The organism is Flavobacterium sp. (assembly GCF_044339515.1).
GTDB lineage: Bacteria > Bacteroidota > Bacteroidia > Flavobacteriales > Flavobacteriaceae > Flavobacterium.
The window spans coordinates 1-57,671 of the sequence record NZ_JBIIVK010000013.1; the positions used below are offsets into that span (position 1 = coordinate 1).

General features: G+C 34.2%; 49 protein-coding genes and 1 riboswitch (1 of these 50 running past the window's edge). Of the genes, 20 read left to right on the plus strand and 29 right to left on the minus strand.

Going from position 1 to position 57,671, the window contains the following annotated elements; all coding sequences use genetic code 11:
* The 3 genes from ACIQ0M_RS05210 to ACIQ0M_RS05220 form a co-directional block, all read right to left on the minus strand.
* Window positions 1-822: NAD(P)H-binding protein (locus ACIQ0M_RS05210; RefSeq protein WP_396150428.1), on the minus strand; the 822-nt coding region annotated here is incomplete at its 3' end.
* Window positions 823-869: 47 nt separating this feature from the next.
* Window positions 870-1,493 carry a MarC family NAAT transporter gene (locus ACIQ0M_RS05215; protein ID WP_396150430.1) on the minus strand — a complete coding sequence of 208 codons (624 nt, stop codon included), beginning with the start codon at window positions 1,491-1,493 and terminating at the stop codon, window positions 870-872.
* A gap of 66 nt (window positions 1,494-1,559) precedes the next feature.
* Window positions 1,560-1,988, minus strand: coding sequence for a hypothetical protein (locus ACIQ0M_RS05220; RefSeq protein ID WP_396150432.1), 429 nt, complete (start codon window positions 1,986-1,988; stop codon window positions 1,560-1,562).
* A gap of 195 nt (window positions 1,989-2,183) precedes the next feature.
* On the opposite strand from ACIQ0M_RS05220, the gene ACIQ0M_RS05225 reads away from it, so the two are divergent.
* Window positions 2,184-2,543: a CoA-binding protein gene (locus tag ACIQ0M_RS05225; protein ID WP_396150434.1), complete on the plus strand. Its 360-nt coding sequence runs from the start codon at window positions 2,184-2,186 to the stop codon at window positions 2,541-2,543.
* Window positions 2,544-2,599: 56 nt separating this feature from the next.
* Here ACIQ0M_RS05225 and ACIQ0M_RS05230 read toward each other — a convergent pair whose 3' ends face one another.
* From ACIQ0M_RS05230 to ACIQ0M_RS05255, 6 genes are all read right to left on the minus strand, one after another.
* Window positions 2,600-4,039 (minus strand): sodium:solute symporter, encoded by a 1,440-nt coding sequence (locus ACIQ0M_RS05230; protein WP_396150437.1) that lies wholly within the window; start codon window positions 4,037-4,039, stop codon window positions 2,600-2,602.
* 63 nt (window positions 4,040-4,102) lie between these two features.
* Window positions 4,103-4,630, minus strand: coding sequence for a DUF4252 domain-containing protein (locus ACIQ0M_RS05235; RefSeq protein WP_396150440.1), 528 nt, complete (start codon window positions 4,628-4,630; stop codon window positions 4,103-4,105).
* 1 nt (window position 4,631) lies between these two features.
* Window positions 4,632-5,843, minus strand: coding sequence for a carboxypeptidase-like regulatory domain-containing protein (locus ACIQ0M_RS05240; RefSeq protein WP_396150442.1), 1,212 nt, complete (start codon window positions 5,841-5,843; stop codon window positions 4,632-4,634).
* A gap of 109 nt (window positions 5,844-5,952) precedes the next feature.
* Window positions 5,953-6,486, minus strand: coding sequence for a DUF4252 domain-containing protein (locus tag ACIQ0M_RS05245; RefSeq protein WP_396150444.1), 534 nt, complete (start codon window positions 6,484-6,486; stop codon window positions 5,953-5,955).
* A 4-nt stretch (window positions 6,487-6,490) separates the two neighbouring features.
* On the minus strand, window positions 6,491-6,949 hold the full coding sequence (locus ACIQ0M_RS05250) for a hypothetical protein (RefSeq protein WP_396150446.1): 459 nt from the start codon (window positions 6,947-6,949) through the stop codon (window positions 6,491-6,493).
* Complete coding sequence (locus ACIQ0M_RS05255; RefSeq protein WP_396150448.1) at window positions 6,936-7,445, minus strand: RNA polymerase sigma factor; 510 nt, start codon at window positions 7,443-7,445, stop codon at window positions 6,936-6,938. Before ACIQ0M_RS05255 ends, ACIQ0M_RS05250 begins: the two co-directional genes overlap by 14 nt.
* A gap of 115 nt (window positions 7,446-7,560) precedes the next feature.
* Between ACIQ0M_RS05255 and ACIQ0M_RS05260 the strand changes: the two genes are divergently transcribed.
* Window positions 7,561-9,018, plus strand: coding sequence for a S41 family peptidase (locus ACIQ0M_RS05260; RefSeq protein WP_396150450.1), 1,458 nt, complete (start codon window positions 7,561-7,563; stop codon window positions 9,016-9,018).
* Between the two features lie 32 nt (window positions 9,019-9,050).
* Here the strand turns inward: ACIQ0M_RS05260 and ACIQ0M_RS05265 are convergent, their stop codons facing one another.
* On the minus strand, window positions 9,051-10,979 hold the full coding sequence (locus ACIQ0M_RS05265) for a TonB-dependent receptor plug domain-containing protein (protein ID WP_396150452.1): 1,929 nt from the start codon (window positions 10,977-10,979) through the stop codon (window positions 9,051-9,053).
* Between the two features lie 78 nt (window positions 10,980-11,057).
* Window positions 11,058-11,308: riboswitch (cobalamin riboswitch) on the minus strand.
* Window positions 11,309-11,714: 406 nt separating this feature from the next.
* On the opposite strand from ACIQ0M_RS05265, the gene ACIQ0M_RS05270 reads away from it, so the two are divergent.
* The 7 genes from ACIQ0M_RS05270 to ACIQ0M_RS05300 all read left to right on the plus strand — a co-directional run bounded on the left by ACIQ0M_RS05270 (window position 11,715) and on the right by ACIQ0M_RS05300 (window position 21,048).
* Window positions 11,715-12,845: an ABC transporter substrate-binding protein gene (locus ACIQ0M_RS05270; protein ID WP_396150454.1), complete on the plus strand. Its 1,131-nt coding sequence runs from the start codon at window positions 11,715-11,717 to the stop codon at window positions 12,843-12,845.
* An 80-nt stretch (window positions 12,846-12,925) separates the two neighbouring features.
* Window positions 12,926-13,939, plus strand: a complete 1,014-nt coding sequence (locus tag ACIQ0M_RS05275; protein WP_396150456.1) for an iron chelate uptake ABC transporter family permease subunit — start codon at window positions 12,926-12,928, stop codon at window positions 13,937-13,939.
* Window positions 13,940-13,989: 50 nt separating this feature from the next.
* Entirely contained in the window at window positions 13,990-14,760 is a 771-nt protein-coding gene (locus ACIQ0M_RS05280; RefSeq protein ID WP_396150458.1) for an ABC transporter ATP-binding protein, read from the plus strand.
* Between the two features lie 55 nt (window positions 14,761-14,815).
* The gene (rmuC, locus tag ACIQ0M_RS05285) at window positions 14,816-16,177 is read left to right on the plus strand and encodes a DNA recombination protein RmuC (RefSeq protein WP_396150460.1); all 1,362 of its coding nucleotides are present in this window, start codon (window positions 14,816-14,818) and stop codon (window positions 16,175-16,177) included.
* Between the two features lie 119 nt (window positions 16,178-16,296).
* A complete protein-coding gene (locus ACIQ0M_RS05290; protein WP_396150462.1) occupies window positions 16,297-17,712 on the plus strand; it encodes an Ig-like domain-containing protein in 1,416 nt (471 codons plus the stop codon).
* Window positions 17,713-17,741: 29 nt separating this feature from the next.
* Window positions 17,742-19,790 carry an FG-GAP-like repeat-containing protein gene (locus ACIQ0M_RS05295; RefSeq protein WP_396150464.1) on the plus strand — a complete coding sequence of 683 codons (2,049 nt, stop codon included), beginning with the start codon at window positions 17,742-17,744 and terminating at the stop codon, window positions 19,788-19,790.
* 82 nt (window positions 19,791-19,872) lie between these two features.
* Window positions 19,873-21,048 carry a GlmU family protein gene (locus tag ACIQ0M_RS05300; RefSeq protein WP_396150466.1) on the plus strand — a complete coding sequence of 392 codons (1,176 nt, stop codon included), beginning with the start codon at window positions 19,873-19,875 and terminating at the stop codon, window positions 21,046-21,048.
* A gap of 91 nt (window positions 21,049-21,139) precedes the next feature.
* Here ACIQ0M_RS05300 and ACIQ0M_RS05305 read toward each other — a convergent pair whose 3' ends face one another.
* Window positions 21,140-22,744, minus strand: a complete 1,605-nt coding sequence (locus ACIQ0M_RS05305; RefSeq protein WP_396150468.1) for an ABC transporter substrate-binding protein — start codon at window positions 22,742-22,744, stop codon at window positions 21,140-21,142.
* Between the two features lie 94 nt (window positions 22,745-22,838).
* Here ACIQ0M_RS05305 and mtaB point away from each other — a divergent pair, with 94 nt between their 5' ends.
* Window positions 22,839-24,173, plus strand: coding sequence for a tRNA (N(6)-L-threonylcarbamoyladenosine(37)-C(2))-methylthiotransferase MtaB (gene mtaB / locus ACIQ0M_RS05310; RefSeq protein WP_396150542.1), 1,335 nt, complete (start codon window positions 22,839-22,841; stop codon window positions 24,171-24,173).
* Window positions 24,174-24,281: 108 nt separating this feature from the next.
* Window positions 24,282-24,764 (plus strand): hypothetical protein, encoded by a 483-nt coding sequence (locus ACIQ0M_RS05315; protein ID WP_396150470.1) that lies wholly within the window; start codon window positions 24,282-24,284, stop codon window positions 24,762-24,764.
* Window positions 24,765-24,769: 5 nt separating this feature from the next.
* On the opposite strand, the gene ACIQ0M_RS05320 is transcribed toward ACIQ0M_RS05315, so the two are convergent.
* Complete coding sequence (locus ACIQ0M_RS05320) at window positions 24,770-25,396, minus strand: methyltransferase domain-containing protein (RefSeq protein ID WP_396150471.1); 627 nt, start codon at window positions 25,394-25,396, stop codon at window positions 24,770-24,772.
* Window positions 25,397-25,399: 3 nt separating this feature from the next.
* Window positions 25,400-25,681: a GNAT family N-acetyltransferase gene (locus ACIQ0M_RS05325; protein ID WP_396150473.1), complete on the minus strand. Its 282-nt coding sequence runs from the start codon at window positions 25,679-25,681 to the stop codon at window positions 25,400-25,402.
* A gap of 172 nt (window positions 25,682-25,853) precedes the next feature.
* On the opposite strand from ACIQ0M_RS05325, the gene ACIQ0M_RS05330 reads away from it, so the two are divergent.
* From ACIQ0M_RS05330 to ACIQ0M_RS05340, 3 genes are read left to right on the plus strand one after another with little or no spacing between them, the layout of a single operon-like run.
* Entirely contained in the window at window positions 25,854-26,516 is a 663-nt protein-coding gene (locus tag ACIQ0M_RS05330; RefSeq protein ID WP_396150475.1) for an alpha/beta fold hydrolase, read from the plus strand.
* 50 nt (window positions 26,517-26,566) lie between these two features.
* Complete coding sequence (locus ACIQ0M_RS05335; RefSeq protein ID WP_396150477.1) at window positions 26,567-27,454, plus strand: lytic transglycosylase domain-containing protein; 888 nt, start codon at window positions 26,567-26,569, stop codon at window positions 27,452-27,454.
* 9 nt (window positions 27,455-27,463) lie between these two features.
* A complete protein-coding gene (locus ACIQ0M_RS05340; RefSeq protein WP_396150480.1) occupies window positions 27,464-27,835 on the plus strand; it encodes a sulfite exporter TauE/SafE family protein in 372 nt (123 codons plus the stop codon).
* Here the strand turns inward: ACIQ0M_RS05340 and ACIQ0M_RS05345 are convergent, their stop codons facing one another.
* The 12 genes from ACIQ0M_RS05345 to ACIQ0M_RS05400 form a co-directional block, all read right to left on the minus strand.
* Entirely contained in the window at window positions 27,836-28,537 is a 702-nt protein-coding gene (locus ACIQ0M_RS05345) for a TlpA family protein disulfide reductase (RefSeq protein WP_396150482.1), read from the minus strand.
* A 120-nt stretch (window positions 28,538-28,657) separates the two neighbouring features.
* Window positions 28,658-30,376 carry a family 16 glycosylhydrolase gene (locus tag ACIQ0M_RS05350; protein ID WP_396150484.1) on the minus strand — a complete coding sequence of 573 codons (1,719 nt, stop codon included), beginning with the start codon at window positions 30,374-30,376 and terminating at the stop codon, window positions 28,658-28,660.
* A gap of 64 nt (window positions 30,377-30,440) precedes the next feature.
* A complete protein-coding gene (locus ACIQ0M_RS05355) occupies window positions 30,441-31,376 on the minus strand; it encodes a glycosyl hydrolase family 17 protein (RefSeq protein ID WP_396150486.1) in 936 nt (311 codons plus the stop codon).
* Window positions 31,366-33,702 (minus strand): MFS transporter, encoded by a 2,337-nt coding sequence (locus tag ACIQ0M_RS05360; RefSeq protein ID WP_396150488.1) that lies wholly within the window; start codon window positions 33,700-33,702, stop codon window positions 31,366-31,368. Before ACIQ0M_RS05360 ends, ACIQ0M_RS05355 begins: the two co-directional genes overlap by 11 nt.
* A gap of 12 nt (window positions 33,703-33,714) precedes the next feature.
* A complete protein-coding gene (locus tag ACIQ0M_RS05365) occupies window positions 33,715-35,166 on the minus strand; it encodes a glycoside hydrolase family 30 beta sandwich domain-containing protein (protein WP_396150489.1) in 1,452 nt (483 codons plus the stop codon).
* A 60-nt stretch (window positions 35,167-35,226) separates the two neighbouring features.
* The gene (locus ACIQ0M_RS05370; RefSeq protein ID WP_396150492.1) at window positions 35,227-36,477 is read right to left on the minus strand and encodes a glycosyl hydrolase family 17; all 1,251 of its coding nucleotides are present in this window, start codon (window positions 36,475-36,477) and stop codon (window positions 35,227-35,229) included.
* On the minus strand, window positions 36,477-39,929 hold the full coding sequence (locus ACIQ0M_RS05375) for a hypothetical protein (RefSeq protein WP_396150495.1): 3,453 nt from the start codon (window positions 39,927-39,929) through the stop codon (window positions 36,477-36,479). Before ACIQ0M_RS05375 ends, ACIQ0M_RS05370 begins: the two co-directional genes overlap by 1 nt.
* Before the next feature lie 52 nt (window positions 39,930-39,981).
* On the minus strand, window positions 39,982-40,797 hold the full coding sequence (locus tag ACIQ0M_RS05380; protein ID WP_396150498.1) for a family 16 glycosylhydrolase: 816 nt from the start codon (window positions 40,795-40,797) through the stop codon (window positions 39,982-39,984).
* Between the two features lie 30 nt (window positions 40,798-40,827).
* On the minus strand, window positions 40,828-42,243 hold the full coding sequence (locus ACIQ0M_RS05385; protein WP_396150500.1) for an Ig-like domain-containing protein: 1,416 nt from the start codon (window positions 42,241-42,243) through the stop codon (window positions 40,828-40,830).
* Between the two features lie 19 nt (window positions 42,244-42,262).
* Complete coding sequence (locus tag ACIQ0M_RS05390) at window positions 42,263-45,466, minus strand: glycosidase (protein ID WP_396150502.1); 3,204 nt, start codon at window positions 45,464-45,466, stop codon at window positions 42,263-42,265.
* A gap of 682 nt (window positions 45,467-46,148) precedes the next feature.
* Entirely contained in the window at window positions 46,149-47,477 is a 1,329-nt protein-coding gene (locus ACIQ0M_RS05395; RefSeq protein ID WP_396150504.1) for a T9SS type A sorting domain-containing protein, read from the minus strand.
* A gap of 416 nt (window positions 47,478-47,893) precedes the next feature.
* Window positions 47,894-48,409, minus strand: coding sequence for a DUF2892 domain-containing protein (locus ACIQ0M_RS05400; protein ID WP_396150506.1), 516 nt, complete (start codon window positions 48,407-48,409; stop codon window positions 47,894-47,896).
* Between the two features lie 157 nt (window positions 48,410-48,566).
* On the opposite strand from ACIQ0M_RS05400, the gene rpmH reads away from it, so the two are divergent.
* The gene (gene rpmH / locus ACIQ0M_RS05405; RefSeq protein WP_026710894.1) at window positions 48,567-48,728 is read left to right on the plus strand and encodes a 50S ribosomal protein L34; all 162 of its coding nucleotides are present in this window, start codon (window positions 48,567-48,569) and stop codon (window positions 48,726-48,728) included.
* Between the two features lie 102 nt (window positions 48,729-48,830).
* Window positions 48,831-51,683, plus strand: coding sequence for a carbamoyl-phosphate synthase large subunit (gene carB, locus ACIQ0M_RS05410; protein WP_396150509.1), 2,853 nt, complete (start codon window positions 48,831-48,833; stop codon window positions 51,681-51,683).
* A gap of 53 nt (window positions 51,684-51,736) precedes the next feature.
* Here carB and ACIQ0M_RS05415 read toward each other — a convergent pair whose 3' ends face one another.
* Together ACIQ0M_RS05415 and ACIQ0M_RS05420 are read right to left on the minus strand one after the other, a co-directional pair.
* The gene (locus ACIQ0M_RS05415) at window positions 51,737-52,273 is read right to left on the minus strand and encodes a YceI family protein (protein WP_396150511.1); all 537 of its coding nucleotides are present in this window, start codon (window positions 52,271-52,273) and stop codon (window positions 51,737-51,739) included.
* An 11-nt stretch (window positions 52,274-52,284) separates the two neighbouring features.
* Window positions 52,285-52,653, minus strand: coding sequence for a c-type cytochrome (locus ACIQ0M_RS05420; protein ID WP_396150513.1), 369 nt, complete (start codon window positions 52,651-52,653; stop codon window positions 52,285-52,287).
* 74 nt (window positions 52,654-52,727) lie between these two features.
* Between ACIQ0M_RS05420 and ACIQ0M_RS05425 the strand changes: the two genes are divergently transcribed.
* The 4 genes from ACIQ0M_RS05425 to ACIQ0M_RS05440 are packed head-to-tail and all read left to right on the plus strand — an operon-like array spanning window position 52,728 to window position 55,385.
* On the plus strand, window positions 52,728-53,132 hold the full coding sequence (locus tag ACIQ0M_RS05425) for a hypothetical protein (RefSeq protein WP_396150515.1): 405 nt from the start codon (window positions 52,728-52,730) through the stop codon (window positions 53,130-53,132).
* A gap of 7 nt (window positions 53,133-53,139) precedes the next feature.
* Window positions 53,140-53,655, plus strand: coding sequence for an ankyrin repeat domain-containing protein (locus ACIQ0M_RS05430; RefSeq protein WP_396150517.1), 516 nt, complete (start codon window positions 53,140-53,142; stop codon window positions 53,653-53,655).
* Between the two features lie 9 nt (window positions 53,656-53,664).
* Window positions 53,665-54,453: a T9SS type A sorting domain-containing protein gene (locus ACIQ0M_RS05435; protein WP_396150519.1), complete on the plus strand. Its 789-nt coding sequence runs from the start codon at window positions 53,665-53,667 to the stop codon at window positions 54,451-54,453.
* Window positions 54,454-54,509: 56 nt separating this feature from the next.
* A complete protein-coding gene (locus tag ACIQ0M_RS05440) occupies window positions 54,510-55,385 on the plus strand; it encodes a DUF5777 family beta-barrel protein (protein WP_396150521.1) in 876 nt (291 codons plus the stop codon).
* A 60-nt stretch (window positions 55,386-55,445) separates the two neighbouring features.
* Here ACIQ0M_RS05440 and ACIQ0M_RS05445 read toward each other — a convergent pair whose 3' ends face one another.
* Window positions 55,446-57,599, minus strand: coding sequence for a DUF3857 domain-containing protein (locus ACIQ0M_RS05445; RefSeq protein WP_396150523.1), 2,154 nt, complete (start codon window positions 57,597-57,599; stop codon window positions 55,446-55,448).
* 4 nt (window positions 57,600-57,603) lie between these two features.
* Window positions 57,604-57,671: the 3' portion of a transglutaminase family protein gene (locus tag ACIQ0M_RS05450; protein ID WP_396150525.1), read on the minus strand. It continues 1,852 nt past the right edge of the window; 68 of the gene's 1,920 nt are visible here — the last part of the coding sequence; its start codon lies off the right edge, out of view; it ends in the stop codon at window positions 57,604-57,606.

The following is a 57,671-nucleotide window of genomic DNA, read 5'->3' on the forward strand; positions in this document are numbered from 1 at the left end:
GTTGTCTTTACAAACGACTTCCATTTTCATGCTATCTACTAAATTCATGGCCAACTTGTAAGAAGTAGAGGTTACAAAATACAGCCAATAGGAAGATAATTTTGGGGTCATGACCGGTACGGTGTAAATCCAATTTTTGAATCCTCTGGTTTTGGCATACAATTGCATCATTTGTTTGTAGGTGAGCACATTTGGTCCGCCAATGTCAAAGGAGTCATTGTAACATTCTTCTTTCAGTAACACTCCCATCAAATATTGAATTACATCGCGAATGGCAATGGGTTGTGTTTTGGTAAGCACCCATTTTGGGGTAATCATCACGGGCAATTTTTCGCATAGGTCCCGAATGATTTCAAAAGAAGAACTTCCTGAGCCCACTATGATTCCGGCACGAAGTACAGTGACATTATAGTTTCCTTGGTATAAAATATCTTCTACATTTTTACGGGATTGTAAATGCTTCGACAGCGTATTGTTGTTTACAATACCACTTAAATAAACCACTTGCTTTACGCCGATATGATTCATGTAGTGATTAAAGTTTTCGGCTGCTTTTGATTCCATTGTGTCAAAAACTTGCGTGGAAGACGACATGGAATGAATTAAATAATAAGCCACATCAATATCTTTGGGCGTATTTTCGAGTGACACTTCTTCTAAAAAATCTACCTCCCAAATGGTAATGGAGTCCAACGTTGTTTTGTCTAATCCCAAACGATTCTTATCGCGAACACAACAAATGATTTCGTGATTTTTGGATAAAAGTTCGGGTAACAATCGTCTACCCACATAACCGTTTGCACCTGTCAGAAGGATTTTCATATCCGCTATTTTTCAGAAAGGTACTAAGAAAAACGTTTCAACAATCGTTAAATTGTTTTAAAGATGTTGACGATGGAACTACTGATGTATTGCACACCGATTGCAATTACAATGAAACCGATGATTCTGGAAATCGCCACAATTCCTGACGCACCTAATATTCTGGAGAGGTAATGAGCACTTTTTAGGACTAAGAAAATTACTAAGGCAACTCCTAAAATGGCTAAACACGCAATTACTTTTTCACTTATTTTGGTGTAATCTTGATAAAATGCGATTAGTAACGAGATGGAACCCGGTCCTGCTAACATTGGAATGGCAAGAGGCGTTAAGGCAATTTGATTGCGAGTTTGAGCATCGCTTTCCACTTTTTTATTTACTCCGCGGGTTTTGTTAAAGTTTCCGGTGAGTAGAGAAAACCCGGAGCTCACGATGATTAAACCACCGGCTATGCGAAGAGCATCGATACTGATTCCAAAAAAATTCAGGACATATTCCCCAATAAAAAAAGAAATGATTAAAATGATGAAAACATTTAGAGCAGTTAACAGCGAGACTCTGGAACGTTCCGCTTTAGTATAATCTTGCGTTAAACCCACAAAAATAGGAACTGCTCCTAAAGGATTTAAAACCGAAAACAAAGCCGCAAAAATGTAAATAAATAATTCCATTGTTTTTTTGCAAAAATAAAGACAACCCTCAAAAAATAGGGTTATCGAATGAATAAAACAAAGTTACTATAAATCGTCGATATAAGTGGGAGAATTATCTGTTTTAAAATTATTTAATTTTTCGATAAAGCTATTTACACTTTTGTTCTTGGGTGGAGCATCAATGGAAATATAATGATGATCCATGTGGAAAGTATAGGAATTAGCCGGTTTAAAAATGACTAACTTATAAAATGGAATCACCAAGGAGAAAGTTTCCAATAGCGATCGAAACCGAATGATTATCCCTTTCGGACGCAATTCTATATTGCAAAAATTACGGTTATTATCATAGGAAAGCAACGTTGCAATTTCCTCACTGGTTTTAGTAATATCCAATCGTGGAGAACCTATACCGTTTAATTTAATGTTATCCATCAACCCGAATGGTTTTCCGACCAAATCGTTTATTGCTTCATTTATCTTTTTTTCGTTGTAGGAGGTGTTTACGAGCATTTTTAATGTGTCAATTTGTGAATGTGTCAATTAGTCAATTTGACAATTTGACAATTTTAAAATAAAGTTACTTTGTAAAATTAATCAATTGATTTGATTGAATTGATTGAATTAATATAGGTTTAAGAATTGTTCTATTTTTAAAATGCAATGAAGTTTATAAAAAGCATTACCTTTGTGCTATAGATTAAAACAATGAAAAAAACCTTAGTTATTGGTGCTTCCACAAATCCGGAACGATATTCTTTTATGGCGATTAACAGTTTGGTTAAAAAGGAGCATGCCGTGGTTGCCATTGGTCAAAAGTTGGGTGAAGTAGCCGGTGTAAAAATCCAAACCAAACAAATTCCGTTTAAAAATATTCATACGGTAACGTTATATTTGAATCCAAAGGGGCAACGAGATTATTACAATTACATTGTTGGGTTGCAACCCAAACGCGTTATTTTTAATCCCGGGACAGAGAACCCCGAGTTTTATGCGTTGTTGGGTATTAATAATATAAAAGTGGAAGTGGCTTGTACGCTGGTTTTGCTTTCTACGAATCAGTATTAGCGGTTGTCGGTTGACGGTTGTCTGTTGTAAGTTATCGGTTGTCTGTAAATTGCAATTTACTTTCTACGAATGAGCATTAATCCAATAAAAGTCAGTAATCCATTCACGATTAAGATTTCAAATCCAAATTCAAATCCAAACCAAGCTTTGCTTTTCAGGTTGAGCACAACTGATAAAATGACAGCGAAAATGGAGACAATAGGCACCCATTTGTCTTTTACCTTCCATTTGGTGAATAGTCCAAAACTATACAATCCGAGTAGTGGGCCGTATGTGAAACCGGCGAATTTTAATACTTTATCAATAATACTGGCGTCATCTACAAAGTATTTGAAGCCTAAAATGACTAAGACAGAAACTACGACAAACATTTTGTGAATTTGTTTGCGGATGACAACTTGTTTTACAGAATCATATTTTTTTTCAATTTCTAAAATATCGATGCTAAAGGACGTTGTAAGTGAAGTTAACGCACTGTCTGCACTCGAATAAGCTGCGGCAATTAACCCTAAGATAAAGAAAAATGCCACGCCAACGCCTAAGTATTCATTGGCCAGAATAGGGAAGAGCTGGTCTTTATGAGCGTCGATGTTATATTTTACAGCATATTCTGTGAATAATAATCCCATGACTAAGAAAAGAAAATTCACAAAAGTGAGTACGATGGTAAACCAAAACATGTTCTTTTGAGCGTCTTTTAGGCTGCGGCAGGTGAGGTTTTTTTGCATCATATCTTGATCTAAACCAGTCATTACAATCGCAATAAAGGCTCCGGATAAAAATTGTTTCCAAAAATAATTGGGCGAATGAACATCATCAAAAAAGAAGGTTTTAGAAAAATCACTTTCTGCAATGAAACCTGAAATAGTTGAAATGTTTAATCCTAAATCCTGTGAAACGATGACAATGCAAAATACCACAGACGCCAACATGAAAAATGTTTGCAAAGTATCCGTCCAAATAATGGTTTTGATACCTGACTTGTTTGTGTATACCCAAATCAACAGAATGGTGACACTTACGGTTATCCAGTAGGGTACATTGAGTTTGTCAAAAACGAGTGTTTGTAATACATCAGCCACTAACATCAGCCGTAAATTGGAGCCTACTGTTCTGGAAATGATAAAAAACCATGCTCCTGTTTTGTAAGCATTATTTCCAAATCGATCGCCTAAATAGGTGTAAATGGAAGTAAGATTTAATCGGTAATAGAGTGGTAGTAAAACGGTTCCAATGATAAAGTACCCTACAATGTAACCGAGCACCAATTGAAAATAAACAAATTGAGACGCTTCTACTTTTCCGGGAACGGAAATAAATGTTACACCTGAGAGCGATGCTCCAATCATTCCGAAGGCTACCAAATACCATGGAGAGTTTTTGTTGGCTTTAAAAAACGCGTCGTTTCCTTCGTCTTTTTTACTGATTAAAGTGGAAATTAAAATGAGTAAGCCAAAATAGCCGAGAATGAGTAGTAGAATAGAAATCGGTTCCATTTGTAATTTTTAATTGGTTTGCAAATTACAAAAAGGAACCGGTTTTTAAATTAGAACTTATTTTTATTTGAAAATTCCTTCCAACGGTTTCAGTTGTTCCATGTCGATGTCCGATTTTTGAAGGGCACTTAATAGCGTCATAAAATCTTCGGGATTCATTTTGTCGCCCAAAATGCGAACAATGGCAAAACCATTTTCGTCTTTACTTCCGTAGAGCACAAATTCTTCGATGGCATCATCTTTCCCAACAAAATAGACGGCTGCACCTTCTTTCCCGGAACCAAATTTCATTAGTTGCTGGTATTTTTCGTCTTTTAAAATTTCCTTCACTTTGGTTCGTTCGCCATCAAATTTCGTTTTGTTTTCGTCATTGATTTTGAAGGCCAAAATATTCATTTTTTTGAATGTTTTTAAGGCTTCTTGTTGTTCAGTTGACAATGCATCCGGTTTGATGTTCAAGATGCTTGGCGACATATCTACCGAAATAAAATCGCTTGATTCAGTTTTTTCAACAAAATATTTTTGTAAGCTCGGTTCTTTTTCACAAGCGATAAAACTCATCAGCAGCAGTGATAAAACTATTTTTTTCATGTTATTTACTTTTTAAGGTTTGTAAAATTCGCTCTTCGTTTTCTGAAAGCGGTAATGTACTATTGGTTTCCCAGAAATTTTCTGTAAAATTCATGCCGTTTGAATATAAATTTCGCTCTTTAAAAAATTTATTTTTTTCTGGTATTGCAGTCACATTATCATTAAAATCGGTGACAACCAAATCACTAACACTCATCATTCTATCATTCATTTGCTTACCAAATTTAATATGAATATCAAGAATGGATTTTCGATAGCTCGGAATATATTTTCCATTTAAGAACTTATACGTTTGTTTGATTTGTATATCATGAATGGCAAATTTCATGATTAACGCATTTACCGTTTCTACATACTGTTTATGTTTATCCGACATTTTTACATCAATATCCAACACAACTTTATTGGTTGGGTCATACGTTATTTTACCGACCAACAATGCTTTTTCAACTGAGGCTCTTGGTTTTATGTAAATCACTTCCAAAGCATTACCAAATTGATCTTTTTTAGAACGCAATTCAAATTCGTAATTTTCGTTGGCTGTGTCAGATGTAAGTCTATCAATGTATTCATAGGTAAAAAAACCATTTGCAGCCTTTTGAATGTCAAAAAATGAATCTATTTCAGATAAATCTGCTTTTCCTTTTTTCTCTATTTCATCTGCGTTAGCCAATTGAAATGCACGACTTTGACTTACTATTAATTTACTTTCAACTTTTTCTTTCTTTTTGGGTTGAATATAAAAATCAATCAAACCGTCTGCGAATTTGGAATAGTTGTTGTTGATTTTTACAAATTCACGGTAATAGGTTTCCAGCTTTATACTTTTATCCAATTGATTTTTTGAGTTAGCTAAAATCCCTGCCAGTATTTGATTGATTGGTTTGTTGGTCACAATTACTTCCTCCAACGCCATTTCATCTGTTTCTAATTGAATTGTAATTGGTTCGGCTTTAATTTCTGAAACCAAAAAGACTTGTGTTTTATAACCAATATGACCAATTTCAATTTTTTCAGCATCTTTTGGAATATAAAATTTAAACACACCATCGTCATTTGAAATAACACCTTGGGTAGAATTTTGAACAAAAATGTTCGCATACGGAATACTTTCTTGTGTAGTTTTATCCACAATTTTACCTTCAAAAATGAGCGTCTGTCCATGAACTGAAAATGTCATTAATCCGAAAAGAAGGAAATAAATTTTTTTCATGATAGGAGAGTGTGTTAGTTTTAGATGTTGACAAGGTAGGAATTTCCAATAAAAAAACTTTGCCAAAAATGGCTTTTGACAAAGTTTTCATCATTTTTATTTCAAAAGATTACTTATTTCCTTTGGATGCTTTTTTCAAACTATCACCACCGGGAAGATTCATTTGTTCGGTTAAGGCCGAAATTTCATCTAAATTGAAGTTGCCGGTTAATGAGAATAAAACCGTTTCATTATCTTTTGCATTTCCTTCGATGAACATGAACAATTCTTTTACGATAGAGTCATTGGCACCGGAACGCATGTATATTTTTACATTTTTTCCGCCATCTGAAATTCGCATTAACTCGTCCATACCGGCTGTTTTTAGATACTTATCAGCGGTTGCACGCATTTCAGCGGTTTGTTTTGAGCTAGATGTAATGAAAACTTTTAAGTTGTCAAGCTTTTTCAACAAATTCACATATTGTTGTGTTTCTTTATCATTGGCTTTTACTTTGCTCATCATTTCAAACATTTTTTTGTTGACGATGATAGTTTTTATATCTTCCGGTCCGTCAAATTTGTCAAAAGCGGATTGACCGAATAGTACTTGTGAAATGAATAATGTAGCAAATACTAGTACTGAGGTTATGATTCTAGACATTTTTTTATTTTTTAAAGATTAAATTTTTTGAGTTTTCGTATTCATTAATATAGTTTACACTTTTCATGCCAATGTTTACTTTTTCCGATAAAAGAGCTAACGCTTTTTGTGTTTCTTCAAAAGCTTCTTCCGGCGATTCAAAAGTACCTAGTTCAGCATTGGCAACTTGGGGTGGTTGGGTTGGCTTGTAGTTGAGGTAGGCAATGGTACCGATTGAGAAAAGTAAGCTTGCGGCAATCCCTATCCGAGCAACAGTAAATCGTTTTTTAGTTTTTAAGGATAGTGATGGCGTAAATTTTTCTTCTTTTTCAGTAGTTAGATAACCAAAAAGCGGTTTGTAGTGTTCTAAATGAGCGGCTACTTTTTCAGATGAAAAGTACTGTTTCAACTGAATTTCTTCTGCAATAGTGGTTTCTCCTTCGAAGTATTTTTCCAGTAATTGTTCTATTTTAGCTAATTCCATATTGATGGGTTTTAGTCATTTTTTCTCTAATTGTTTTTCGTGCTCGGGATAAATTTACCCTTACAGCAGTTTCATTCATATCAAGTATTTTCGCAATTTCTTCAAATTCATATTGCTCAATATCACGCATTTGAATGATTAATTTTTGTTGTTCCGGCAATTCATTAATCAATTTTTCAACCCAATGCCAACTGTCTTCATCTTCCACTTTTTTGTCTAAAGAAGCCTCCTTTGCCATGAAATTGTTGTGAACAATCTTCATATTCGATGCTCTTTTCGATTTTAATTGGTCCAAACAATAATTTTTTGTCATTGTCATGGCAAAAGCTTCCACGCTGGCATAATTTCCCAATCCATTTTTTTTATCCCACAATTTCACCAAAATGTCTTGCGTAGCATCCTGTGCTTCTTCGTTACTTACCAACAAACGCTTGGCGAGTCTGAAGACTTTATCCTTAAAAGGAGCAATCAACGTTATAAACTCATTTTGGTTCATTGGTCAGGTTTAAAACTTGGTTATATAGTCAAGACGAATGACAATCTTTTTTGTTACAAAGAAATTGAAATTAAAACTAAAGTTATTAAATTTACGTTCTTAAAAAGAAAAAGCTATGAGATTATTTTCAAAAATGGTTGCCTTGGCAATTCTTTCACTATTGATTTTTCAATCGTGTGAAGATATTGACGATAAGCCAGTTCCATCGGAATTAGAGATTAAAGATTTTATATGGAAAGGTTTAAATCTATATTATTTATGGCAGGCCGATCAACCTAAGTTAGCCGATGATTTATTTGCTACCCAACGCGATTTAAATGTTTTTTTAGAGGGTTATCCAACTCCGGAAGCTTTATTCAGCGATTTAAAAGTAGCTCCCTCGATCGATCGATTTAGCGTAATGTTTAGCGATTATAGAATATTGGAAAATGCGTTGCAAGGTGGTTTTAGAACAAATGGAATTGAATTTAGTTTGCGGTTTAAAGATGATACCCAAACGGATATTTTTGGTTATGTGCGGTATATATTGCCAAACACTAGTGCTTCCGGTCAGGGAGTTACTCGTGGGATGGTCTTTTATGCGGTGAATAACATTCCATTAACGGCATCCAATGAATCATTGTGGCGTGCGGCTTTCGGAGAAGATACTTATTCCCTACAATTTGCGGATTACGATGGAGGAAATATTACTCCCAATGGCGTATCGATGAGTTTTACAAAAGCTCAATACACCGAAAATCCTGTTTATTTAACCAATGTAATCGAAGTAGATGATAAACGAATAGGATATCTGATGTACAACGGCTTTTTTTCCAACTTTGAATCACAATTGAACCAAGCGTTTGGTCAGTTGAAAGCAGCTAATGTAACTCATTTAGTACTGGATTTACGTTATAATTCAGGGGGTTCTGTGGATACAGCAACTCGTTTAGCCAGTATGATTACCGGTCAATTCAACGGACAAGTTTTTGCCCGTCAGGTATGGAATCAAAAAGTAATGGATTTTTTTAACCAACAAAATCCTGAACAACTTATTAATCGTTTTACCAATTCTATTGGAAATGGAAATACCATTAATAGTTTGAATTTGAATAAAGTATATGTGCTCACTACGGGTTTAACAGCTTCTGCCAGTGAACTAATTATTAATAGTTTGAAACCTTATATTCAAGTGGTTCAAATTGGTACTACCACCGTTGGTAAAAATGATGGGTCGATTACCTTGTATGATTCACCAACATTTGGTTCAAGTAACAGAAATCCTAATCATCGTTATGCGATGCAACCTTTGGTTTTAAAAATAGCGGATAAAAACGGAAATGGTGAATACCAAGACGGTTTAAACCCAACGATTGAACAATCTGAAAATGTAGCTAATTTAGGTATACTTGGTGATCAAAATGAACCTTATTTGAATACTGCAATCAATGATATTTTAGCCAACGGAAGAGTTGGTAACCGATACATAGAATCGATTGATTTGCAGGTTGAAAACAGCAAATCAATGCGAAAACTAAGTGATGAAATGTACATTGAAAAAGTTCCTGAGGGATTATTTCAAATTTTAAGATAAAAAAAAAGGCTCCTCTTGGAGCCTTTTTTAATTTAAAACAAAAAGGTAAACCCGAGTTTTACATTTCGACCACGTGTGTTATAACCGATAGTTTCTTCAAATTCTTCATTCAAAATATTAATTACAGAACCAAAAAGGGTCATTCTGTTTTTCAATACATCATATTTAACCAAACCATTCAAAAGTTGATAAGAACCTAAAAAGACATCTGTTGTGGCAAATGTTCCGCCATCAAAAAAAGCATCTCTTCTGCCATCAACATATTGATAGTTCATGGAAAACAAAGTTCGCTCATTAGCATTAAAGTCTAAGGCAACATTTCCTTTATGTTTAGGAATTAAACGATTCAATTCTTCCGGAATATCCGTAAACGAATAATTTCCGGTTACTCGCAATTTAGTTGTAATGTTATAATTTATAGTAGTTTCAACACCACGAACTCGATTCTCTCCTTCAATATTCACATAATAGGAATCAAATGTTTCCGGGTCAAAGAAAAAACCAATTGAATTCGACTCTTCTCTGTAAAAACCAACAGCATTAAGCGTTATTTTTTTTTTCCAAAAAGCAGCTTCAAAACCTACTTCTGCGGTAGCGTTTTCTTCCGGTGTTAAATCTAAATTTCCAAAAGGTGAATACAACTGATATAAACTTGGGGTAATGTAAGCCGTGCTGTAGGAAGTAATTATCTTCAGAGGCAATTCTTTAAAATGGTACGAAGGATTGACATTACATACCAATTGATTGTCATACACCGAATGCAAATTCAACCTTGCTCCCGCATTAATGTGTAATCCAAATTTTGAATTAAAAACTGCCGTTACATAAGGGTCAACCAAATTAAATTTGGCATTTTCCCTATTAATCTCATCAAAAGGCGTTTGCGTTTTCATATCGTGAAACTGAAATTGCGTTCCAACGATTAAAAAGAAATTTTTATGAAAGTTGTATTTATTCATCGCATCCACACTAACACTTCTGGAAGTGTAAACATAGTGGTCTATTGCTCCCGAAAAAGAACTGAATTCATCATAACTTCTTTCTAACAAAGTAAATCCGGAATTTAGAATAAACACGCCTTTCTTGTACTTGTATTTTGGATTAAAACCAAAACGAAATTGTTCAGAAAGTGAAATATTTTCTAATACATCCGGATTGTTTACATTGTCAAACGGACCATCGTAATCCGTTTTCATTCGGTCGTAATTTCCAAAGAAATCCAATTTTAATTTTGAAGTAGCTTGAAAACCAATTTTTGCTAATGCATTCACTCTCGAAAAACGGTCTTCTTCAAAATTTTCTCCCGTTGCTTGTGAGATGCCTTTGGTTTCAGTGCTGTTCAACGAAGCATAATAATCAATTTTATCAACCGTTCCATTTAACCCAATACCTTGATTAAAATCTTGTGGATTGCCTCTAAAATTTTCACTTGTGTTTTGTGTGCCCAAATGCATGTAAGCATTTCCGGCAATTTCTTTTTTTGCTGCTTTTTTCAATGTAATATTAATCACCCCTGAAGCCGCACCGGTTCCATATAATGTACTCGCAGCACCTTTCATAATTTCAATGCTTTCCACTTGTTCTGCCGGAAGCAAACGCAAATCATACTCAAAATTAATCCCAGACGCATCGGTCATCGGAATACCATCAATCACAATCAGCACCTGACGGTTTCTTCCGCCACGAATAAAATAGCTCAAATTTTTTCCGTTTGCACTTTGATTACCATTCACTTCCAAACCAACGGCTTGACTTAAAATGGTGGCCACCGATTGACCTGTGTTTCGCTCCAAATCTTTTGCCGAAATTTTTTCAATAATTTTACCTGATTTTTCTTTGGACTGCTCAAATTTTGTGTCCGAAATCACCACTTCTTTTAACGAAATTGTGTCTTGTTGTGCCATGGCACACGTTCCCCATAACGCTACAATAGCGGTACAGTACCTGAATTTTTGATTCATTTTAAGTTAAAAATAAATTTACTAAAATGGGAGAAAAGCATAGAATTTACCCATACCCAAACCTTTTTTCCCGAAAGTTTGTTACTCAATGTATGTGGCAGGTCTCCTGGCTTGCGTCTTGTTGTTGGCCTTCTCATTCGCCTAGGCGAACAATGGCATGAAAGTGAACAACAAGCTAATTAGCTCACAGTTGCGGGTACAGCTCAGGATTTAAATTGGAGTAACTCATTTTCTGCTTACTGAAAACTGTCACTGCCAACTTTTTCACCTGATTCCCTTTTAATGCTCGGCCCAAAAAAGGCGTTGCAACCAAAATACGGGGCAAAAGTAAACATTTTAAGTAAACATTTCTTAATTTTTTTCAGAAGCTATTCCGGCTTTTCGTTCCAAGCTTTTTTGTCTTGTTGCTTTTTTCTAAGGCACAAAAAGAGCTCCCTTTGGTCGCTTTTTTGTACCAAGAAAAAATGCAACAATCCTGCAAAAGGCTTTCCACTACAATCCGGGCTAGGGGAGCCTGCTTCAAAGAAAACGGAATTAAGATTTGTCATTTTTCCTTATTCATCTTCACCCACAACCAAATAAAACCCACTACAAAATGAAGCACAATAATTCCCCCAACAATATACATAAACAAATTTGAATCCCGCATTGTGTTTTTTCTGTAAAGTTAAAAAGTCAAAATTTTCGGGAAGATAACATTTGTTACAAACCGTTATCTTTGCAAAAAATTGTTCCATGAAAAAGCTCATTTTATTTTCAATATTTTCTTTTTTCTACATTTCCTGTCAACAAAAAGAGAAAAAAAGTAAAGAAATCCAATCTCCCGAAAATTACATTCGCTACGCGACCGGACTTTCCATTCAAAAACAGGACGATTTTTCCATCGTAACGGTATCCAATCCGTGGCCCACATCCGATAAAAAGTACACGTATATTTTACACCAACCATCCGCCAAAATCCCGGATAGTTTACAAAAATACGCTGCGATTCAAGTTCCGATAAAATCGATTGTAGTTACATCCACCACGCATATTCCGGCTTTGGAATTATTAGGAGTAGAAAATAAATTAGTCGGATTTCCTAACACCGATTATATTTCTTCCGAAAAAACCAGAACCTTAATCGAAACCGGAAAAATCCGTGAAATCGGAACCAACCAAAGTTTAAACACCGAAGTTTTACTCGATATGCAACCCGATGTTATCATCGGTTTTGGTGTAGATGGTGAAAAGAAAACCTATGATAATTTGCAACAAAACGGTTTGAAAATTCTTTATAACGGTGATTGGACGGAGCAGCATCCGCTCGGTCGAGCCGAATGGATTCAATTGTTTGGTGTTTTATTTGGCTTAGAAGAAAAAGCAAATCAGGTTTTCAAAACCATCGAAAATGATTATTTAGCAGCCATTACATTAGCCAAAAAAGCCACTTCAAAACCAACTATTTTGAGCGGAGCAATTTACCAAGACCAATGGTATTTGCCACAAGGGAAAAGTTGGGCAGCCCAATTTCTAGACAATGCAGGCGGAAATTATCTTTGGGCAGCAACCGAAGGAACCGGCAGTTTATCCTTATCCTTTGAAACTGTTCTCGAAAAAGCCCAAAATGCCGATTTTTGGATTGGTCCCGGGCAATTTACTTCCTTCGAAGAACTCGAAAAAGCAAATCCCAATTACAAACATTTTAAAGCCGTTCAAAACAAAAATGTCTATTCGTTCAGTTCCAAAAAAGGAAGAACCGGTGGGGTAATTTATTATGAATTGGCTTCAAATCGTCCGGATTTGGTATTAAAAGATTTAATCAAAATTCTTCATCCGGAGTTAGTACCGGACTACGAATTATACTTTTTTGAAAAATTGAAATAGTTTATCAATCACATTTTAATTCGAGTCTTAGTATATTTACACCTTACTTTAGTTCAATAAATCCTAAATGGTTTAAATTAGTGTTCACTCAAAAAAATAAAATACTATTCATAGTTTTAGTTTTCGTTTTACTCGGAACGTTTCTCTTAAATGTTAGTTTAGGTTCCGTTTCTATTCCAACAATCGAAATTTTTAATTCAATTTTAGGCAACGAAATCAAAACATCTTGGGAAATCATTCTGTGGAATTTCCGACTTCCTAAAGCCATTACCTCCATTTTAGTGGGAATGGGCTTGTCCATTTCCGGATTGTTGATGCAAACGTTATTTAGGAATCCGCTTGCCGGACCTTACGTACTCGGTTTAAGTTCCGGTTCAAGTTTGGGTGTTGCATTTGTGATTATGGGAGCCGGATTTTTACCTTCCTTTTTAATCTCCGATTACGGAATTGTTTTGGCTTCTTCGTTGGGAAGTTTTTTAGTTTTAATGGCCGTTTTAGTCGTTTCCCAAAAATTACGCGACACGATGGCAATATTGATTGTAGGACTTATGTTTGGCAGTTTTACCAGTGCCATTGTGAGTGTGTTAAGTTATTTTAGCACAGCACAAGAATTACAGAAATTCACTTTTTGGTCGATGGGAAGCTTGGCTAATTTGCCATGGAATTCCATTTTAATTTTAGCTATTTGTTGTGGTTTGGGATTAGTGTTGAGTATTTTCAGTATTAAACCTTTAAATGCTTTGTTGTTGGGCGAAAATTACGCCAAAAGTTTGGGTTTAAATTTCAAAAAAACGCGATTCATTATCATTTTTGCTACAAGTATATTGGCAGGAAGCATCACTGCTTTTGCCGGACCCATTGCTTTTGTGGGATTGGCTGTTCCACATTTGGCTAAATTGCTTTTTCAAACCAGTAACCATTTTATCTTGTTTTGGAGTACTTTGTTAATCGGTGCCATTTTGATGTTAGTTTGCGATAGTATTGCCCAACTTCCCGGCAGTGATTATACTTTGCCTATAAATGCTATTACTTCTATGGTTGGAGCACCGGTTGTGGTTTGGCTTTTGGTTCGAAAGCAGAAAATAATGATTTAAAAAACCTTAGTAACTCATAACCTCAGTACCTTAGCACCTCAAAAAAAAAAATGATTCTCCAAACCCAAAACCTTTCCATAGGCTATACCACCAAAACAACAACCAAAACCATTGCTTCTGAGGTTTCCATTCAATTGGAACCAGGAAAATTAATCGGTTTGGTGGGAGCCAACGGCATTGGAAAATCCACTTTGTTGCGAACGTTAACCGGTATTCAAAAACCACTTTCCGGAACGGTTTTATTAAATCAGAAATCAATCGAAACAATTGAACCTTTGGATTTAGCTCAGCAAATCAGCGTTGTTTTAACCGAAAAATTACCACCCAGTAATTTAACCGTTTATGAATTGATTGCTTTGGGAAGACAACCTTATACCAATTGGTTGGGAAAATTAACAGAAGAAGATAAAATTCAAATAGATAAAGCCATCCAATTGACTGAAATTCATCATTTAATCCATCAAAAACATTACGAAATCAGTGATGGGCAATTACAAAAAGTATTAGTAGCCAGAGCATTGGCTCAAAATACACCACTTATTGTTTTGGATGAACCCACCACGCATTTGGATTTATTACACAAAGTTTCACTTTTTAAATTGTTGAAAAAATTATCTATTGAAACCCAAAAATGCATTTTATTTTCTACACACGATATTGATATAGCTATTCAATTGAGTGATGAAATGATTGTCATGAATGGACAAACTGTGATTCAGGACCAGCCTTGTAATTTGATTTCGAAAGGTGTTTTTTCTTCTTTGTTTAAAAACGAACATATTCAATTCGATGCTTCAAAAGGGAAATTTGTAATCAAATAAATGTCGATTCATATCATTTTTACTTATTTTTACTTTTCAAAAAAATCATCGCCATATGTCAGACCTTATTCTTTTTACAATTGTATTCATTATTGCTTTAGCCATTGGAATTTTTATTGGAAAACAACTTTTTACAGCTCAATCCAAATCTGATAAATCAAGTTTAGAAGAACGGATTAATGGACTTTTAGCCCAAATTGACCAATTGAAAGTTCGTTTTCAAGAAGAGCAAAATCAATTTGCCAAAAATTTGGAATTAGAGAGAAAAGATAAAGAGGAAATTCGTCGCGAAAAAGATTCTTTATCCCTCCAACTCACCAAAAAGGAAGCCGATTTTGAAAATCTTTGGCAACGCAACAAAGAGCAAAAACAAGAAGTAGAGGAATTGCAAGAAAAATTTACCAAAGAATTTGAAAATTTAGCTAATAAAATTCTGGAAGAAAAAACAGTAAAATTTACAGAACAAAATAAAGAAAACCTTAAAATTATTTTATCGCCTTTACAGGAAAAAATTCAGCACTTTGAAAAGAAAGTCGAAGATACGCATAAAGAAAGTATTGATTACCACGCTGCTCTTCGTCAGCAAATTGTTGGATTAAAAGAGATGAATGAGCAAATGAGCAAAGAAACACTTAATCTAACCAAGGCATTGAAAGGTGACAGCAAAATGCAAGGCAATTGGGGCGAATTAATATTAGAACGCGTTCTTGAAAAATCCGGTTTAGAAAAAGGACGCGAATACGAAGTTCAACAAAGTTTTGTGACAGAAGAGGGCAATCGAGTGCAACCCGATGTAGTAATCAATTTACCCGATGGCAAAAAAATGATTGTCGATTCTAAAGTTTCGCTAACGGCATATGAACGTTATGCGAATGAGGAAGATGATTCGCAAAAAGTTGGATTTTTGAAAGACCATATCAACTCTATCAAACGTCATGTAGAGCAATTGAGTGATAAAAATTACCACGATTTGTATCAAATGGAAAGTCCGGATTTTGTCTTGTTATTTATACCAATTGAATCGGCTTTTGCGATTGCTTTGAATGAAGATAATTCCTTGTATAACAAAGCATTTGAGAAGAATATCATTATTGTGACACCAACTACATTATTGGCTACTTTACGAACTATTGACAGTATGTGGACGAACCAAAAGCAACAAGAAAACGCTTTGGAAATTGCCCGACAAGCCGGAGCTTTGTATGATAAATTTGAGGGATTGGTTTCGGATTTAATCAAAATTGGAAAAAAAATGGAAGAAGCCAAAATCGAGTATGGCAATGCCATGGGTAAATTGGTTGAAGGGAAAGGCAATCTTATTGGTAGCGTGGAGCGATTGAAAAAAATGGGTGCCAAAGCTAAAAAAGCACTACCTGAATCTATTTTAAAGCGAGCTGACGATTCAATAGATAATTAGTTTTTGATTTATTGCTTTGACGATAAATGTTGAAGATTATCGAAAAATTCAAAGTTATTAGACAAAAAACTTGTTCATTAAATAAATAATATGTTATTTTGAAGCATAAATAATAAAAGATGAAAAAGATTTATGGTGCTATTACTGCTTTTATTGCATTAGCATTATTTACCGCCTTCTTAATTTCTTGTTCTGACGATGATAAATACACAGAACCGGATGATTTACCGGTAGCTACGAATGATGTTTCTACATACATAGCCGGGAATGTGGCTGTTGTAAATATTTTAGAAAATGATACTACCGGTGACAATGTAAATCCTGCAAGTGTAAGTTTAGTTAATGGTGTTGATTCTGATTCAAACGGAACTGTAGATCGAAAAGAAATAGTAGGAGAAGGAATATGGACAGTAAATACTACCGGGGTTTTAACTTTTACTCCTGCTTTGAATTTTTTATCAAGTCCAACTCCAATTACTTATACTGTTCAAGATACTCAAGGTAATACTTCCAATCCAGCAACCGTTACATTGACCGTTATTTCAGGAGTTAATGTAAATTTATCTTTAGTTCCCTATCCAAAACTTTCCGATTACCAATTTTTTGTTGGTGTAATGAAGGATCAAAATCCTACTTTAGGTGTTTTGCCTTATGAACCTGCAAGTTCATTGTTTACCGATTATGCTTTAAAAAAACGATTTGTTTGGATGCCAGAAGGAACGTTGGCAACCTACAATGGTGATGGTAATGTGTTAGAGTTGCCAGTAGGAGCTGTGATTATTAAAAATTTTTATTACAATAATGTACAACCATCCAATACAACTCGTATTATTGAATCACGATTAATGATACGAAAGTCAACCGGTTGGATTTTTGCAGAATATGTTTGGAATGATGAGCAAACAGAAGCGTTTTTAGATATGAATGGAAGTACTACAGCCATTTCGTGGTTGGATGAAAACAATACTTCTCGAAGTGCAAATTACCGAATTCCATCCGAAGGAGAGTGTTTTGTCTGCCACAAATCAAATGAAGTTGCTATTCCAATTGGTATTAAACCACAAAATATTAATGTACCCTATGATTATGTTACAGGTTCTCAAAATCAATTGGCAAAATGGGTACAAATGGGTTATTTAGAAAATAATTTACCCTCAAACATATTAACCACTGTTAATTACAAAGATGAGTCACAACCTTTGGATTTGCGTGCACGATCTTATGTAGATATCAATTGTGCTCATTGTCATCGAAATAATAGTCATTGTGATTACCGACCGATGCGTTTTGCCTTCAGTGAATCTGCAGATCTAGGTAACATGGGTGTTTGTGTAAATACGCAAGATATGGCAGGATTTCCATCTGCATTGGGCAGAATTGTAACTCCCGGAAATATAAATCGTTCCATGTTATATCACCGTTTGAGTTCAACTGATCCGGCAGTGATGATGCCATTAGTAGGCAGAACTTTAGTTCACGAAGAAGGTTTAGCATTGATTGAGGCTTGGATCAATTCTCTGGGACCTTGCGAATAATTTTAAATAAATTTAACTAACTTATAATCATGAAAAAAATTACATTAATTTTATTTTTACTATCCGGAGTTTTTTCTGCGATAGCTCAGACGACTTGTGCTGAGCCAACCGTGTTGAGTGGCCCTGGGCTTTATTTAGTAGATGGTATCAATGGTGCCGATGTAGCAGAACCTATTTGTGCAGAAAATGGTTTAATTGAAAACAACGCTAAATCAGAATGGTTCAGTTATACACCTAGCGAAAATTACACTGTGACTATTACAACTGACATAGATGAAAATACACCAAGAAGAGATACTCGTTTTCATGTATATACCGGAAATTGTGGTAATTTATCCTGTTTTGCTGGTGATGATGACAGTGGTGTTGGGGATACAAATTATTCCTCTATAGCAACTTTTAACGTTACTGCAAATACAACTTATTTGATAGCTTTTGACAACAGATGGTCTACGGGTAATTTTACCTTTCAATTGATTGAAGCACCTGTAGAAGTTGTGCCGGGAAATCCTGTTACATTTAGTAACATGAACGTAAGTAGTATTAGCAGTCAGTATAACATTTGTGTGGTTGATATGAATGCGGATGGAATGGATGATATTGTTGGAGTAAGTTCCACTAATATTCGTATCCACACTCAAAATGAAAACGGAACGTTTAGTTTTGCTGATTATGTAACAACAACTGCGGAGAATATGCCAAGTTGGAGTTTAGCTGCCGGTGATTATAATCGTGATGGCGTTAATGACTTAATGTATGGTGGGGGAAGTGGTGTAACTTTTATGAAGTCAAATGAATCAGGTTTTGAGCAAGTTAGTTTTGAACCTTATGTTTTTTGTCAGCGAACTAATTTTATTGATTTGAACAACGACGGACATTTAGATGCATTTTCTTGTCATGATGTTCAACCTAACGTTTATTTTTTGAATGATGGAACTGGAGAGTTTGATTTTTATCAATCAAATGTTACTCCAGGTGCAATTTCTTTAGGGATTTTCCCTTCAGGAGGAAATTACGGTTCAATTTGGATTGATTATGATAATGATGGTGACCAAGATTTGTTTATTGCGAAATGTAGAGGTGGCTCTAGCGGAGCTAAATTCAATGAACTTCATAGAAATAATGGTGATGGAACTTTTTCAGATGTTTCTGTAGATTCAAACCTTCGTGATCCTCTTCAAACATGGTCATCCGCTTGGGCTGATTTTGATAATGACGGAGACATGGATGTTGTTGTTGGAGCAAGTTCTTTTGCTGACGGTTCTCATAAATTTATGGAGAATAATGGTGATGGCACTTTTTCAGATATTACCGCTGGATCAGGTTGGGATACCAATACTAGTACAAGTATAGAACATATTGCACATGATTTTAATAATGATGGTTTTGTAGATGTAATGGGAGGTGGATCTAAAATTATGTATAATTTAGGAGATGGTACTTTTGTAGCTTCTTCCACTGGATTTGGTGTAGCTGCTGTAGGAGATTTGAATAATGATGGTTTTCTAGATTTTCAAACCGGAAATACTTTACGTTTAAACAATGGTAATAGCAACAATTGGATTAAATTCAATCTACAAGGTGTTGAAAGTAATAGAAATGGAATTGGTGCCAGAATTGAAATTTATGGTGCATGGGGAAAACAAATTCGTGACGCTAGAAGTGGTGACGGTTTTGAATACATGAGTTCATTAAATGTACACTTTGGAATTGGAGAAGCTACCACTATTGACCAAGTTATTGTTCGTTGGCCTTCAGGAATTGTAGATACTTTTAACAATCCTGATCCAAACCAAATAATGTCTGTAGTTGAAGGTTCTACTTTATCTGTCGGAGATAACGCCTTTTCATCTTTTTCAGTTTATCCAAATCCTGCTACAGATTTGGTAACAATTAAATCCAGTTCATTAGTACAAGTTGTGTCTGCTGAATTGTATGACATGAATGGTAAAAGAGTATACGAATCTGCTGTGGTAAACGAAACGATTTCTATACAATCACTTGCTGATGGTACTTATATTCTTTTAGCAAAAGACAGCGAAGGAACATTATCAACACATAAGTTGATTAAACAATAAACAACCTAACCAAACTAAATTTTAAAAAGCCCTCCATATTGTGAGGGCTTTTTTATAACTTTGAATTTCAAAAAAAATAAAAATGAACTACATACTTTTTGACGGACCGGTTCGTAATGCACTTTTACCTTTTACATTCACACGTCCGGTAGCTGATATTCGCATCGGAATTTTAACCATTCGTGAAAAATGGGAGAAATATTTAGGCTATACCACCACAACCATTACCGAAGAATACCTATCTGAAAAATACCCAATGGTTGAAATGGATGAAAATATCTTAATCAATTCCTCTTTCTTACCGAATGAAGTATTGGTAGAAATGATCAAAAGCTTAGAAAAAAACCAAGCTATTTTTAAAGGGGATGAAGTAGTGGCTTTTTATACCAATGATACCCAAGAAGAAGTAGATTTTGATTCGTATGAAATCATCGATTATAACGAAGAAGGTCTCCGTATCGAAAACACTTGGGATATTTTTGCCAAAAATGATGCTGCCATCCGCGAAGATTTTGAATTGTTAACCGAAGGTAGAACATCACAACCCATTCCAAAAAGTGTGAATGTAATTGCTCCTGAAAATGTATTTATTGAAAAAGGTGCAAAACTTGAATTTGTTACGTTAAACGCTTCAACCGGACCGATTTATATTGGATATAACGCTGAAATCATGGAAGGTTCTGTCATTCGCGGTCCATTTGCCTTATGCGAAGAAGCACAAGTGAAATTAGCCACTAAAGTGTATGGAGCTACAACCGTTGGTCCACATTGCCGAATTGGTGGTGAAGTAAATAACTCCGTTCTGTTTGGCTATTCCAACAAAGGACACGACGGATTTTTAGGAAATGCGGTATTGGGTGAGTGGTGCAATATTGGAGCGGATTCAAACAATTCTAATCTCAAAAATAACTACGAAGAAGTAAAATTATGGAGCTACGAAACAGGTGGTTTTGAAAAAACCGGTTTACAGTTTTGCGGACTCATGATGGGTGATCACAGTAAATGTGGTATCAACACCATGTTTAACACCGGAACGGTTGTTGGTGTTTCTACCAACATTTTCGGTAGCGGATTTCCACGAAATTTTGTGCCGAGTTTCAGTTGGGGAGGAGCTGCCGGGTTTACAACCTATATCACTAAAAAAGCGTTCGAAACCGCTCGTATTGTGATGTCTCGCCGTCATGTTGAATTCACCGAACAAGATGCGAAGATTTTAGAGCATGTGTTTGAAGAGACGAAGAAGTGGAGGAAGGAGTAATTTATTTTTGTTTCTCGCAAAGTCGCAAAGTCGCCAAGTTTTTCTTTGCGTCTCTGCGTCTTTGCGAGAAATCACTTTTGCGAGCCAAGATTTAAATCTTCCTAACCTTTTTTAAAGATAACAAATTCAACGGATTAATTCCCAAACCTTCCACATTTTTTCTCGTAAACCGTGCCACTTTATCATAAAACAAAGGAATTATAGGAGCTTCTTCAATGATGATTTGATCCATTTGTTGGTATAGTTCAAATCGCTTGGCATCATTGGTTTCTAAAAAGGCTTTTTCGTATAAGACATCAAATTTAGCATTCGAAAAATGCGTATAATTTGGTCCGTTGGGTGCAAAGTTTTTACTGTAAAAAAGCGATAAATAATTCTCCGCATCCGGGTAATCGGCAATCCAACTCGCTCTGAAAAAAGTCACTTTTCCGGTCGCAATTGCTTGGCGTAAAGTGGATGGCGGATTCACATCAATCTCCACATCCAAGCCGATTTTTTGCCATTCGCGTTGTAAGAATTCCCCAATGTCAATGTAGGTTGCATTGGTACTCAAAACGATTTTTGGTTTTTTAATGCCGGTTTCTTTGACAAATTCAGCCACTAATGCTTTAGCTTTTTCAGGGTCAAAATCATAGCCTTTTTGGTTGTTAAAACTCGGCATACCGCTAGGAATGATTCCACTTGTGGCCGGAATTCCCATGTTGTTTCGCAAATACGTAATCATCTTTGCTCTATCAAAACCATAATTCAAGGCTTGACGAATGCGTTTGTCCAAAATCGTTTTATCCGAACCATCCATTCTGAAACCCAGATATTCGGTGTTGAGGTAAGAACCGCTAATCAAATTTACATCATCTGCATATTTTGGTTGTAATTCGCCTTTTTGTGTCAGAATTTCATCTTTATAAGAAGGGTCTAAACCGGAAACAAAGTCAATTTTTCCTTGAATAAATTCTAAAAAACCACTTTGTTTGTCAGGTAAAAAAGTAATGGCAACAGCTTCTAAATAAGGTAATTGCTTTCCGTTTTCATCTTTTTCAAAATAAATGGGATTTCTTCGCAAGACCAATTTTACATTTTCTTCCCAAAATTTAAATTGAAATGGGCCGGTTCCGATGGGTTTGGTTCTAAAATCGTAATTCGGACTTTCGATGATTTCTTTTGGAACAACCGACGCATATTTCATCGATAACAATCCCAAAAAAGCCGGAAATGATTTAGTTAATTTTATTTCAAAAATCGTATCATTTATTGCTTGAAAACCTTCCACATTTTGCAAAATCCATCCGCCCGGCGAAGCGATTTTTTCGTCTTTCAAACGATTCAAACTGTATTCAAAATCACTTGCTTTCACAATTCGGGTGGAATCTTTCCCAAACAAATGATGCTTGTGGAAATAAACATCACTTCGAAGTACAAATTGATAGGTTTTTCCATCTTCCGAAATCGTCCAACGTTTAGCAATATCGGGCTGAATGTGTAAACTATCATCCAACTGAACCAAACCATTGAACAATTGATTACACGCCCAAATGATGTTTTGCGATTTGGAAAAGGCGGGATCTAACGTGGCAATGTTTGCACTTTCATTGTATCTGAAAACGAGGTTGTCATTGGTTTCCGCTTTCTTATTTCCACAGGAAATGAATACTGTAAAAAAGTAAAATAGTGATAGATAGCGAAGTAATGATTTCATTTTACCAAATATTGTGTGTAAATTTGCACTCTTTTTAATAGGGTAAATATAAGTAAAGAAACCCTTTTTCCAATTTTAGGAAATGCAGAATATGATAGCAAGCCCAAAAAAAGTCGCTTTTTACACATTAGGCTGTAAACTGAATTTTTCAGAAACGTCTACTATTGCTCGAAATTTTCAACAAGAAGGTTTTGAACGCGTTGATTTTGAAGAAGTTGCTGATGTTTATGTGATTAATACCTGTTCGGTGACCGAAAATGCTGATAAACAATTCAAACAAATTGTCAAAAAGGCATTGAAAAATAACGCGAAAGCATTTGTGGCTGCGGTGGGATGTTATGCTCAATTGAAACCTGAAGAATTGGCTGCCGTGGATGGTGTAGATTTGGTTTTGGGTGCGACAGAAAAATTTAAAATTACCGATTATTTGAATGATTTGACCAAGAATGATTTAGGCGAAGTACATTCTTGTGAGATTGAAGAAGCTAATTTTTATGTGGGAAGCTATTCCATTGGCGACCGAACCCGAGCTTTTTTGAAAGTGCAAGACGGTTGTGATTATAAATGTACCTATTGTACCATTCCTTTAGCTCGTGGGATTTCTCGCAGTGATGAATTGCAAAATGTGTTGAAAAACGCTAAAGAAATTTCGCAGCAAGGCATCAAAGAAATCGTGTTAACCGGTGTGAATATTGGTGATTATGGCAAAGGTGAATTTGGTAATAAAAAACACGAACATACTTTTTTAGAATTAGTACAAGCGTTGGATGAAGTAGAAGGTATTGAGCGATTGCGAATTTCGTCTATCGAGCCGAATTTATTAAAAAACGAAACGATTGATTTTGTTTCCAAAAGCCGAACTTTTGTACCGCATTTTCATATTCCGTTACAATCAGGGAGCAATGACATTTTGAAGAAAATGAAACGTCGTTATTTGCGAGAATTGTACGTAGATCGCGTGAACAAAATCCGTGAAGTAATGCCCGATGCGTGTATTGGTGTGGATGTGATTGTCGGTTTTCCCGGTGAAACGGATGAGCATTTTTTGGAAACCTATCACTTTTTGAATGACTTGGATATTTCTTATTTGCATGTTTTTACCTATTCTGAAAGAGATAACACAGAAGCCGCTGAAATGGATGGAGTTGTGCCGGCCAATATTCGTTCCAAAAGAAGTAAAATGCTTCGTGGTTTGTCTGTAAAGAAAAGAAGAGCGTTCTATGAAAGCCAACTCGAAACAACGCGAACCGTTTTGTTTGAAGCCGAAAATAAAGAAGGCTACATTCACGGTTTTACCGAAAATTATGTAAAAGTAAAAACCCCTTGGAATCCGGAATTGGTGAATACGTTACACGAAATCAAACTGACGAAGATTGATGAAGATGGTTCGGTGAGGTTGGAATTTGTGAGGGATTTAGCGGTTTTGTAAATTTCATTGAAGGAGATGCTATTAGAGAAGATTGATGTAGAGAAATCAATTAAAAGTCAGAAGGTTTATAGAAAAAATTCCTTTATTGAAAAAGTAATTGATTTTTTAATGAATTTACTTTTTATTATAGTATTTCCATTTATTGCTTTTATAAATTTGAAAAGAAGTTTAAATATTGGTGCAGATATTTTTTTTCCAACAACCCTTTTTATTATTACTTTATTGCTTACTATTTCATTTTTTTACGCTTTGCTAAATATTAACAAATTGCGAAAAATAAAAGGTCTTTCTCCTAAAGAAAATAAAAAAATTATCACTCATATATTTGAAAGCCTAGAATGGCAGATTTACAGAAATAACATTCAATTTACACAAGCTACATTAGATTGGAATTGGTTTTCATTTGATTATGGCAAAGAAATAATTGTCCTCTATGAAAATGAAAGTATATTAATTAATTGTGTTTCTTATGGACGTGGTGATTTGAAATTGTTTACACATTGGTTCATCAACCGTAAAAAGGAAAATGAAATAATTAAAGAGTTTGAGAAACAAATTAAAATGAAGATAGAAAAACAAACAAATCTTTAATTAAATTACCTCACAAACACAGTCACTCTTCCTTCCATCGTATAACTCGAAAACCCAATATTTCTACTAATCCATTCCATTGTTTTCGGATGATAGAAGAACACATGGGAATGGTCATTTTTGTAATACCACGAATCAAAATTTTGAGTTTCAGAGAAAAAATCGGTCATGCAGATGAGTTTTCCGCCGGGTTTAAGGAGTTGGTATAGTTTTTTAAATTCCTCAAACGGATGGTGAAAATGTTCAATCACTTCGCAACACGTGATGTAATCGTATTGTTTTTCCAAAACTTCCGGATGGTTGGAAAAGAACGGATCGTATTCTACTATGTTGTACTTTTTGTCTTTCAATAATTTCACAATCACCGAGTTGGTTCCGGCACCAAAATCTAAACCGGAATGTTTGGGTGTAAAATCGTCTAGTACTGCTTTCACAATAGGCGATGCAAATTGCTGATAGCCTTTATCATTTACATCATTATTGTGAAATTCGTAGTGCTTTTTTTCTTCTGCTTCTGTAAGATAGTTTTTATCATCTAAAAAAACAGAAAAGCAACTGGTACAAAAATAAAACTCACGGTGTTGGTGTGTATAAAAATGATTGGATGGCGAAGAACAAAGCGGACATTTCATAATTTATAATTTTATACCGGGAGGAAGTAGTTCTTTGTAAACCGGATTTTTTCTGAAAAAATGAGCTACTTTAGGATGAGTAGGGACCACTTTAAATTTTCGTTCTTCAGCTATTGAAAGAACTGCTTTGATGAAATCGTTAATTAGTTCTAGGTTAAGGTCTTCCGGATGATTTAATTTAGTTAAAAACAACTTTCTTTCTTGCACAGCATATTCCATGACCAATAAACCGAGATCGGTTTGGGTTTCAAATTGTCTTAATAATTGATTGTCTTTGATTTCCATACTTTTGGTGGGTTAGGAAAATGAATTTAGTTTACGCAAAGGTACGGATTTTAAAATTTTTTTCTTTCATAAAGAATGTTAATGTCTGCTATTGCTAAAATTATCAGTAAATTAACTACCAATTCAATTCTGTTTCGTATTAATGTTTTAATTTTGAATTTAAATAATTGTTATGGAAAAAATTCCGGTTTATTTCATGCCCGGATTGGCGGCAAGTACGTCAATTTTTGAACGAATCGAATTGCCTCAGGATCAATTTGAGATGTTTTTGTTAGAATGGATACTTCCAAATCCAAAAGAGTCCTTAACAGATTATGTAATTCGTTTATCTGAAAGTGTAAAACACAAAAATCCGGTTTTGATTGGCGTTTCATTTGGTGGTGTTATTGTGCAGGAAATGGCAAAAGTGATTCCGGTGAAAAAAACAATCATTATTTCAAGTGTAAAATCCAACAAAGAATTTCCAAGACGTTTAAAAATTGCTAAATCAACCAAAGTTTATAAGTTATTACCGACCGGATTAGTTCAAAATGTGGAAGCTTTATCAAAATTTGCTTATGGCGATACGGTGAAGCAACGTTTGAAGTTGTATGATCGCTATTTGTGTGTGCGAGACAAATGTTATTTAGATTGGGCCATTGAAACAATAATTCTTTGGGATAGAACGGATCCTGATGCAAATGTAGTGCATATTCACGGTGATGCTGATGATGTATTTCCCATAAAATATATTCAGGATTGTACCGTTGTAAAGGGTGGAACACACATCATGATTTTGAATAAATTCAAATGGTTAAATGAAAATTTGCCAAAAATTATTTTAAATGCTAGTTGAGTTGAGTTGATTTTTGTAGTTTTACAAATAACAAATAAATAAAGTTAGGTATGAAAAGGATAAGAAATGTAGCAATTGCAGTTGTTTTGATAGGATTGAGTGGTTTTTTTGTTTACTCAACTTCCAAAAAAATTGTCGTGACCGAAAAGAGAGAAGTCTTAGCACTTCCTTTGGAAATTGATTTTGCCGGTGAAAAAACGCCTTTGCACATTGCCGATGTTCGTGAACGTTTGGATAGAGAAATGGTTATCAACACCAATTTGCATTCTACCACAACGTTAATTCTTAAAAGAGCAAATCGTGCTTTCCCGATTATCGAGCCGATTCTGAAAAAATATGGTGTTCCGGATGATTTTAAGTATTTAGCTGTAATTGAAAGCGGCTTAGCCAATGTTGTTTCGCCAGCCGGTGCAAGAGGAGTTTGGCAATTTATGCCTGAAACGGCGAAAGAGAAAGGCATGGAAGTTAATGATTTTGTTGATGAACGTTATCATTTAGAAAAATCAACAGAAGCAGCTTGTCGTTATCTTTTGGACGCAAAAAATAAATTTGGAAATTGGACTTTAGCTGCTGCTGCCTATAATGGTGGGATGGGAGGCGTAAATAAACAAATAACCAATCAGCAAGTGACAGATTATTATGATTTGTTGTTGACGGAAGAAACTTCTCGTTATGTATTCAGAATTTTGGCTTTGAAGGAAATCATGAAAAACACTACGAGATATGGTTTTGAAATTCCGAACGAGCAATTGTATCATCCAATTGAAGTGAAAAAGATTGAGGTAGATTCTACCATAACTGATTTGGCTACCTTCGCTAAAAATCAAGGCATTAACTATAAAATTTTAAAGCTTCATAATCCGTGGTTGCGTGATAAAAAGTTGGAAAATAAATCTAAAAAAGTTTATACATTAGAAATTCCTACTGAAGGTTATTAATCTTATATAATGAAAATGACAATTTCAACATTGCTTTTGTTACTCTGTATCGGATTGTTAGCCGGATTGTTAAGTGGATTAATTGGCATTGGCGGTGGAATTATCATGGTACCATTACTCTTGCTTTTAGGCATGTCGCAACACGAATCACAAGGAACCAGCTTAGCTGTTCTCTCTGTTCCGGTGACTGCTTTAGCGGCATTCAATTACTATAAAGAAGGCTATGTTGATTGGAAGTATGCTGCAGTTATTGCTGTTTTTTTTGTGATTGGAGGTTATATTGGAAGTAAGTTCGCCATTCAGATAGACGAAAAAATCCTAAAAAAGATTTTTGGTTTCATATTATTGCTTGTTGCCGGTAAACTAATTTTCGGGAAATAACTAATTCGTTACAAGCATTCCTTTATTTTCCTCTTTCATTTTGGTAAGTTCTGTCAGTCGTTCTTTAAAAACCGTGTAGTTCATTTCCATGGCTTTTTTGGTTGGTGTTTTTAAAGGAGTAGGAGAGGCACCTCGTTTTATATTGACAACTTGTAAATGTTCATCTATCAAATAGCATGTTGGAAAACCTAAAGTTTCTCTCATGCTTTCGACAATTTCATCATCATTTTTATAATTTTTGTGTGCATAGCAGACTTCAATGTGGCTATTAAATTTTTTTGCAAACTTTTTCACTTCTTGTTTTTTACCCCAGACGATTACGATAAATTCAACGTCCTTATTTTCTTTAGCTAATTTATTCAAAGCAGGAATTTCACCTTTTCCGGGAACACACCACGCTGCGTAAGTGATTAAAAAAATAGGTTTTTTAACCTTACTCATTTTGAGTTTTCGGTTGGAAACCCTTTTTAAGGTGTAATCATTAAATTTTGAGCCAATGAGTTGATTTTGAACTAAACTGTCAAACAAAAACTGGCCTCTTTCAAAATCACCAACGCGATATGCCTCATTGCTTTGTGACTTATACTTATGAAAGTTAGTACGAACAGCTTCTGTAAATAATTTAGGAGAATCCTCAACGGTTTGACTTAGAAGGGCTAAGTTTGAGGTAACAAATACTAATATGAGAATAATTTTTTTCATATTTAAAGTAATTTGATTCAAACAAAGCTATTTAATTTTATTAACAAATCCAAAAAATAACGGTTAATAACCTGTTAATAAGTTTAATAGTAAATAAATAGCTACAAAAAAGACTTAGGTTTATTTCACAATCATCTTTTTGACACTCTTTTTATTTCCTTGATAAACAGATACAACATACATACCTTTTGATAAATTTTTGATATTTATGGGTTCATTTAAGGAGGAAGAAACCAAAACCAACTTACCGAGTAAATTGTGAATTTCTATTTTGTCAATCGCAACAGCTGAATTGATGTGCATGTATTCGTTTGCGGGATTTAAAAAAGTAAATAAATCAACTTCAGTTGTTGGATCAATGGTTAGTGTACAATCATCACCAACTACATATGTAAAATATTTGGTTACAGATAATCCTCCTGCAAAAGCAAATTTAACAGCATAACTGATGGTCGAACCCATTGTTTGTCCTGTGATAGTATAGGTATAAATATTTCCCGAAACATTTGCCATCTGATATTCAGTAAACGGATTTTGTCTCCATAAGAAAGCAACCACACCAACTTTGTCTGTGTCTAATAACTCAAATGTAATTTTTACATTGTTTCCAATGGTTTCAAAAGCATAATTATAACCAATTGAGAACGTACCTTGTTGGGCTTCGGTATCTGAACCTGAGCAACCTGTTACTCCCGTTGTTGTGGCACTCAGAAGAATTGGATTGTTAGTGAATTCGTTACCGGTAACATCACTTGCGGAAACTGAAAAATTATAGGTAGTGTTAGGAGTTAAATTCGGAATGATGACTGATTTTTCTTCCCCGGAAGGATTTGCCGTTGTAATATTTTCACTACCATAACTTATGGTGTAGGCTACATTTCCAGAATTATCATCGGCATTGAGTAACAATTCTATAGTTGAGCTTGTCACTTCTCCTACAGATGCTGTAAAATTAGTTGGACCTTCAGTATCAACCAATGTATTTTGATAAACTCTTACGTAATCAATTTCCATTCTTGCTTGCGTAAAATTGGATGGAATGTTTCCGGCAACACCACCCATTGCAATATTTAGTAAAAGGTATTGTTCGGCATTAAAAGGCCAATTGTTAGGATTTTTAACGGTTGGATTATAGGTGTAGAAAGCCACACCGTCAAGTAAAAATGTAATTTCGAAAGGGGACCAATTCATAGAATAGACATGAAAATCATTTCCTAGGTTTGAGGCAATTGTACCACCAATGTTAACGGTATTTCCATACGAGGAAGGCGTGTGTAAAGCACTTTGAATATAATTTGTTGGTTGAGAAGGTGTTATTCCATGTTCCATGATGTCAATTTCACCACAGGCAGGCCAACCTGTATTTCCGAATGCTGCATCAAAAAAACCACCGTCTTCATTGACATTTTTTCCTAACATCCATAAAGCTGGCCATGTTCCCTGATTGGTTGGTATTTTCGCTCGGATATCCACTCGACCATAAAGAAATGCAAATTTTGAATTTAAACGAGCAGATGTATATTGTTTGGTAACCCCTTGATTAGTGTAGGTTTCCTTTTTTGCTACAATATTTAAAAAACCATTGTTTACAAACGAATTGGTAATTAGGTTGGTATAATGTTGCACTTCACCATTGAACCAGCTTCCACCGTTTGGAAGTTGTGTTTGATGATGCCATTTGGTAGAATTTATTGCTCCGTTTGTATCAAATTCATCAGACCAAACTAAATCATTGTACACTACATCAACTTGTGCATCGGTATGGTAAGTAGTCAGTACGAATGATAAAATAAGCACTAAAAAACTTCTGTTTTTTATACTAATTGATTCTTTTTTCATAGCTTTTTTTGAAGGTTAAACCTTTGGATTTTAATGTTTATTGTATAAAAAATATAGCGTTTTTTTATTTTTTTTCTTGGTATTTTAGTTCTTCATTTTTATCCCACAATCCCCAGTAAGCACCAACTTCTCCTTCCGGTCCAACTTTCCACGATTCATCAAAAGAAGAAAAGTAGAAAATTTCAATATTGTTTTGTTCTGACCAATTTTGTGTATCGATAAAATATTTCATAGCGTTTTCTTCAGAAGCAAAAGCTCCTTTGAGCGATCCACCTTGACTTGGCCAACCTGTTTCAGTAATAATTACTCGTTTTCCGTTTCCGGCTTGTTTAGCGGATTCATACATGCTTTTCATGTGATGGAAGGCATATTCAATCGGGCATCCTTCCCAATAAGGATAGCAGTTCGTTAAAATTACATCACAAGCTTCGGTAATTCTCGGACGATGTGAAAACTCGTAATAAGCATCCACATAACCAACCGGAATGTTTGGAAGAGCTTCTTTCACACGATGAATGTATTCCAATAATTGATCTTCTGTTAAATCGTTTCGGTACATTACTTCATTGCCAACGGCAGCAATTGTTACACAACCTTCGTTAGCCAGTGAAATTAAAGCTTCGATTTCGATTTCATTTTTTTCTAAATCATTTCCAAGCCATGCACCAACCAACGTTTTCATTCCATTTTGATGTGCAATTCTTGGGATGTGTTCATTTCCTTCAATACAAGAAAAAGATCGCACCCATTTGGCATAGGGTTTTAAGATTTGAATACGTCGGTTTACTTGTTCGCCATAAATAACATCACCCGGTTTTTGATGATTTTCATACATGCTGAAACAAATGCCATGCATCCCTTTATTTAAGGTTTTTAACCATAATTTGGATAATTCCTCTGAAGTATACTCGGAGATTTGTATTTCCGGATGATTATTTTCTCCACCAGTATAATTTTTATTTTCATCGAATGAAAAATAATGACCTTCTCTAAATGACATACGTATCTGTTTTTAATTCAAATTTTAGCTTTTCGTTTTTATCCCAAATTCCCCAAGCGGCTCCAACAGTTCCTTCTTGTTTTACTTTCCATGATTCGTCGAACGAGGAGAAATAGAATAGCTCAATCGCATTGTTATTTGCCCATTCCTGTGCTGCTATAAAATAGTGCATAGCATTTATTTCAGACGGAACAGCTTCTTGAACACTTTCACCTTTGCTAGGCCAACCGGTTTCAGCGATAATGATTTTCTTTCCATTAGCTACCGATTGTGTGATTTCTAACATATTTTGTAAATAAGATAGAGCATAATCGGAATTCGCACCTTCCCAAAAAGGATAAAAATTAACCAAAAGCACATCACAAGTAGAAACCAACGCGGGTCTGTCTAAGAATTGGTAATAAGCATCAACATAGCCAACGGGAATGGAAGGAATGGCTTCTTTCACTCTTTTTAGATAACCAATGAGTTCTTGTTCTGAAATTTCATTCCGATGTAACACTTCGTTTCCAACAGCGGCTATATCAACTAGACCTGCTTTTGCCAGTTTAATAAGGTTTTCAATTTCTTTTTCATTTCTATTTCTATCATTGCTTATCCAAGCACCTACCATTGTTTTTAGCCCTTTTTGGTGAGCAATTTCAGGGATTAATTCGTTTCCTTCGGTACATGAAAATGAACGAATCCACTTGGTATGTGGAGCTATTATGTCTAATCGTCTTTTAATTTGATTGGAAGAGAGAATATCACCTGCTTGTTGTCCTTCTATGTATGGACTAAAACTAAGTCCGTGAAGGCCATCATTGAGTATTTCGGCATAACGAATTTTTAACTCAGATTCGTTTTTCGTAGTAAACTCAATAGCACTGATAGCGTTATTTTTAACCAATGATTTTAATTTACCCGGTAAATAGGAAGACGATTCTACGTTTTTATTTGCTTTTCTTTTTGCTAATTCGGCACTAATTTCTCTCGCCTTTTTTTCATCAACACTATAATCACTCATTACCCAAATAGCGATTAAAGTACCAATCATTGGAATGGCAGAGAAGAATAATCTCAATTCAAACATTGTTTCATAAGTTTGAGTAGGTGCTCCTGATTTAAAATCAATGAAGGACAAAATCAATCCGCTTAATAAACCGGCAATGGCTAAACCAAATTTGACCATCCACCAGTAGATTGCACCGAAAATACCCTCTCTACGCTTGCCAGTGTTAAGTTCATCAATATCAATAACATCTGATGTCATGGACATCATTAAAGTAAATAAACTTCCAATTCCAAAGGAGATAAAAGGTAAAGCAAAAAGAAACAAGTAAGGTTTACCCGGTACGAACAAGAATAATAAAGATACATAACCAATGATGGATATGCCTTGCGACCAAATAAATGCTTTCTTTTTCCCCATTACTTTAGACATTTTCGCAACTACAGGGATAATTAAGAATGTTGTAAACAATGCTCCAACACATCCGAATAAAGTAGGCCAAATGCCTTGTCCATCACCATTGAATAAATAATATTTAATGATAAAAAATGAAAATCCGGCAGTTGTATTAAAGGCATTAAAAATGAAAAAAGTAGCAATACATAACTTTCTAAATGGAACTATTGTTAAAGCTTCTTTGAAACCTTGAATAATAAGGTCAAAACTTCTACTGGCATTTTTTAAGTTTAAGGGTTCGTAGTTTTCATTTAAAGTAGATTTACTTTTAATAAAAATTCCGGGTATTATAGCAAGAATTGTACAAAATATAGCCGCATAAACAGCTAGTGTTCTTGTTGCTTCTTCTGCTGAAGGAAAAAATGAAACATCATACATGATTACCCAAAGCCAAGGAGCAAAAACCCACGCTAATTGTCCAATTAATTGTGAGGTGGCCATGATACTGGTTCTCTCATGAAAATCATCACTCATTTCATAGCCCATCGCTACAAAGGGTACGCTAAATATTGTTATCCCTAAGTAAAAAACTAAGGATACAATCATAAAGTAGTAAAAATTATAATTTACAGAATCATCAGCATATAATTGCCACATAAAAGCAAATGAAATACCTGTAATTAAAGCACCAATAATCACATATTGTCTTCTTCGTCCCCATTTCGATTTGGTATTGTCTGTAATAAAACCCATAATTGGGTCTGTAATTGCATCGAATAATTTAGGTATAAAATAAATTGCACTAAGCATCCAACCCGGAAATCCCAGTTTATCTATTAGAATAACAATAAAAATTCCTAGCATTGCAGGAAACAGTTGATTGGCAAGCATACCAAGACCAAATGCCAGTTTTTGACTGAATGGTACTTTATTTTGCATAGTTTAAAAGTTTTATTTAATCACAATTGTTTGCAAAGCTTTTGCTGGAATTGTGATGCTTGTTTTATTGTTATTAAGTTTTATTTCAATGGAATGACTCTTCTCGGATGGATTAAAAATTGCAACTGCAATAGTTCCATCCGGATTTTTTACAGCGGTAGCCATTAGTTCTTTATGATCAATCGTACAACCTATTTTTACAGCTCCCGGACGCATGAATTTGCTAAAATGTGCCATTACATAATACAATGGTGTAAAATAGACTTCATCTTTTTCAGGGTCAACAATTACCGGAGCTACGCACCAGTTTTTAAACCAATTTGGTCCACCTTGACGGTCTAAAACCATATTCCAATCTACCCAACCATCTACCCAATTGTTTAAACAACCGATAATATCACCAGCATAACGATTCACCGGGGCATATTTCGGATGTAAGTGTTTGTCTTTTTCACTTGCCCAATCCCAACCCCAATCGGTAGCTTCTTTTTTCCAATACCAAGCATCATCTTTCCAATGTGGGATTTCGGAATCTATACAACCTTCCGTTTCAATTAAGTATTTGTTTGGAGCTTTTTTGTGAGCATATTGCAACTGCTCCGGGAAAAAATCATAGGTACTTTCATACCAATGAATGGCCGTTCCGGCGAAGTATTTTGATGTTTCTTCGTTTTTATACATGGCATCCACCCATTCCGGTAATCCGGCTCTGTTTTGGTCGTAGCCGAAGATTTTTACATCCTTCCAACCGTCTTTTTCTAATTTTGGTCCGAGATGATTTTGTACAAATAAAGTCATCTCCTCCGGTGAAAATAGCGTACTTTCCCAGTTGTTTCCGTTTCCATGCGGTTCATTGATCACGGTAACTCCCCAAATATCAATACCTTCTTTTTTATAAGCCTCTAAATATTTTGAAAAGTATAGGGCAAAGGCATCATTGTATTCGGGTAATAATTTTCCGCCAACGTAATTTTTATTGTCTTTCATCCAAGGCGGGCAGGACCAAGGCGACGAAATGATTTTAAAACCATCTTTAGAAATCGCTTTTGCTTCTAAAATCATTGGAATTAAATCGTTTTTATCATCTTCAATGGTGAAATTTTCCATTAAAGTGTCGTTTTCCAATTTGGCATAGGTGTAATTGCTTAATGAAAAATCGCAAGACGCAATGTGAGTTCTAGTTAAGGAGTACTTTGCACCTTCTTCACCAAAATAGGCGTCCAAAATTTTCTTTCTGTTTTCTTTACTCAATCGATTGAGTAAATAGGCCGAAGCTTCCGTAAATGAACCACCAAAACCTGTTATGGTTTGAAATTTTTCTTCCGGATTGATGTTGATTACAATCGGATTTTCATTTGGTGAAAATTCAGTTACTTTTGTCAACAAATTTCCACTTTCAGAAGTTTGATATACTTCAACTTCTAACTCTTTTGTATCGGAACAACTGGTCATAAAAAAAGTCATAATTAACGATAAGGTTAATAAATTGATTTTGTAATTTATGTATTTACATTTCCTCATTGCTTAATTTTTTAAAATTAATGTAGGCGTTTTTACATCTGACCACATTGCTTTTTCATCTCCATTATAGGTTTTTGTAATTTGCTTTCCGTTTCGGGTTAAACCTTTAAATGTTTCATTATCCACTTCATTCCAAAGTGCATATTTGGCTTCATTTTGTAAATTTATTAATCCAAAATGATTTTCAGAACCGGACGGATTGGCACTGTCTTTCCAATTTTCATCAAAAGCTTCAAAATAGAAACAGGAAACTTTTTGTTTGTTGCTCCATTCACGCATTAATTTATAAAATTGTGCGGATTTGTATTCATCGGTAGCTTTAGAACCATCATTTCCATAATGTTCGTTGGATTGTGTTGCCCAACCGGTTTCTCCAATATGAACGGGTTTGTTTACACCAATTGATTTCATGTAAGCCACCACACTATTGTATTGACTGATGGCGTAATCTCTCGAACGAAGCATGGCAGCATCAATCTTTTCTTTGTCAGATAATTGTTGTTCACTTTCTTTTATTCCCCAAAAAACCGGATTATAATGCGTGTCGTGCATAGGGTAGGTGTGCATGGAGATATAATCAACAGCTTTGATTAATTGATTCAAATCTTCCACATGATATTCATTTCCGCCACCGCCCCAAGAGGCAAAATTGTCGGAACTAGTAATTAATACGTCTTTAGGTAATTTATTTTCCTTCTTCAAATTCTGAAGATGATTCACCCATTTTAAAATGATATTTGGAGTGACATAATAACTAGTTGCCCATTTCACCATCGCTTCATTTCCCACAGCAATAATTTTTACTACATCAGGATATTGATTGGTTAATCGAACGGCTTCCGCAATTTCAATGGCGTTTCGATCGCTTTCTTCGTTATGAATCGGAGGCAAATTTGTCCATGCGTTTTTGCAATCTATCCAAGCACCCAACATGACATACATTTCGAAATTGGCGTTCTCTTTTTTTAATTCGGTAATGGCTTTTAATAAATTGGAAACTTCTTCATAATGCACATTATACGTTCGTAAAACTTTAATGTTTAAGGCAAATAGTAATTTTAAATCTTCTTTTATTTCTGCTATTGTGGGTTGAATTTCGCGAGAATTCGTTCGATATCCTCCGTAACATATAGCTTGATAATTTGTGTTTCCTAAAATCATTTTGGCAGTAATTTCTTTTGAGACTAAATTTTTATTGTCTTTTTGATTACATGATAGAACCATGAGGAATATGATGTAAATCAACTTTTTCATTATCGTAAATTATTCGCGGTTAATGAAACTGTAATTTTTGTAATATCACCGGTTCTATCAAAAACTTTTTTACTGTTTTTATAGTCTAATTCTAAGCTTTCAATGGTTTCTTCAATTCCGTTTTGATAAGTAAGTTTGATATCGTTTACCTGATCAATTTTATAAATAACTGGAACTTGACAAACGGTAAATGCCAGGCAATCTTTATCAAGTGTAATGGTTTTTGTTTGACCGTTTACCAATGAAAAAGTTGCTTCCTTTGGCTGGGTTAAAAACTCATTTTTGTGTAATAAATTAGGTTGAAATTGAAGTTTTCCTTGGTTCATTTTTACTCCTAATTCTCCAATTCTGGTAAGAATATCTTCTTTCACTTGACCTGTCATTCCCGGTTGTTGAGCTCCCTTGTTAAATGGCGTGTGCGAATAAGGATCAGTTGGAAATGCACCGTAAACCTCAGGTGATTTATGAACGCCAATTCCATTTCCAATTTCATAGAAATGAGAAATTAATTGGTCAATAACTTCTTTATTTTCTTGGTTTGCAATAGCTGAATCAGTTACTTCATAAATGGAAAGATAAAGTTTAGAAACCATGTGCCAGTAAATTGAACCCAAACCTTCATAACCATAAAACGTTCCGGAACGACCTGTGAATGCTTTGTGGTTGAATACATCTTCAAAAATTTGCAACACTTTTTCAGCATCTTTGGCAACTAAATCTTTAAGATGTTCTTGCTTTCCAAGTTCTTCTAAAGCATTTTTAACATCATTAGCATTATGGAAATTTCCATTAAAATGAAATCCACCTTTGCTATCTTTATTAATTAATTGAAAATTGTGTTGCTGAAGTAATGTTTGCATTAATTCAGACGTTTCAACTTTCTCTTTTGGAATTGTATTTTTTTCTAAAAACTTTGGAAGATCTTTATTTGGATATAAGATATAACTTTGTTGATCGGGTCGATACAACGAACTATTTCTCAATGCATTTAGCACATCAAGTGATTCTTTTCCGCTTAAATAGCCAGAACTTAAAACGGCCACTTGACCCTCTAACATTTCCGGTAAATAGGAAATAGTAACGCCGTTGTTTTCAATTGACATTAAGTTATAGGCATGAAATAATTTGTCTTGTCTTTGATTAGCATTGATAGCATGTTCGATGAATGCTAAACTAACTTTCGTAAACGTTTTTAAACCATCCATAGAATGTGTTCTCTTTTTACCCCAAAACCCACTATTGTAAATTTGATGACGGTAATCAGAGGCCGCTTTTCCTAAAGCATCGACAATTTTTTTTCTGTCTTCGTTGTGGATAGAAGCAGAGAGTAACGGTTGAAAGGCAATTAAATTTTCGCGAATGGCATGATAAAATTCAACCATTTCGTTGGATATTTTAATGGTTTCTTGGTTTGAATTATCCAATAGTTGCTCGAAGAATTTCAAAAATCTCCTTAAATAATAGAGCGTTACCATCGAGACTCCGTTTCCAACCAAGGCATTATTTGCATCGTTCCATTCAGGACGTTGGGTGTTCATCCAAATACCGGCTTCGGGAATAAAATTGGACATTTTTGCTAAAACTGTTGCCAGGATTTTTTCTATCAAATTGACATGATAAATCTCGTCGTTATTGTCTCGCAACAAAGCACCGTCTGCACCGATTGCACTTCTTCTTTTATTGATTTTTGCTTCCCACTCGTGGCTGTAAGCAATAGTGTCTTTTGAGTTTTGTACAATTTCCTCATACGATTTAATGATATAAGGAACAGCAGCATACACAAAACAATCTTTATCGAAGTAGGAATTTAATTTTCCGGGTTGGTATTTTTCGATAAACTCTAAAAATTTCAGCAAATAAATGATTTGATGGTCGCCCCAATAACCGATGTATGACCACGGATTGTCTGGTTCGATAGCCTCCCAATCAAAACCACTTTTGGTTACTCGGTACGGATTATATCCATCAAAAGTGGAAGCATTCAAGAATTTATGAATCATTCCGTCAATAAAATCAGGGAAAGCGTAGGCGAGGGCTTCCCAGTTTTGGAAGATGTCACGCCAGTTTCCTTCGTAATCCAATATTTTTGAGCCGTCTATTTCACTTCTTGTGTTGATGGAAAACTTATTCCATGGGCGACTTGGGTCACCGTGTCTTCTACTAAATTTCAGCGGAAGGTACTCTATACATAATCGAATTAAATCGGCATCATCCAACTTTTCTATACGTTTTTGTAAATCGGAATAGTCGAAAGTGGTTGGTAATTCATTTAGAAAGGATTTATTGTTTTCAAAAACAAGTTTGTTTGCTTTTGAGATGTACGAGGTAAAATCGCCTTTCTCAATTTGATAATTGTTATCAAAAATTCCGCCTCGCATGATATTGAACAGCACATTAGAAAAATGGCGGGTATCTTTTCGGGCATCAGCTGTGAATTGTAAACCATCTGCCGTAGCATTTAAAGCGATGAGGTTTTGCGTACCAAGATTCATATCATCAACCACTTTTTGTTCCAGCGATTTATCAGTACAAATAGCAGCCGCTAATTCAATGATTTGTGCTTGATTTTGATTAACATTGGCGATTATTTTCCAACTTTTAGAAGAATTACCACCTAAATTCAAATTAGTAGAAACAAAATAGGCACCTTTTTCACCTTTTATATCGGTTTCAGTTGTAGGCATTTGATTTTTACGAAAAGCAGCAACTTGTTTAGATGAAAGCAAATAAGTTGGATTTTCCAATCCTAACGACCACGCGATGTTGGCTTTGAGAGCTTCACTCGGTTCGGCTTTATCCACGATGATGGCACTGAGTGCAAAAATGCCCAATCCGCTGTTTTCTTCTAATTCGCTGCGTTTGTAAGCATCTACCAGATTACTGGTAGTTGCTTGCAAACCGCTTTCTACACCATGCGGAAGAATATTTTGAATTCCGTCTAACAGTGTAATTTTATAATTTTTGTCTGAATCGTTTATGATTTCTGAAGTTCGTACAAAGCCAAATGCGTTGCTCGAATTCCAGTGGTATCGAAACGTGAATTGCAAATCATGAAAAGTTTCTTCAAATATGATTTTATTACCGTACGTATTCTTGTATAAATTTCTACTAATGTTGTATTGATCATTGAATCGTTCGGAAAAAGGTTCCCAAATTAATGTGTTGTCATCTGTATGAATTTGAAAAATCGATTTACTTCCGGTGATATCGGCAAATTCTGTGATTTTATCATCGGTGTAATAGGGGAAGAGGGCGAATTCTGCATTTTTTCTTCCGGCTGATAATCCTCCATTACTGGAAATAAACATCCAATGATTGGAGTCACTTACGATGCTCATGAAAAAGGGTCGCATGCAATCGGAGTTTTCTATTTTATAATAACTTTCTCCTTTGATACTAACCATTTCCATGGATATTGATTTCTCTTTTTTGTCTAATTCTTCAAAATTCATAGTATACCGACTTTGGCTCATATTTTTTAACTGTAACTTTTTTTTGCTTTTTTTATTCGTAAACTCTTATGTAATCAACTAACATAGTTTGAGGGAATGAGGTATCAGCATTTGGAGAACCTGGTAAATTTCCTCCAACTGCCATGTTTAAGATAATATAAAAAGGTTGATTAAATACCCATTCACCATCCACATCAGCAGGAGTAATTTGGTTGTATAATACATCATCAACATAGTAATTGATATAATTTTCACCCCATTCTATTCCAAAAATGTGAAAATCGTTATCAAATCTATCATTTGGCAATGTGTATGTTTTTCCAAAAGAATCACCACCGGAATAGCCTGGTCCGTGAACGGTTCCAAATACTTTTGTAGGTTGATTTCCAAGGTATTCCATAATATCAATTTCACCACATTGCGGCCAACTTACTTGATCAATATTAGCTCCAAGCATCCAAAATGCAGGCCATAAGCCTTTTCCCCATGGCAATTTAATTCTAGCTTCAATTCGACCATATTTTTGTTCAAATTTTCCTTTGGTTAAGATTCTGGCAGAAGTGTAGGAAGAACCCAAAAATAATTCCCGACGAGCTGTAATTTTTAACATTCCGTCTTCTACAGTTATATTTTCCGGTCTGTCAGTATAATATTGTAATTCATTATTACCCCATCCGTTGTTTCCGGTTCCAATATCAAAACTCCATAAAGCAGAATTTGGAGCACCGTTTGTGTCAAATTCTTCCTGCATTACTAATTGTGTTTTAGTAACTACTTGTTGTTTTTCGTCTTCGGAACAAGCCATGAGTAATAAAAATGAACTTGCAAAGAGAAAACTTTTTTTATTTAAAATATATCTTAATTTCATTCGTTTTTTTTTAATAAATTAGAAACTATACTAGTTATAAAAATAGATATTATCAGCATAAAGAACTGAACCATCGCCACCTTCTAAGATAATTTGTGCTAAATTGGAACGGCTTGCTAAATTTGGCATATTTGCGAAAGGAATATCTATAGATATCCAGTTTTGAGACACTAAAGCTGGTGCTGTGAAAGTTGTAGAATGTCTTGTGTCATCTCCACCACCAAAAACACCACCTGCACCAAAATCAACTACAATTACTCTTAACTGTCTTCCTGGAGCAATAGGACCGGGAATAAACACATCCATGTGAATATGAGTCATTGCAGTTGCATTAACAGTAGGACTACTAAATTCTATTCCCACAAAATTAAAAATTGTATAATTTAAAATATTATCTCCATTCACAGTGAAATCATTTGAAACAGTTGTTTGCCAAGGTTGCCAGTAACCGTTGTAGTAATTTACCGGAACATTTGTGTATGCATCTGAGAAAATGGAAATCACATTCGCTTGATTTTGGGGAGGTGTAGGGGCATGAACAAATGTACCCACACAATTAATTGTTAAACTACCTGTTGCATCAACACCATTAATTGTTGCAGTAATTACGGCTGTTCCCGGACTCATAGATGTTATTAGTCCATTTGCATCTACAGTTGCAACGTTAGGATCAGATGATGAGAAATCTAAATAGGCAGTGCTTAAATTTACAACTTGGTTAACTCCGTTGGGTAAATTGAAAGTTGAAATTACACCTTCTACATTAGAATTAACACCTACAAAAGTGGTTTCAGAAATATTATTTCCGTTCATTATTGATGCTTGACCATGAGCGATAGTGCCTAATTTTTCAAATTTTAATTCATCAATCCAAAAAGTATAGCCAAACCCATTTGTACCTTGACTTCCGGCCGCATATCTAAACATTCCTCTTTCTTGAGTTAGTTTAGAAGCATCAGGAATAGGGATAATCACTTTTGTCCAATTGGTTCCTACACTAACATTGGTTATTGTAGCCATGTATTTGTTTTGATCGAAATCTTCACCAAAACCAAATTCACCAATTACAACCCCTTGTGAAGCTTTTACATAAAAAGTTAAAGCATCATAGTCGGTTAAATTACGTCCGGCTCCATCAACTCTTAAAATTGCACCGGCATAGGAACCTTCCGGATCATTAGCATTTGGTACGTCAATTCGCATTGATGCAGTACTGTTGTAACCTTCTGTATCATCAACTGACCATGCAGTTGGTTTAGATCCTCCGTATGGGAAATAAAAATCACTTCCCATTCCTACGAAATCGTCTGTAAATACTTCACCAGTTTTAGAAAGATTAGCTAATACCGCTTCATCAGACAAATCTCTCTCACAGTTAAGATTGGTAATTAAAACCAATCCCAAAAGGAGTGTGTTTCCTAAATAATTAATTTTTCTATTTTTCATTTTTTTCAATTTTTTAAAATTATTTTCCAATATTTATGTGAATATAAGTTCTAATTTCCCATTCTGATCCATTTCCAAATCCTACAGGAGATAAAATTGGTTCAGTGTCAAAATCATTAGCTGTTTGATTTGGAGAATATCTTGGAGAATATTGGTCAAGTGAACGCCAAATTCCCATGATTCCGATTCTAGTATCCGGTAAAATAAACCAGTTTGGCTTTCCAACAGAGGTTGAAATATCTATAGCACTTTGGAGAGGATAGGTTAAGTTAAAATCTCTATGGTAATCAAATGGACCCCAATCGTTTATTTTTAATGAAGTAACCACTTTTACTTTTCTGTATATTGCTCTTAAATCATAGCCCATTCTGTTGATTGTTCTTTCGGAATCACCATTGGCTTGTCCGTTTCCGAAATAAATATTGGCAATAAGACCAAAATCAGGGGTTAATTTAGAAACAATTCGTGTATTTGATTCCCATAAATCTTCTGCAGGAGCTGATTTTTCAAAAGCAAAAGATGAACGATTTTCTAAGAAACCAATTGCGGCATCTTGTGTGGTTGGTAAATGACGATAAACAAATCCGGTACTAAAGGCAAATTTTGCATCTTCTACCATATCATTATTCCATTCGTACATCCAAGTTGCAGGAGTAGGGTCGTAGGTAACTAAAAGTTCTGCCCCAATAGTTTCTCTATTTGCTCTTACTATAAATGGGTCATCTAAAATATTTCTTAGAACAGATGTTGATAGTATATCATCTTCTAATAATACAGGCACATCTGACTCGATTGCTTCTACTAGTGGCTTTTGCCAAAGAAAGTTTGGTGCTATTTGTAAATTTGAATTAATGTTATATGTAAATCCGGTCAAAAAGTTCATTTGATTTCCACTACCGCTATCTTTCAAACGCCAACCCGTGAATGTTTGTGTATTATCAGCACCACCATTTGCGACCAAACCCATAATTGCTCCTTGAGCATATGCATTGACTTTTCCTTTTGAAAATGTAAATTTTGCTTTACCACCCCAATTGTCTTTCGAATTAATTTTGTCTTCATAGTAAAATCGAGTTCCTTCGGGTGCATCAAGAGGAACACCATCTATTTCATAATCATCAGGAACTAAACCACCCATCATTTGAAATTCTCTACCATTTAAAGGTTGACCTCCCCAAATACCACCTAATTCGATTCCTAAGCTTCCTATTTTTCTCTGTACATAAATTGTGGCTCTTCGTGTTTTTGGTATAGGAAATGCGATGGAAGAAACCGACTGAGAAACTTCAGCTTGATTGATATCTTCATGATAAACCGCTGCGATATTAAATTTTCCTATTTGTTTAGCATATTTTAGTAAATAAGCAGGGTTAGCACCCCACCATAATTGTGGTCCGAATGCTGCTTTAAGTCCTTTTAGACTTCTCTTTCCATCGATTTCAAAACCTAACGTTTCTCCATTATAGATATCTAAATTAGGGCCATAATTTGCTTCCGGATAGAGGCCAAAGAAATCGCCTTCATAACCCCAATGGTAGTGCCCGGTTCTATAAAAACCTCTTAATTCAAAATCTTTTGCATTCCATGTGTAAGAAGCATTATAAATTTGAACTCGGTTGATATCTGTGGATAAAACTCTTCCATCTGCTGTTTCAACATTTTGAGCTCGACCTCGGTTTTCGTAGAAAATTTCGTTAATAGGATTTTCAGCTACACGACCTAGAATGTTTACGTTTACATTAGCTCTCATATTGGCTGTGGGATTTCCTTCCACACCAATAAAATAGGACTGCATGTGGTCAAAACCTAATCGATTTGGATATCCAGATGTATCTGGATCGTCTGATTTAGGTGTTGTAATCAGACTTCCACCGGTGTTAAAAGTTGTAAATTCAGCTCTTAGATTACTAATTTTTAAAATTTGAGTGTCATTTCCTCCCATGGCTGCTTTGTCACCTCTCGCTCTTAAGGTTGCATCCATAATTTGTGCATCTCCAAAATGTAGATTAATGCTTTCTAGGTTAGCACCCGGAGCATATGGATTGAATTTATGTAAGTCTTTCAATAAATAGTAGGAAGCACGCGGAAACAATTGATATAGACCTTTTTCGTTAGTTGGACCTTTGGCACAAATTCCGAACCATTCTTCATTCATGTTATTTTCACCTTCATTATAATCTTTTTGATAACCACCATTTGACCAAGAAGCGTTGTTATCGTGTATTTCTAAATTTTTAGTTTGGCCGAATTTCCACCAGCCATCACTGAACTGGAAAGTGTAACCACCTAATGAGTTTCCGGCTTTACCTAAACCGGCAGCATTTTCATAGATTTCTTTCCAATTTCCTTTTAAGTAATAAGCTTGAGATTTTTGATCTTCTTGGTTGGTGATAACATTAAAGGCATCTGCACCAAATTCTGTAAAAAGAACCGGTTTTCCGTATTCTTTTTTAACTCTTTCAAACAAATCTCCAAAAGAAACACCACGGTATACGTTTGTTCCAAAAATATCAACATCTTTACATTCCTCAGCAATTAAATCTAAAAAAAGTAAATCACCGTTACACAAAGCAACAGGATGATTGGAGTCAATAGCCTTTATTGCTACAGAGGCCTCATTGAAAAGTTTATACATTTCACGAGCTCGTATAGTTGATTTTCTGTCTTTAATCGGAATATTTTCAGTCTCGGCACCATCCCAGAACAAACCGTAATTGTTTTCATTACCCAACAAGAATAACAAGAGACCTTTGGTATCCTTATAATCAGTAGCCATTTGTGTTACTTCTTCAAGAAGTAATTTTCTAGTTTTTTCGTTGCTGTATTCTGTATTAGGCGTCCATACTCCATCCAACGTTAGACCATATCGTCCGAATGAATGATTGAGCATGGTATAAATTCCGTAGTTAGTATGAATATATTCAATCCATTTTTTTGGAATTCCTGTATAGACACGAATAGAATTTACTCCCATATTTTTCAGCAAGCCCATTTCCTCATCTAATGCTTCTTGAATCAAATTATCGGGTTGATTCCAAAGACTGTATGAGTAATTGGTTCCCACGGGGAAATAATCCCAATTCATTCCGTTGACTATAAAATCTTTTCCGTTGACTTTAAGTTTCATTTGAGAATTATTCGCATCAACATAAACTTTTTCAGTTTGCGAAAAAACAGGAAGCGAAAAACACCAAAGTAGGAGTAATAAAATTATTTTTTTCATTTTGGTTTGTTAGATTAAAAAAGATTAATGATATATGTAAAAAGTTGTTAGTTAAAATTTTGATTTTATAAAAATACTAATGAAAAATTACATTATTAATAAATCAACCTCAACAAAAAATATACACACTATTAAAACCTAATAATTAAAAGATTTTTTTCTTTCAAAAAGTTTAGTGATTAAATTACAAGCTGAAAAGTAATCAGAAAAAAATAAAGTCATTATTAAAGTATGTTTTAGTTTGTTTGAACTTGTTACATTTATGTAAACAGCTGTTGAGCAGCGTGTAATATTTGTATGGATTTTATAGAATTAATCTGTCTATTTAACTTTTTAAGTTGTTTTGAACTTATAATTTTTATTTTTATTTGTTTTTCTGCAAAAAGAAATAAATAATATTAATTTTTGATTTTTTGAGATTTCAAACTTTAATGTTGAGGTTGTGTATAGTTTGGATTGTATTTTTTGTTGTGTTTTGTTCCGATATTGATTACTTGTTTTTACATAAATAATAACCTAACTTAATAACTATACTAGTAATGTTTAATTTGTTTTAAATTATTTTTCCAACGTTTTTCTTCATTAGAATTTAATAATTCTTCAACATTAATTTTAAAACTCTGTTTAAGTAAATAAAAAAGGCTGCCTAAATGATTGGGCAGCCTTTTTATTATTTTTTTATTTATTCTTTTATAATTCTTGATGTTGAAACGTTTCCATTAATAGTAGCTTTTACAACATAAATACCAGCTTGAAGTCCAGAGATATCAATAGTTGCTTGGGTGTTGTTAGGATTGTTTGTAACTACTTCTTGGCCTAAAACATTAAAAACACTTACATTGCTTACTAACTCTTGTGCCTCAATTGTAAAGTTGGTGCTAGCAGGATTAGGGTACATTTTAATTTTGGCAGTTTCAAAACTTGAAACGCTCAAAGTGTTTTTGTGTAAATAGATGTTGTCGTACCATACATTGTTAACCATTGCAGTTGTGATACCAATTTGAGCTACGTCATTTCGAGCTAAACTTCCTGCTACAACTCCTCCAAGAGCAGTAATAGGCACATCTACAGAAACCCATTGATTGGCAACCAATTGAGGTGTTGTTCCTCCGTTTATGTTTACTTCAAGTGCTGAACTTTCAGAATTTCCGCCATTAAAATTAACTAGTTTGAAATTAAAAACATCACCAACTAAATTGGTATCGGTAATGTAAAAATCAAAATGAACGTGAGTAAAACCAGTTAAATTTTGTCTGTTAGTTTGAAAATCAATACCATGACAAACTACACCTGGGTTTTTCTGTAAAGTATTATTACCTTCAATAGTCATCAAGGTAGTTGCTGCTCCTCCGCACCATCCGGCATCAAAATTATCAAAACCTATATTTGTATATGCATCACTAAAGATAGATACAACATCTGCTGCTGGTCTTGCAGGAGGAGTAGGTGCTGCTGAAGTTGGTAAAACTAAACATGGAGGACAAGTTCCTCCACAATCAATTCCTGTTTCATCACCATCTTGTATACCATTATTGCAAGTTGTTGTAGTAATTTCTAACATTACATCATCAATACCAACAAAACCAGTATCAGCACCCATATCAAAAATAATTCGGCTATTCGCACTAGCAAAGTTTGTTGTTAAATTCACTACATATGTTTGTGGACCGTTAGTTAAATCAACAATTTGTGTAACTGCAGTCCAAGGAGCTTCATTTAATCCTACTCCAACAACCATAGTTCTATCTCCATCTGAAAAACTTGTAAAAGTTAATTTGTACGTAGTTCCCATAGTTGTCATAGGATATACATAACTTAAGTTAACATCGAAAGCATTTCCGGCAGTTGTAACATTTGCAGCATTGTAATTGTTATCCCCTTCAGTCACCACATTCAAAGCATTACCTGACCAACCGGCGGTACCACTTTCAAAATCACCATTAGTGATGAGATTTTGTGCGAATCCAAAAGTCGCTGTTAATAAGAAAATAAAAGAAGTAATTTTTTTCATAATATTTAATTTTTTGAGTTAATATTTACTAATCTCAAATTTAAGTATTAATTGATTATTAAATTCATATTTCCGTATATTTTAACTATACATTTCTATTTATTTTATCCATGCTTTGAGAAAGTCTAATTTTCGGACTTTTTCTTTAATATCCAATGCTTTCGGAACTTTTTAATTGGTTTAAATTTGCATTGTTGTATAGTTTTTGTATAGGTAAAAAACATTCAATTTTAACAACTACAACGATTTCTTTTAACAATATTTTCTCGTTTAAATGGTATAGCCATGCTTAAATAAGAAAAATCATTTTTGTGAAGACAACTTAAATTTAATTAATGTGTCAATAGAATTAAATTAAAAAAATCGATTCACAACAATTTGTAAATCGATTTTTCATATTTTTAAATAAGATTTTTTTAAATTTTCTTCAACTGCTGCTTCATCATTGTAATTTGTTCTTTCAACATATTTTGCTTGTCAAGCTTATTGGCTTCATTTAGTAGATTAGTTGCTTCAATTTTTCTTCTTCTGGACATAGCGATTCCTGCTAAATTTAATTTGGCTACCGCTAAATCCATATCCATTGAAAGACCTAATTCAATGGCTTTCTTAAAAAATTTCTCAGCTTGGTTCAAATTAGTTTGAGAAACCATTAATCCATGTAAATAATTATAATAACCTTGTTGTTTTTTTACTAAAGCAGATTCAGGGTTTTTGATTTTGTCTAACCAATTTTTTGCACCTTGAAAATCTTGTTTTCGCAGTTTTAAAAAAGCAAGTAGAATAAATTCGTTTTTAAAGTAAAGGAAAATCGGAAAAACAGTTAATAAGATTAGAAAAATTCCGTTTCCAATGTTGTTTTCTGTAAACTGCCATATACCTAATGCGATAAGTAAGCCCGCAAGTACTAATTTGATATTTCTGTGAAACATAATACTGACTTTATTTTTTGTGTTTGCAAAGGTAATAAAACGAATTGAAAATATTTTTATAAAACTGCTTGTGAGAAAAAAAAGTCTTTGTATATTTGCACTCGGTTTTTGAGAAACCCACCCACTATTAATTTACACGATTTAAAGATACAAAACAATGAGTAAGAGAACGTTTCAACCATCGAAAAGAAAAAGAAGAAATAAACACGGGTTTATGGATAGAATGGCTACTGCAAATGGTAGAAAAGTCCTTGCTCGTAGAAGAGCCAAAGGAAGACACAAATTGACTGTTTCCTGCGAACCAAGACACAAAAAATAATGATTAGTAATAATCATAAATAAAGGCGTTACTTTTTTTAGTAACGCCTTTTTTTTATAACTTGTCAACTCAAAAACAACTAAACTACTATAAAGCAACAACATGCCAAAAGACAATTCTATCAAATCGGTTTTAATTATTGGTTCAGGCCCAATTGTTATTGGGCAAGCCTGCGAATTTGATTATGCAGGTTCTCAAGCCGCCCGTTCCATTCGTGAAGAAGGAATTGAAGTAATTTTAATCAATTCCAATCCGGCAACCATCATGACCGATCCATCTATGGCCGATCATGTTTATTTATTGCCTTTAACTACAAAATCCATCATCGAAATTTTAAAAAAGCATCCTAATATTGATGCTGTTCTTCCTACCATGGGAGGACAAACAGCTTTAAATTTGTGTTTGGAAGCGGATGAAAAAGGTATTTGGGCTGATTTTAATGTAAGATTAATCGGTGTAGATATTAATGCTATCAATATTACAGAAGATAGGGAGCAATTTAAACAGCTTTTGGAACGTATTGGAGTGGGAGCCGCTCCTGCGAAAACAGCTACTTCTTTTTTAAAAGGAAAAGAAATTGCTCAAGAGTTTGGATTTCCATTGGTGATTCGTCCTTCCTTTACTTTGGGAGGTACAGGAGCAGCTTTTGTTCACCATAAAGAAGATTTTGATGAATTACTGACACGAGGATTAGAGGCTTCACCGATTCATGAAGTGTTAATAGATAAGGCTTTATTGGGATGGAAGGAGTATGAATTGGAATTGCTTCGTGACCAAAATGATAATGTAGTTATTATCTGTTCTATTGAAAACATGGATCCAATGGGAATACATACCGGTGATAGTATTACCGTTGCACCGGCAATGACACTTTCAGATACTACTTTTCAGAAAATGAGGGATATGGCGATTTTGATGATGCGAAGCATTGGAAATTTTGCAGGCGGATGTAATGTTCAATTTGCTGTTTCTCCTGATGAAAAAGAAGATATTGTTGCTATTGAAATTAATCCGCGAGTTTCCCGTTCATCCGCTTTAGCTTCAAAAGCAACAGGTTATCCCATTGCAAAAATAGCTTCTAAATTAGCCTTAGGTTATCATTTGGATGAACTTCAAAATCAAATTACCAAATCGACTTCGGCACTTTTTGAACCAACTTTGGATTATGTTATAGTAAAAATTCCACGATGGAACTTTGATAAATTTGAAGGAGCAGACAGAACTTTAGGTCTTCAAATGAAATCGGTGGGAGAAGTTATGGGTATTGGGCGTTCGTTCCAAGAGGCTCTTCACAAAGCCACGCAATCACTAGAAATTAAACGAAATGGTTTGGGAGCAGACGGTAAAGGATATAAAAACTATGAACAAATTATTGAAAAGCTAACTTACGCGAGTTGGGATCGCGTTTTTGTGATTTATGATGCCATTCAAATGGGTATTCCGTTGAGTAGAATTCACGAAATCACCAAAATTGACATGTGGTTTTTAAAGCAATACGAAGAGCTTTACTTATTGGAAAAGGAAATTTCGAAATATACAATTGATTCTTTACCAAGAGAATTACTTTTAGAAGCCAAACAAAAAGGATTTGCAGATAGACAGATTGCCCACATGATGCGTGGATTGGAAAGTCAAGTTTATAAAAAACGTGATGAGTTATCCATAAAAAGAGTTTACAAATTAGTTGATACTTGTGCGGCAGAATTCAAAGCGTTAACACCTTATTATTATTCCACTTTTGAAGCAGAAATTGAAACGGCAACGGGAGAAAAGTACGTGCAAAATGAAAGTGTGGTTACTGACAAGAAAAAAATAATTGTGCTAGGTTCGGGACCGAATCGTATTGGACAAGGAATCGAATTCGATTATTCTTGCGTTCATGGTGTTTTGGCAGCCAAGGAATGTGGTTATGAAACAATCATGATTAATTGTAATCCGGAAACGGTTTCAACCGATTTTGATACGGCCGATAAATTATATTTTGAGCCTGTTTTTTGGGAACATATCTACGATATTATACAGCATGAAAAGCCGGAAGGTGTTATTGTGCAATTAGGTGGACAAACCGCACTAAAACTTGCTGAGAAATTAGACCGCTATGGCATAAAAATCATCGGAACCAGTTTTGATGCGTTAGATTTAGCCGAAGACAGAGGTCGTTTTTCTGAACTTCTTTCTGAATTAAAAATTCCTTTTCCGCAGTTTGGTGTTGCTGAAAATGCAGATCAAGCTTCTGCTTTAGCAGATGTGTTGGATTTTCCTTTGTTGGTTAGACCTTCTTATGTTTTAGGTGGTCAAGGAATGAAAATCGTGATCAACAAGCAAGAATTAGAAGAACATGTGATTGATTTGTTGAAAAATATTCCCGGAAATAAATTGCTTTTAGACCATTATTTAGATGGTGCAATTGAGGCAGAAGCCGATGCCATTTGCGATGGAGAAAATGTTTACATCATCGGAATCATGGAACATATTGAACCTTGTGGAGTACATTCTGGTGATAGTAATGCTACTTTACCTCCCTTTAATTTGGGTGAATTTGTAATGCAACAAATTAAAGATCATACCAAAAAAATCGCATTGGCATTAAAAACAGTAGGACTGATTAATATTCAGTTTGCTATAAAAGATGATATTGTTTATATTATTGAAGCCAATCCAAGAGCATCACGCACCGTTCCGTTTATTGCAAAAGCATACGGTGAACCGTATGTAAATTATGCTACTAAAGTGATGTTAGGCGAAAATAAAGTAACCGATTTCACTTTTAACCCTCAATTAAAAGGCTATGCCATCAAACAACCGGTTTTCTCGTTTGGAAAGTTTCATGGCGTAAACAAAAAACTTGGTCCGGAAATGAAATCAACGGGTGAAAGTATTTTGTTTATAGAAGATTTAAAAGACGATCAATTCTACGAATTGTATTCGAGACGAAAAATGTATTTGAGCAGATAATTTTAGTTATAGATTTATAAATTGAATTCCCGATTTATATAAATCGGGAATTTTTATTTTAGAATAAACTCTAATTTTATATTCACTTTTTTAGACACTTTTTTACTCACAACACTAGGAATTTCAATCGCGAAATCATCAGCATTCACCGAAAAATCGGATACAATTTCAATTCCTTTATCTGTTTTTTTAATTTTGGCAGGAATACTTATGTCTTTAGATTTACCATGAAGTTCTAATTTTCCTTTAATAATAAAGTCTTTTCCATTTTTATCTAAAACGGTAAGATTGAATTTCTCAATTACACCTTTAAATGTGGCTTTTGGATATTTGTCGCTCTCCACATAGTTTTCATTAAAATGTTCCTCCATCAAGGCAATTTTAAATCGAAAACCTTTCATTAGTGCCAAAGAGGCAATCTCTCCCGTAGTTGTATTTAAAACACACGAAGAGCTCTCGTTAGTTGCTTTTACCTCCTCAAAGGAAGGAACTGAAGCTTCAAATGTAATTTTTCCTGATTTGGTTATCAGTTTTTCCTGTGCTTGTGTGTATCCAAAGGATAAAAATAGTAGTAAGTATATCTTTTTCATAGCTTTTGTATTTATTCAAGTAAACCTTCTGCTTTCCATTGTATAATTGCGTTTATGTCGTTTTGAGGAAGTCTTGGGCCTCCCTCTGGCATTGCTCCGGGACTTCCTTCCGCAATTGAGATTCGTTCAATCAGACCACCATTTAAAACCGCTTCTTTTACATTTTCGTAAGTTGTTAATGAATTAGGTGCTCCATTAACCGGAGTGGCCGCATGACAACTGATACAATTGTTATCGATTATTGATTTGATATTCTGGGTATAATTAACCGATTCAATTTCTTGAACAATTGTCAAATCTGATAAACTATCAGTAGTGCAACTATTCAAAACAAAAACAGTAAATGCGAAACCAGTGATTTTAATTGCTTTATTTTTCATGTTTTTTTATCAAAAATAAATAAAATTCATAATATTAGTTAAATTTTAAAAAAAATAAATAAATTTGCTCTGCTATGAAATCTTCAACTACAAAAAAAATTGTTATTATTTTCTTTTTGGGTACATTATCAGTATCCGCTTTCTTGTATTTTTATGTTTATAAAAGTCATCGTAATATAACTACAGAATCAGTTGCTTTTTCTATATCAGCCATTCAATTGCATCAAGATTTCATGAATGATTCTGAAACAAATATCAAAAAATATGCAGATAAAACTATAGAAATTTACGGTAAAATAACTTCTTTGGATTTAGAAAATAATGCTATTGTTTTGGATAATAAAGTTTTTTTGAAAATGACAGAAACGATTTCGAAAGATTTAACTATTCAACAAACAGTTAAAATTAAAGGAAGATTTGTTGGATTTGATGATTTATTGGAAGAGTTAAAAATGGATCAATGTATCATTGTTAATTAAGTAGAATATGTTACAGAAAGTTTTTGTTGTTGTTTTTCTTCTATTTTTTGTGAGCGGTATGGCTCAAAAAGATGTTTTTGCGATATCTCGTAATGGTTCTCTGGCTGAGTTAAAAGAATTAATGGAAAGAAAACCAAATTGTATTAATGAGCAAAATGAAAATGGTTATACTCCGCTCATCTTAGCCTGTTATAGAGGAAACAATGAGTTGGCAGCGTTTTTAGTTCATAAGGTAAAAGACATTGATGCTATGAGTGAAATGGGTACTGCATTAATGGCATGTGCGGTGAAAGGTAATGTTCAAATAGCAAAGTTACTGTTAGAAAAAGGATGTAATCCTGACCTAACTGATGCGAATGGAACAACAGCTTTGATATATGCAACGCAATTTAAAAATAGTGAATTAATAAAAGCATTATTAAAGCATAATGCAGATAAAACAAAAATTGATAACAAAGGAAAAACCGCTTTTGAATACGCTGTTTTTTCAGGTAGTGAAGAAATTATTAACCTCTTAAAATAAATAAATACTATGAAAAAAATTACTTTATTTTTTACAACTATTTTTAGCATTGCTGTATTTGCACAGCAGAAAAGCACCGGAACAATTTCGCTTAGTAATAATGTGCCTATTACTGCTAATTTTACTTTAAATAATACAACTTCTCAAGTTACTTTAGTACTAACAGGACCATCTGACAGATGGTTTGGATTAGGTATTGGAATTGTGTCCGGTTTTGGTATGGATAATGGCGATGTTGTTGTTTTTACGACGGCCACAACCCCAAATTTAACAGATAGAAATTTTATCGGTACACAGGCTCCTGCACAAGATGCCATGCAAAGCTGGACAACCGTGTCTAATACCGTAAGTGGAAATGTACGGACTTTAATTTTAACTCGAGCATTAACTAACTCTGATACAAATGACTTTCAATTTCCATATGCTACAACCAATTCAATTAGCTTCGGAGGGGTTAGAGCTTCTAGTGCGACAATGAATCTTGGTTCGCACGGAGGAAGTGCAAGTGCAGGATATGCTGTAAATGTTCCCTTTACAACACTAGGAGTAGAAGATTTTTCATTAAATGCTTCAAAAGTGTTTCCTAATCCATCAAAAGGAGATTTTACTATTCAAACCAAAACCTTTTTGAATAAGGTTAATATTTATACTCAAACCGGCGTTTTTGTAAAATCAATCGAAGTAGAAAATAATGCTGAAAATGTTGACTTTAACATAACAGGTTTGCAAACGGGTATCTATTTAGTAGAATTGGTAAATGATTCTCAAAAATCATGGAAAAAGGTAATTGTGAATTAAAACTATTATTAACTAAACAACGTAAATAGTAGTCTAAACCGCTACTATTTTTTATTATGAAAAAACTTCTCTTCCTCCTTTTTTTACCATGTTCACTTTTAGCTCAAGATGATTTGTTAAGTGATATTGATAGTGTTGAATCAAACATAAAAGTAGAGTCAGCTTTTAAGTCTTTAAAAATCATTAATTTAGAATCAACCAAATTAGCTTCTAAAGGTGATTTTTATTTTGTAGTAGCTCATCGTTTTGACTATTTTAAAAATGGTTTTGATGATTTTTTTGGTCTGGACAATGCCAACACACAACTTAAGTTTTTATATGGTGTAAATGAATGGCTAACTGTTCATGTTGCTCGAAGTGGATTTCAAGAAACATATGATTTGGCCGTAAAATATAAATTAAAAAGTCAGATAAAGGATGGTTTTCCATTTACAATCGTAGGTTTTAATAGTATTGCGGTTAATACAGAATTAAAAGAGAAAGATTATCCAAATTTGACTTTTGAAAACAGGTTAAGTTATGTAACTCAACTTTTAATTTCAAGAAAATTTTCGGAGAAATTGTCTTTACAAATAGCACCATCTTTCTTTCATGAAAATACCTTACGTGATATTTTAGACGATGAAAATCAGGCTATTTTACCAAATCCACAAGACAACAGTCAGTTTGCAATAGGAGTGGGAGGACGTTACAAACTTACTAGTAGATGGTCTGTAAATGTAGATTATGCAGCTCATTTGAATCGTACCTCTCGATCAATTTATAGAAATCCTCTTTCAATAGGAGTTGATTTAGAGACCGGTGGACACGTTTTTCAAATGCATTTTACCAATGCACGGGCAATGCATGAAAGTGGTTTTTTAGGACAAACCACTGGAGACTGGAGCGATGGAGAAATTGCCTTTGGATTTAATTTGGTACGCGTATTTTAAAACAAAATAAAAAACCCTATAAAAACTTTTATAGGGTTTCTTTTTTAAAAATGGTTTACACTAATTCTTTTTCAACAGAATTTTTTCTTGTGTAAACTGAAAGGCATCTTCTAAAAAGTCAATCATTTTGTTCCAATTACTGTTTGGTTCATAATAATTGTTATAAGATTTTGTGGTTTTAATTGTAATCAAATTACCATTCTGGGTTACTGTACTTATAAATCCACCAGTCTCATTTTCAGCATTTTTATTAAATTTTTCCAAACCGGTTGCGGTGTAACCTTGCGGAATTTCGAATTGAATTTCGTGTTCAATTTGTCTGGGGAAACTCATGTGAATGTTATTAGGTCTCTTTTTTTCTTTTTCTGAAAGTTCTATCTGGGAGGTTAAAAATTTTCCTAGTTCGACAATTATATTATTACCTGCTTTTTTGATGTAATGGTCTTTGATGGTGAACGATTCTTTGTAAGCCAATGGTTCTTTACTGCCGAATCTTCCTGTGTTTTCGATGGATAAGCTATAATCATCAATATCATGTCCCAGCTCATCTTTTACTGAATTGGTAAATCTTTCCTTTTGCGATTCCTTTAATTTAGCAATAAAAGCATCAAATTCTTTTTGAAGTTTTGCTTCATATTTTTTATTTTTAAACCTTTCAATTACCGATAAAGTTCCGTATTTTCCATAATCTTCATACACATAATCAAAGAAATATAGTTTATCCATCTGTTCACTTTTTTTGTAATGTCCGGATAAACTGTTTTCTCTTTCGATTTTAAAACTATTTAAGTCTTCGTTAAATTTTACTTTAGTAATGTTTTTAGAAATATTATCACTTTTAGTTGATTTAGGAAGTCTTATTAATTCTGAGTCAACTACCTTTTTGTTTTTTGAAATTTGTAGTAGATAGGCATCAGTATCTTCTAAGCTATAATCAAATTGATCAGCAGAAGTGTAAGGTGAAAAATACTCTAAATAGATAGGGTTTGGTGTATTCACACGAAGTAATAACTTTACATTTTGCTGTATTAGCATATCTGTAATAGGACCATTATACCTCGGTGTGCCAATGACAATATCATAGGAAATATTATTATCTTTTAAAAAAGCCATAAAAAAGTTTATGAATACCTCTTCATTTCTAAAAAAAGTATAATTGCTATATAAATGAGTAAGTGTATTTTGAAGTATTTTTGCATCTTCTCCTACAATAGCTTCTATAAAAAGTGTATAATATTGATGTCTAGAAAAATAATATACTTCTCTTATTTTTTCTTCATCAGAACTAAATGTTTTGCCTTTTAAAAACTTTTCGATTTCCTTTGTATTTCCTTGAGGTTTAAATTTTGTGTTATAATAATTAAAAACATCTTCTTTAGAAACGGTTGATTTTACTATACTTTCCTTTTCAGAAAGAAAGGCTTCTGCTCGCTTTTCAAATTTTCCTGATCGTGCAAAAAACACTTGAAATTTGTAACACGGTAATTCAATCAATGGATAAAACCATCTTGGAAATTCATTTTTTTCAATGTCTTTGGCTACAAATTCATAATGACGTTCGCCACTCTTGTTGCTCGGAATTTCTTTGAGTTCCGGTGCTCCGTTATAAGTTGCAAAATTCAAAAAGAAATCGTTTTCAGTTTGAAAAATAAGTTTATAGTCCATAATTGGATAAACGTCACCCAAGGTTCTTTCCACCGGATCAAAACCCGTTTCTAATTGTGATTTAAACGGTTCTTCGGAGTGTAAATAATAATCAATAATATCACCTATTTCTAAATTAGGAATGGCTATTTTTTTCTCTTTGTCAGCATCAACCGCTTCCTTGCTTACATTGATAATGGTTTCTTTGCCATCCGGTTTAATTACTTTTATGCCTAATGTATTTTTTCCAGCTCGTCTGCTCCAACCTTTATCTGAAGAAAATCGTTCTTTGAATGTAAATTCTGAAAATTCTTTTACAGCGGCATCATCGAGTAATTTTACTCTACTTCGCAGGGCAGATGTATAGTTTACATTGGTGCCAAATTTATGATAATCGTGAAATTCATATTTATATATCATCACCGCTGACTCATTTTTCCATTTATCCGGTATAGTCATTGTTTTAGCATGCGGATCGTCTTTTCCCCAAAAGAAATCACGAATTTTTAAATCTTCTTGAGCAGATAATGAAGCAGTTACAAAAAGAAAGAGGAGTAAAATTTTTTTCATTTAACTATGATTTTGATAAAGTAATGGATGAATTATAAAGTTCGGTAAGTTTTTTATTGGCTGCATTCCATA

Excerpts from the sequence above, each read along its gene's own strand:
- ACIQ0M_RS05395 (WP_396150504.1), bottom strand. The coding sequence starts at position 47,477 with ATGAAAAAAATTACTTCTTTTATTTTCTTATTAACAGCGACTTTTGGA.
- ACIQ0M_RS05375 (WP_396150495.1), bottom strand. The coding sequence starts at position 39,929 with ATGAATTTTGAAGAATTAGACAAAAAAGAGAAATCAATATCCATGGAA.
- ACIQ0M_RS05305 (WP_396150468.1), bottom strand. The coding sequence starts at position 22,744 with ATGAAATCATTACTTCGCTATCTATCACTATTTTACTTTTTTACAGTA.
- ACIQ0M_RS05260 (WP_396150450.1), top strand. The coding sequence starts at position 7,561 with ATGAGATTATTTTCAAAAATGGTTGCCTTGGCAATTCTTTCACTATTG.
- ACIQ0M_RS05390 (WP_396150502.1), bottom strand. The coding sequence starts at position 45,466 with ATGAAAAAAATAATTTTATTACTCCTACTTTGGTGTTTTTCGCTTCCT.
- ACIQ0M_RS05435 (WP_396150519.1), top strand. The coding sequence starts at position 53,665 with ATGAAAAAAATTACTTTATTTTTTACAACTATTTTTAGCATTGCTGTA.
- ACIQ0M_RS05225 (WP_396150434.1), top strand. The coding sequence starts at position 2,184 with ATGAAAAAAACCTTAGTTATTGGTGCTTCCACAAATCCGGAACGATAT.
- ACIQ0M_RS05245 (WP_396150444.1), bottom strand. The coding sequence starts at position 6,486 with ATGTCTAGAATCATAACCTCAGTACTAGTATTTGCTACATTATTCATT.
- ACIQ0M_RS05325 (WP_396150473.1), bottom strand. The coding sequence starts at position 25,681 with ATGGAAATCAAAGACAATCAATTATTAAGACAATTTGAAACCCAAACC.
- ACIQ0M_RS05340 (WP_396150480.1), top strand. The coding sequence starts at position 27,464 with ATGAAAATGACAATTTCAACATTGCTTTTGTTACTCTGTATCGGATTG.
- ACIQ0M_RS05270 (WP_396150454.1), top strand. The coding sequence starts at position 11,715 with ATGAAAAAGCTCATTTTATTTTCAATATTTTCTTTTTTCTACATTTCC.
- ACIQ0M_RS05330 (WP_396150475.1), top strand. The coding sequence starts at position 25,854 with ATGGAAAAAATTCCGGTTTATTTCATGCCCGGATTGGCGGCAAGTACG.
- ACIQ0M_RS05280 (WP_396150458.1), top strand. The coding sequence starts at position 13,990 with ATGATTCTCCAAACCCAAAACCTTTCCATAGGCTATACCACCAAAACA.
- ACIQ0M_RS05430 (WP_396150517.1), top strand. The coding sequence starts at position 53,140 with ATGTTACAGAAAGTTTTTGTTGTTGTTTTTCTTCTATTTTTTGTGAGC.
- ACIQ0M_RS05365 (WP_396150489.1), bottom strand. The coding sequence starts at position 35,166 with ATGACTTTTTTTATGACCAGTTGTTCCGATACAAAAGAGTTAGAAGTT.
- ACIQ0M_RS05290 (WP_396150462.1), top strand. The coding sequence starts at position 16,297 with ATGAAAAAGATTTATGGTGCTATTACTGCTTTTATTGCATTAGCATTA.
- ACIQ0M_RS05415 (WP_396150511.1), bottom strand. The coding sequence starts at position 52,273 with ATGAAAAAGATATACTTACTACTATTTTTATCCTTTGGATACACACAA.
- ACIQ0M_RS05400 (WP_396150506.1), bottom strand. The coding sequence starts at position 48,409 with ATGTTTCACAGAAATATCAAATTAGTACTTGCGGGCTTACTTATCGCA.
- ACIQ0M_RS05295 (WP_396150464.1), top strand. The coding sequence starts at position 17,742 with ATGAAAAAAATTACATTAATTTTATTTTTACTATCCGGAGTTTTTTCT.
- rpmH (WP_026710894.1), top strand. The coding sequence starts at position 48,567 with ATGAGTAAGAGAACGTTTCAACCATCGAAAAGAAAAAGAAGAAATAAA.
- ACIQ0M_RS05320 (WP_396150471.1), bottom strand. The coding sequence starts at position 25,396 with ATGAAATGTCCGCTTTGTTCTTCGCCATCCAATCATTTTTATACACAC.
- ACIQ0M_RS05360 (WP_396150488.1), bottom strand. The coding sequence starts at position 33,702 with ATGCAAAATAAAGTACCATTCAGTCAAAAACTGGCATTTGGTCTTGGT.
- ACIQ0M_RS05255 (WP_396150448.1), bottom strand. The coding sequence starts at position 7,445 with ATGAACCAAAATGAGTTTATAACGTTGATTGCTCCTTTTAAGGATAAA.
- ACIQ0M_RS05220 (WP_396150432.1), bottom strand. The coding sequence starts at position 1,988 with ATGCTCGTAAACACCTCCTACAACGAAAAAAAGATAAATGAAGCAATA.
- ACIQ0M_RS05350 (WP_396150484.1), bottom strand. The coding sequence starts at position 30,376 with ATGAAAAAAGAATCAATTAGTATAAAAAACAGAAGTTTTTTAGTGCTT.
- ACIQ0M_RS05440 (WP_396150521.1), top strand. The coding sequence starts at position 54,510 with ATGAAAAAACTTCTCTTCCTCCTTTTTTTACCATGTTCACTTTTAGCT.
- ACIQ0M_RS05300 (WP_396150466.1), top strand. The coding sequence starts at position 19,873 with ATGAACTACATACTTTTTGACGGACCGGTTCGTAATGCACTTTTACCT.
- ACIQ0M_RS05235 (WP_396150440.1), bottom strand. The coding sequence starts at position 4,630 with ATGAAAAAAATAGTTTTATCACTGCTGCTGATGAGTTTTATCGCTTGT.
- ACIQ0M_RS05335 (WP_396150477.1), top strand. The coding sequence starts at position 26,567 with ATGAAAAGGATAAGAAATGTAGCAATTGCAGTTGTTTTGATAGGATTG.
- ACIQ0M_RS05445 (WP_396150523.1), bottom strand. The coding sequence starts at position 57,599 with ATGAAAAAAATTTTACTCCTCTTTCTTTTTGTAACTGCTTCATTATCT.
- ACIQ0M_RS05265 (WP_396150452.1), bottom strand. The coding sequence starts at position 10,979 with ATGAATCAAAAATTCAGGTACTGTACCGCTATTGTAGCGTTATGGGGA.
- ACIQ0M_RS05355 (WP_396150486.1), bottom strand. The coding sequence starts at position 31,376 with ATGTCATTTAGAGAAGGTCATTATTTTTCATTCGATGAAAATAAAAAT.
- ACIQ0M_RS05385 (WP_396150500.1), bottom strand. The coding sequence starts at position 42,243 with ATGAAAAATAGAAAAATTAATTATTTAGGAAACACACTCCTTTTGGGA.
- ACIQ0M_RS05240 (WP_396150442.1), bottom strand. The coding sequence starts at position 5,843 with ATGAAAAAAATTTATTTCCTTCTTTTCGGATTAATGACATTTTCAGTT.
- ACIQ0M_RS05370 (WP_396150492.1), bottom strand. The coding sequence starts at position 36,477 with ATGAAAAAGTTGATTTACATCATATTCCTCATGGTTCTATCATGTAAT.
- ACIQ0M_RS05250 (WP_396150446.1), bottom strand. The coding sequence starts at position 6,949 with ATGGAATTAGCTAAAATAGAACAATTACTGGAAAAATACTTCGAAGGA.
- ACIQ0M_RS05315 (WP_396150470.1), top strand. The coding sequence starts at position 24,282 with ATGAATTTACTTTTTATTATAGTATTTCCATTTATTGCTTTTATAAAT.
- ACIQ0M_RS05380 (WP_396150498.1), bottom strand. The coding sequence starts at position 40,797 with ATGAAATTAAGATATATTTTAAATAAAAAAAGTTTTCTCTTTGCAAGT.
- ACIQ0M_RS05345 (WP_396150482.1), bottom strand. The coding sequence starts at position 28,537 with ATGAAAAAAATTATTCTCATATTAGTATTTGTTACCTCAAACTTAGCC.
- ACIQ0M_RS05425 (WP_396150515.1), top strand. The coding sequence starts at position 52,728 with ATGAAATCTTCAACTACAAAAAAAATTGTTATTATTTTCTTTTTGGGT.
- rmuC (WP_396150460.1), top strand. The coding sequence starts at position 14,816 with ATGTCAGACCTTATTCTTTTTACAATTGTATTCATTATTGCTTTAGCC.
- ACIQ0M_RS05215 (WP_396150430.1), bottom strand. The coding sequence starts at position 1,493 with ATGGAATTATTTATTTACATTTTTGCGGCTTTGTTTTCGGTTTTAAAT.
- ACIQ0M_RS05420 (WP_396150513.1), bottom strand. The coding sequence starts at position 52,653 with ATGAAAAATAAAGCAATTAAAATCACTGGTTTCGCATTTACTGTTTTT.
- ACIQ0M_RS05230 (WP_396150437.1), bottom strand. The coding sequence starts at position 4,039 with ATGGAACCGATTTCTATTCTACTACTCATTCTCGGCTATTTTGGCTTA.
- carB (WP_396150509.1), top strand. The coding sequence starts at position 48,831 with ATGCCAAAAGACAATTCTATCAAATCGGTTTTAATTATTGGTTCAGGC.